Genomic DNA, 57671 nt, shown 5'->3' with positions numbered 1-57671 from the left:
GCCGTCCTACCTCGACGGTCCCCGCGAGCTGGCCGGGCCCGGCGGGGCGGGATACGTCTCCAAGCCCCTGCTCGGCCGCGAGGGTGCCGGGGTCGCCGTCCACGGGCCGGGAAGCGCGGCGGCGGTACGGGACGAGCCCTGCTGCTACCAGGAGCTCGCCCCGCTGCCCGACTTCGACGGCAACCGGGTCGTGCTGGGTGCCTGGGTCGTCGAGGACGAGGCCGCCGGGCTCGGCATCCGGGAATCGGCGGGGCCGGTCACGGACGAGTACGCCCGCTTCCTGCCCCACGTCATCCTCTGAGCGCTGTCCCGTGATCCCTGGCGGGCGCGCGACGACAGCGCCGGGCAACCCCGCCCCCGACGGATCGCGGCCCGGGACACTCACGCTCAGGTGCTCGGCCGCTCACACCGAGTCGCTCAGTCGCTCACGCTCAGTCGCTCACGCGCTCAGGACCGCCCGGAGCTGTTCCAGGCCCCAGTCCAGATCCTCCTTGCTGATCACCAGCGGCGGCGCGATCCGAATCGTCGAGCCGTGGGTGTCCTTGACCAGCACCCCGCGCTCCATCAGCCGCTCGGAGATCTCCCGGCCGGTGCCCAGGGCCGGGGCGATGTCGATGCCGGCCCACAGGCCGCGCCCCCGGACGGCCTCCACCGCGCCGCCGCCCACGAGCAGCCCCAGCTCCCGGTGGAGGTGGTCGCCCAGCTCCGCCGCCCGCTGCTGGAACTCGCCCGTCCGCAGCATCGCGATCACCTCCAGCGCGACCGCGCACGCCAGCGGATTCCCGCCGAACGTCGAGCCGTGCTCACCGGGCCGGAACACGCCCAGCACCGCCGCCGACGAGACCACCGCCGACACCGGCACGACCCCGCCGCCCAGGGCCTTGCCGAGCAGATACATGTCGGGCACCACGCCCTCGTGCTCACAGGCGAACGTCTTCCCGGTCCGGCCCAGGCCCGACTGGATCTCATCCGCGATGAACAGCACATTCCGCTCGCGCGTCAGCTCCCGCACCCCGGGGAGATAGCCGGACGGCGGCACCAGCACCCCGGCCTCACCCTGGATGGGCTCCAGCAGCACCGCCACGGTGTTCTCCGTCATCGCGGCACGGAGCGCGGTCAGATCCCCGTACGGCACGATCTCGAACCCCGGGGTGTACGGGCCGTAGTCGTCCCGTGCCTCGTGGTCCGTGGAGAAGCTGACGATCGTGGTCGTCCTGCCGTGGAAGTTCTCCGCCGCGACGATGATCTTCGCCATGCCGTCCGGGACGCCCTTGACCCGGTAGCCCCACTTGCGGGCCGTCTTCACCGCGGTCTCCACCGCCTCGGCGCCCGTGTTCATGGGCAGGACCATCTCCATGCCGCACAACTCGGCGAGCCCCGTACAGAACTCGGCGAACCGGTCGTGGTGGAACGCCCTGGAGGTGAGGGTCACCCGCTCCAGCTGCGCCTTGGCCGCCTCGATCAGGCGGCGGTTGCCGTGGCCGAAGTTCAGCGCCGAGTATCCGGCGAGCATGTCCAGATAACGGCGCCCCTCGACATCGGTCATCCAGGCACCGTCCGCCGAGGCGACGACGACCGGCAACGGGTGGTAGTTGTGCGCGCTGTGCGCCTCGGCGGAGGCGATGGCAGTTTCCGTGATCGACACGGGATCTCCGTTCGTCGTGCGGCGTGGGCGGGGGGTGGTGCCCACTTTGTATCGTCGGTTCGATCCGGCGCGAGGAAACCTTCACAGCGCGGCGCGCCCCCGCGCGGACCGCGCCGTGCCCCGCGTACAGCGTGCGCGGGGCGCGCCGAATTGCGCCGTACACCGGCTGCCGGGGAACGGTTGTGTACCTGAGACAATGGGTTCCATGGCCTCTGATGTTCCTCGCGTGCTCTCCGGAATCCAGCCCACCGCAGGCTCGTTCCACCTCGGCAACTACCTCGGTGCCGTTCGCCAGTGGGTGGCGCTGCAGGAGTCCCACGACGCCTTTTACATGATCGTGGACCTGCACGCGATCACCGTTCCGCAGGACCCCGCGGAGCTGCGCGCGAACACCCGGCTCGCGGCCGCCCAGCTGCTCGCGGCCGGTCTGGACCCCGAGCGCTGCACGCTCTTCGTGCAGAGCCACGTCCCGGAGCACGCGCAGCTCGGCTGGATCATGAACTGCCTCACCGGCTTCGGCGAGGCGTCCCGGATGACGCAGTTCAAGGACAAGTCCGCCAAGCAGGGTGCCGACCGGGCGACCGTGGGCCTTTTCACCTACCCGGTTCTCCAGGTCGCGGACATCCTGCTCTACCAGGCCGACCAGGTCCCGGTCGGTGAGGACCAGCGCCAGCACATCGAGCTCACCCGGGACCTCGCCGAGCGGTTCAACGGCCGGTTCGGGCAGACGTTCACCATTCCGGCGCCGTACATCCTCAAGGAGACGGGGAAGATCTACGACTTCCAGGACCCGTCGGTCAAGATGAGCAAGTCGGCATCCACGCCGAAGGGCCTCATCAACCTGCTGGACGATCCGAAGATCACGGCGAAGAAGGTCAAGAGCGCCGTCACCGACACCGACACGGTCATCCGTTTCGACCCGGAGAACAAGCCGGGCGTCAGCAACCTCCTGAGCGTCTACTCCACCCTCACCGGAACCGGAATCGCGGATCTGGAGCAGAAGTACGAGGGCAAGGGCTACGGTGCGCTCAAGACCGACCTCGCCGAGGTCATGGTGGAGTTCGTCACCCCGTTCCGGAGCCGTACGCAGGAATATCTGGACGACCCGGAGACGCTGGACTCCCTCCTGGCCAAGGGCGCGGAGAAGGCCAGGACCGTCGCCGCGGAGACCCTGGCACAGACGTACGACCGCATGGGCCTTCTGCCCGCCAAGCACTGAGCCCAACGGCCCTGGCGAGATCGGGGCCGCAGACGGCACACTTGCGGCGGCAGATCCGGAAAACGACCATCGACGATTGAGGAGAACGACGTGGGGACCGTAACGCTTGGCGTTTCGATCGCGGTCCCGGAGCCCTACGGCAGCCTGCTCCAGGAGCGGCGCGCGAGCTTCGGGGACCCTGCCGCGTACGGCATTCCCACCCACGTCACCCTGCTCCCGCCGACCGAGGCGCAGGCGGCCGACCTGCCCGCGGTCGAGGCGCATCTCGCCCGGATCGCCACGGCCGGCCGCCCCTTCCCGATGAGGCTGTACGGCACCGGGACCTTCCGGCCGCTCTCGCCGGTCGTCTTCGTCCAGGTGGTCGAGGGCGCCTCGGCCTGCTCCTGGCTGCAGAAGCGGGTCCGGGACGCATCGGGGCCGCTGGTGCGCGAGCTCCAGTTCCCGTACCACCCGCATGTCACCGTGGCGCACGGCATCTCCGAGGAGGCGATGGACCGGGCGTACGCGGAGCTCTCCTCGTACGAGGCGGCCTGGACCTGCGGTTCCTTCGCGCTCTACGAACAGGGCGCGGACGCGGTCTGGCGCAAGATCAACGAGTTCCCGTTCGGGGGCGGGGGCGGCGCGCCCGCCGTCCCCGCACAGGGCGGCTCCTCCGTCGACGAGCCGTCGCTGCGCTCCTGACCCGGGCCCCGGGTTCCCGGCCCGCTGCCCCGCCCTCGCCCCGCCCCCGGGCCCCCGCGCTACACCGGCAGGCGTCGGAACAGCGGGCGCGGCACGTGGCGCAGTGCCGACATCACCACCCGTAGCGACCCCGGTACCCACACCGTCTCCGTACGCCGCCGCAGTCCGGTCACGATCGCGGCCGCGACCGCTTCCGGTGTCGTCGTGAACGGCTGATCCGCCGCCTGCGCGGCCTGCGCCGTCCGGCTGTCGCGGACGGCTCCTGGGCGGGCTGCTGAAGGGCGTACCGCTGAGGGGTGTACGGCTGCGGGGCGGACCGCTCCGGGGCGTACGACCATCACCTGCACCCCGGTGCCGTGCAGCGCGTCGCCCAGCCCCTGCGCGAACGCGTCCAGGCCCGCCTTGCTCGACCCGTAGATGAAGTCCGCGCGCCGGGCGCGCTCACCGGACACGGAGGAGAGCACGACCAGCGATCCATGGCCCTGCGCCTGGAGCGCGCCCGCGCACACCAGCCCTGCGGAGACCGCTCCGGTGTAGTTGGTCTGGGCGACCCGGACCGCGGAGAGCGGCTCCTCCTCGTCGCGTGCCTGGTCGCCGAGGATGCCGAACGCCATCAGCACCACGTCGATGTCGCCCTCCGCGAAGACCTTGCCGAGCGCCTCCTCGTGGGACGCGGGGTCGAGGGCGTCGAAGGTGACGGTACGGACCTCGGCGCCCCGTTCACGCAGGCCGGCGGCGGCCGCCTCCAGGGCGGGGGAGGGGCGACCGGCCAGCCACACCGTGCGGGTGCGCAGCGCGATCAGCCGGCGGGCGGTGGCCAGGGCGATCTCCGAGGTGCCACCGAGGACGAGCAGGGACTGCGGGGCACCGAAGGCGTCCTTCACGAAAACACTCCTAGCGGGGAACGGGCGGGGGTCACGGATGCCGGGCGGGGTTCAGGGGCAGGGATGCCGGGCGGTGGCCAGGGCTGTCGGGCGGGGTTCAGAGCGAGAGACGGCGGGACAGGTCGGACCGGAACGCTCCACCCGGGTCCAGCTCCTCCCGCAGCGCCCGGAACCCGGCCAGCCGCGGATACATCGCGGCCAGCGCCCCGGGCCGCATCCGGGAGTCCTTCGCCAGGCAGACCCGGCCGCCGGCCGCCGCCACCTCCTCGTCGACCCCGTCCAGGAACCGCCCCAGACCGGGCAGACCGGCGGGCAGGTCGAGCGCGAGGGACCAGCCGGGCACCGGGAACGACAGCCAGCCCGGGTCGGCGTCGCCGAACCGTTTGAGCACGGCGAGGAACGAGGGGAAGCGGCGCCGCGAGATCCGCTCCACCACCCGGCGCAGCACCTCCTCCTGCCCGTACCCGACGACGAACTGGTAGTGCACGAAGCCGCCGCGCCCGTGCAGCCGGTTCCAGTGCGGTACGCCGTCCAGGGCGTGGAAGAACGTGGAGATCCGCTGGAGCTCACCGGTGCGGGACCTGGGGGCGCCGCGGTAGCGCAGCTCGTTGAACAGGGCGGCGGAGGTCCGGCCGAGCAGCCCTTCCGGGACGAAGGCGGGGACGGCGGGCAGCTGCCCCGGACGGAACACGAGCGGTGTGCGCCGGGCGCGCGCCGGGAGCGCATGGAGGGGCGCGTGCGACCCCCGGGTGAGTACGCCGCGTCCAGTCGCCCTGCCCCGCGCCAGCAGATCGATCCAGGCGGACGCGTAGCGGTGCTGGTCACCGGTCGCCGTGAACCGGGCCAGCAGGTCGTCCAGATCTCCCGCCCGCTGCGTGTCGACCGACATCAGCGAGGTGGCGACCGGCTGGAACCGGAGCGTGGCGGCGAGGACGACACCGGTCAGTCCCAGGCCGCCGGTGGTCGCGTCGAAGAGATCGGTGCCGGGCAGCACCGTACGCACCTCGCCGTCCGCGGTGAGCAGTTCCAGCGCGCTCACATGCCGGGAGAAGGAACCGGAGAGGCGGTGGTCGCGGCCGTGGACGTCGGAGCCGATCGCGCCGCCGACGGTGACCTGGCCGGTCGAGGGCGTGACCGGCACGAACCGGCCGAGCGGCAGCAGTACCTCCATCAGCCGGCGCAGGCTCACCCCCGCGTCGCAGACCACGGTGCCGGTACGCGTGTCGACGCTGTGGATCCGGTTCAGCGCGGTCATGTCGAGGACGGAGCCGCCCGCGTTCTGGGCCGCGTCGCCGTGGGAGCGGCCGAGCCCGCGGGCGAGGGCGCCACGGGGGCCGCGGCCGCGTACGGCGGCGGCGGCTTCTTCGTGGCTGCGAGGGCGGAACCGCAGCGCGGTCGTCGGGGCGGTGCGGCCCCAGCCGGTCAAGGACACCGTGTCGACGGACATGGTCGTGACCGTATCGCCAGAGAAAACCCCTTTTGGGCATTTGTTACGGTACTCACCGGAATGGGTGATTGATTGGATGTCAGGGGGCAGCCGACACCGGTTCTTCGGGGCCGGGAGGGTACGCGTACGTCATGGACTGGCTGAAAAAACTCCCCGTCGTCGGGCCGCTCTTCTCCCGGCTGATGGAGACACACGCCTGGCGCTCGTACGAGACGCTGGACCGGGTCCACTGGGCCAGGCTCGCCGCGGCCATCACCTTCATCAGCTTCCTCGCGCTCTTCCCGCTGATCGCGGTCGGCGCGGCGATCGGTGCCGCGCTGCTCTCCGACAAGCAGCTGGACAAGATCGAGGGCAAGATCACCGAGCAGGTGCCGGGCATCTCCGACCAGCTGGGCATCGACAATCTGGTGGCCCACGCGGGCACGGTCGGCGTGGTGGCCGGTGCGCTGCTGCTCTTCACCGGCATCGGCTGGGTCGGCTCCCTGCGGGACTGCCTGCGCGCGGTCTGGGAGGTGGACGACGCGGAGGAGGGCAACCCGGTCGTCCGCAAGCTCAAGGACGCGGGGCTGCTGCTGGGGCTCGGCGGCGCGGCACTCGCGACGCTGGCGGCCTCCGCGGTCGGTTCGACGGCCGTCGGCTGGACCGCCGATCAGCTGGGCATCCCCGACCACGGCGCGGGCGGCGTGCTGTTGCAGGTGGCAGCCCTGGTGGTGGCGGTGGTCGCCGACTTCCTGCTGCTGCTCTATCTGCTGACGCTGCTGCCCGGCGTGGAGCCGCCGAGGCGCCGGCTGATGGTCGCCGGACTGCTCGGTGCGATCGGCTTCGAACTGCTCAAGCTGCTGCTCGGCGGCTATATGAAGGGCGTGGCCTCGAAGAGCATGTACGGCGCGTTCGGCGTGCCCGTCGCCCTGCTCCTGTGGATCAACTTCACCGCGAAACTGCTGCTGTTCTGCGCCGCCTGGACGGCGACGCGGAGCAGAAGCGAGCAGATCGCAGAAGCCGGAGAAGCCGGAGAAGCCGACGGGGACCGGGAGAAGCGGGGAGGCGCGGAACGGAAGGCGGTCAGCGACGGGGGAAGCGACGGACCAGGTCGGGCAGCGGCCAGCGCCGGTTGACCAGGAACACCCCGGCCGCCAGCGCCAGCAGCAGCCCGCCGACGATCGCCAGGGCGATCCCGACCCCGCTGGAACCCTCGGTGGAGGCGGCCGCCTTCGCCGCCTCCGCTGCCTTCGCCGCCTTCGCGGCGTCCTGCTCGGACTTGTGCGACCCGGAGGCCGGCTGCGCACCCTTCCCGCTCCCGGTCTCCGCGGACTTCGGCGGTACCAGCTCGCCGACCGGCGTCACCTTGCCGCTCGCGGCGAAGCCCCAGTCGAGCAGGCTCGCGGCCTCCTTGTAGACGGCGTGGCTCTCGTCCGACGACGGGTTCATGACGGTGACCAGCAGTACCCTGCCGTTGCGCTCGGCGACCCCGGTGAAGGTGTTGCCCGCGTGGGTCGTGTAGCCGTTCTTGACGCCCGCGATGCCCTTGTACGGGTCCACGCCGATGTCCCCGGTGATCAGCCGGTTGGTGTTCTGGATCTCGAAGCTCTCGCGCTTCCCGCCCTTCGTCTCCTCGCCGGGGAAGTCGGCGCTGGCCGTCGCGCAGTACTCGCGGAAGTCCTTCTTCTGCAGCCCGCTGCGGGCGAACAGCGTGAGGTCGTACGCGCTGGAGACCTGGTTCGGCGCGTCGTACCCGTCCGGCGAGACCACCGTCGTGTCGAGCGCCTGCAACTCCTCGGCGTGGCTCTGCATCGCCGCGACGGTCTTGGGCACGCCGCCGAACATCGAGGCCAGTACATGCACCGCGTCGTTGCCCGAGCGCAGGAACACCCCGAGCCACAGGTCATGGACCGTGTACGTCTGGTCCTCCTTGACGCCCACCAGGCTGCTGCCCGCGCCGACATCGGCCAGCTCCTCGTCCGTCACCGTGTGACTGAGGGACTTCGGCTGGAGCGCCGGAAGGACCGTGTCCGCGAAGAGCATCTTCAGGGTGGAGGCGGGCGGCAGCCGCCAGTGGGAGTTGTGCGCCGCCAGCACCTGGCCGTTCTCCGCGTCCGCGACGATCCACGACCGGCCGGTGAGGTCCTTGGGCAGAACCGGGGCGCCCGTCCCGAGATTGACCTGCGTACCGACCTTGGCGAGCTGCTCCCCGCCGACGCTCGACATCGGGTGTGTCGGCTTCGGCTGTTTGTCGTCGGTCTTGTCCTTGTCCGCCGCCGACGCGGGACTAAGAACAAAACCGGTCAGCAATGCGGCGGAGAGGACCGTCAACACGGTCTTTTTCAGAGCAGGCACGGTCGAAAACGTACAGGGCGAAGATGTGGATGGGGACCCGGACCGCCGGACCCGCCGCAGGTTCCGCCGGGACAGCCCCCCTCGGGCCCCACCCCGGGCGACCCGGCCGGAGGGCGGCGGAGATACTGAATCCATGAAGCTCAGCCGCCCCGTCTCCTGGTTCCTGCTCGCGTTCGGGGTGTGGAGCTGGTTCATCTGGATCACTTTCGTCAAGAACCTGTGGAAGGACGGCAGCGGGCTCGCGTTCGACGACGCGGGCGACCCGACCACGTACTTCTGGGTACACCTGCTGCTCGCCATCACGTCCTTTCTTCTGGGGACGGCGGTTGGGGTGATCGGGTTCCGTGGTGTCAGGGCTTTGCGCGACGAGCGCGCCTGATCATCCGTACGCGGACCGGCGCACGGGCCGGTCCGAGGAGATGTATGTGGGGGAACACACGTGGCAGTGGTCTTCGTCCTGGTGGCGCTCGCGGTTCTGGCGCTGCTCGCCGCCGTGCACCGCTATGTGTGGCGTCGCTTCGTCGGTGACACGACTGCGCGGGGCAGCGCGATGCGCGGGGCGGGCACGGCCGCCGCGTTCGTCCTGCCCCTGCTGAGTGTCGGCGCGCTGGTCTCCGGCCGCGTGGGCGCGCCCTTCTGGCTCCAGCAGGTTCTGGCCTGGCCGGGCTATCTGTGGCTGGCCGCACTCCTGTATCTGACGCTGGCTCTGCTCGTCGGTGAGGCTGTACGCCCGGTCCTGCGCCGAGCGCTCGCCCGCCGGGACCGCGGGGCGACCGCGGAGAAGAGCGATGAGGAAAGCGCGGAGAGGAACGCGGAGGAGAACACCTTCCCGCGTACCGGGGCCCTGGCCCTGGCCGGAGCCCCGGCCGACTCGCCCGCGCCCCCGGCCGATGGGAGACCCGAGCACGAGCCTCCGCAAGCCACCGCGACCCCGGAAGGCGTCGAGCCCCCGGAAGAGGCCGAGCCCCCGCAAGCCGCCGCCCCGCCCGCGACCGGCCCCTCGCGGCGGCTGTTCGTCGCCAGGGCCGTCGGCGGTGCGGCGGCCGTCGCCGGGCTCGGCACCGTCGGATACGGCACGTACGGTGTGCTGCGCGGCCCCCGCACCAAGCGGATCACCGTGCCGCTCGCCAAGCTGCCCCGCTCGGCGCACGGCTACCGGATCGCCGTCGTCAGCGATGTCCACCTCGGCCCGATCCTCGGCCGCGCCCACACGATGCGCATCGTCGACGCGGTCAACGCGACCCGGCCCGATCTGGTCGCCGTCGTCGGTGACCTGGTCGACGGGTCCGTCGCCGACCTGGGCACGGCCGCGGAGCCGCTGGCCCGGCTCGAAGCGCGGCACGGCAGCTACTTCGTCACCGGCAACCACGAGTACTTCTCCGGCGCCGCCCAGTGGGTCGACCATGTGCGCGAGCTGGGTCTGCACCCGCTGGAGAACGCCCGGGTCGAGTTCGACGGCTTCGACCTCGCCGGGGTCAACGACATCGCCGGGGAGAGCGAGGGCCAGGGCCCCGACTTCGTACGGGCGCTCGGTGACCGGGACCGGGCCCGCGCCGCCGTTCTCCTCGCGCACCAGCCGGTCGTGATCCATGACGCCGTCGAGCACGGCGTCGACCTCCAGCTCTCCGGCCACACCCACGGGGGTCAGCTCTGGCCCGGCAGCCTCATCGCGGGGCTGGCCAACCCCACCGTCGCCGGGCTCGAACGCTACGGCGACACCCAGCTCTACGTCTCACGCGGCGCCGGGGCCTGGGGCCCGCCCGTGCGGGTCGGGGCGGCCTCCGACATCACCGTCGTGGAACTCGCCTCCCGGCAGGCATAGGGGCTGCCCCATGACCGGAACGGGCTCTAGCACGATCCGCGCCGGCCGTCGGCGTTCTCCTGGAATCCGCACCGAAGCGTCACGGTCTGCTACGAAAAACTGCAGGTGGGAGGCCGTAAGCTGCCTTTTCGGGCACCCTATGTTTCAAGCAGCGAACAAATCCCTGTGAGTGCCTCATTTACTCTTCCAGTTGTGAAAATCGTGTGATTGGGTGAGCGCGAGCATGCGGCAATGTGCGTGTCTGAGCGCAATGCCGAGGTGGGGCTGGTAAGGGAGAGCACGGCAATGCGGTCGATCCGGATACGGATTCTCGCGATTTTCGCGGTACTGGTCATCGCAGGCGTCGGCGCCTGGCAACTTCTTCCCTCGGGCGAGGAGAAGAACGATCCCGTCACGGTGGGCACGACGGACGAGGTGACCTCGCTCGACCCGGCCGGTGCGTACGACGCGGGTTCTTGGGCGATCTACAGCAATCTCTACCAGTCGCTGATGACGTTCAGGTCCGGCGCGATCGTGCCGGAACCGGACGCCGCCGAGAGCTGCGGCTTCGTCGGGCAGAAGCTCCAGACGTACCAGTGCAAGCTGCGGGACGATCTGAGCTTCTCCAACGGCCGGAAGATCACGGCCGCCGACGTCGAGTACTCCTTCGAGCGGATGCTCAGGATCAAGACCAACGTGGGGCCCTCGGCGCTGTTCCCGAGCCTCAAGAACGTCGTGACCGAAGGCCGCACCATCACCTTCAACCTGTCCTCGCGCGACGCGACCTTCCCGCAGAAGCTCGCCACCGGCGCCGGGTCGATCGTCGACCCCACCCAGTACCCGGAGAACAAACTCCGCACCGGGAGCCAGGTCGACGGATCGGGGCCGTACGTCCTCAAGTCCTACGAGCCCGGCGTACGGGCCGAACTGGTGCCCAACATCAAGTACAAGGGCGCTCTCAAGAAGACCGGCGACCCGGTCGACGTCCGGTACTACAAGGACTCCGACGCGCTGCTGGCCGGCTGGAAGAGCGGCGACCTCGACGTCACGCACCGTCAGCTGCCGCCCGCCCGGCTCGCCGAGCTGAACCCCGGCGACCCGGACCTGCGCGTCACCGAGGCGGACAGCGCGGAGATCCGCAACCTCGTCTTCAACGTCCGTGAGGGCTCCCCGCTCGCGAACAAGAAGGTCCGCCAGGCCATCGCGTCGATCATCGACCGCGGTCCACTGGTGGGCGATGTCTACAAGAGCACCGTCGAACCGCTCTACTCGCTGATCCCGCAGGGGTACATCGGCCACAGCACCCCGTTCTTCGACGAGTACCCGTCGCCCGACCCCGCGCGCGCCAAGAAGCTGATGGCGGAGGCCGGTGTGCAGACTCCGCTGCACATCAACTTCGCCTACCGCGACGACGCCGCGTACACGCAGGAGACCAACGAACTGCGGCGCCAGCTGGAGAAGGACGGGCTGTTCAAGGTCTCGGTGAAGGCCGTGAAGTGGACGGACTTCCAGAAGGGGTACGCGGACGGCGCGTACGACGCCTACACCGTCGGCTGGCTTCCCGACTACCCCGACCCCGACACCTTCAGCCAGCCGCTCGTCGGCCGCGACAACAGCCTCCACAACGGCTATGCCAGCAAGCAGATGGACGAGCTGATCCAGGCCACGCTCCAGTACAGCGACCGCGGCAGGACCTCGGCCGACTTCAAGGAGCTCCAGCAGCTGGTCGGCGAGGACGTCCCGCTGGTCCCGCTGTGGCAGAAGAAGGACTACGTCGTCGCCAAGACGGACGTCTCCGGCTCGCAGTACCTCTCCGACGGCACCGGCATCTGGCGGCTGTGGGAACTGGGCTGGATCTGACGGCAGCCGCCGTCAGGGCCTCCCGGGTCCTGACGGGGCCTCCCGGGTCCTGACGACGACCGGGGTCGGCCGTGCCTACGAGCGCTTGCGGGCGGTGGCCGTCTCGGCCATCCCCGGCAGGAAGTCCGTGAACAGCTCGTGCACTTCGTGGACGAGCGGCCGCAGCACCCGGAACCGGGCGAGCGCGACGCCCCGGGTGGTGAGCCGCGCCCCGCGCCCCGCGAGCCGGCGGCTGCGCTCGCGTTCCGGTGAGCGGTCGAACACCCAGTACAGGACGAGCCCCATCTGGGAGAGCCACATCAGCTCGGGGAGGATGTCCGCGAGTTCGGCGGGGATCTTGGCCTTGGAGCCCGCCAGCACCTCGCGGTGGATGGCGATGGACACCTCGCGGGCCGGCTCCGACTCGACGGAGAAGGGGCTGAGCGGGCTCTCCGGGTCGGCGGCGTTCTTGAAGAACTGGGCCGCGAACTCGTGGTACGGCGCCGCGACGTCCAGCCAGCACGTCAGCACTCCGGCCAGCCGGGTCTCCAGATCCGTCTCCTTGTCCAGGACCTCCCGGACCGCCGCCGCGTGTTCGGCGCCGATCCGGTCGTAGAAGCCCTGGACGAGGTGTTCCTTGCTGGCGAAGTAGTAATAGGCGTTGCCGACGGAGACCCCGGCCTCCTGGGCGATGGCCCGCATGGTCGTCTTGTCGAAGCCGCGCTCCTGGAAGAGCCGGAGCGCGGTTTCGAGGATGATCGTGCGGGTCTGCTCGCTCTTGAGGACCTTGGCAGGCTTGACGTCCTTCGCGCCCGGATCGCTCTTCACACCTTGGTCGTCCTTCTTCTCGCTCGCCACGGTCCCCAGGCTATCCGCCCGTTTCGGCGCACATGACCGGGACTTCGCGGGCCCCGCCGCCGTCGCCGCACGAGGGGGCGGTCACCGAGCGGTACTTCGCCGCGGCGAGCACGGTCGCACGGGCGAACGGCCGGCCCGTCGGGGTGGTCAGCCAGTGGGCCTTGGGCCGGTGCTCGGAGAGCGCCCAGAGGCAGACGATCCAGGCGGCGGTCCCCCGGTAGATCTGTCCCCGGTCGCCGATGACCGTGATCTCGTCGAGCGTCCCCGCGTGGTCGAGGCCGGGGAAGCGCCGGCGCGCCTCCTCGGAGGCGGCCGGCACCAGGTCGAGCGGTATGAGCTGACGCTGCTTCAGCAGCCAGTGGCGTACATGGACGCAGAGCGGGCACCGCGCGTCGTAGAGCACGGTGAGCCGTGCGACCGGGGTACGGGGTCCGGCGGCGGCCATCCGGCTCACCGTCCGGTGGCGGGGGCGGTCCACGGGCCCTGCGGGGTGGGGCCGGTCCAGCCCTGCGGCGGCACCGGCGGGGTCTGCTCGCGCTCCATCATGCCGCGGCGGCGGATCTTGTTCAGTACGTAGACGTTGGCGAGGTGCATCCCGCCGAGCACGAGCAGCACGACGCCGACCTTCGTGGAGAGGGCGTCGAAGAGTCCGCGGGCGTCGGCCACGCCGTCGGCGTTCTTCAGATAGAGGGTCACGAAGCCCAGGTTGACGAGGTAGAAGCCGACCACCAGCAGGTGGTTGACGGCGTCGGCGAGCTTCTCGTTCCCGTGCAGCACATCCGCGAGGAACACCCTGCCGTTGCGGCTGAGGGTGCGGGCGACCCAGATGGTGAGAGCGACGCTGATCAGCAGATAGATGACGTACGCGACCACGGTGAGGTCCATGCCCCGGCTCCCTTGAACGTGTTCAAAAGCTGTTGTCCTGGACTGTAGACCTGGCTTTGAACATGTTCAAGAAGGGGTTCCTGTGTGCTCCACCACTGAACTCCCCGAAGAATCCGACCCCTTGGGCTCCGCTGATCCCTTCGGCTCTTCCCACCCCTTCGGCTCCTTCGGCTGCGGGACCGGTGGCCCGAACTTCCGTACGCCCGGCACAGCGGCCGTCGCCAGGCACGCGGCCCCGACCGCGACCGCGGCGACGAGGAGCGGGGTCTCGGGGCCCCAGGCGGACGCGGCGAGCGGCGCCAGCACGTAGCCCAGCGGCATCGCGCCCAGCGAGAGCAGCCAGTCGTACGAGGTCACCCGGGCCAGCGCGTGGGCGGGTATCGCGGACTGCACCGCGGTGTCCCATACGGGGCCGAGGAAACCCAGCCCCGCCAGGGCGACGCCGTACGACGCGATGGTCAGCCAGTGGGGGGCGTCGGCGGCGAGCAGGACGAGCGGGAAGGCGTACGTGGCGAGGGCCAGATTGGCGACCAGGACCGGACGGCGCGGCCGGACCCGGCTCGCGAGCAGGGAGCCGAGCAGCAGACCGGCCGACCCGGCCTGGAGCAGGGCGATCCAGGTGCCCTTGCCGCCCTGTCCGCCGACGACGAGGGCCGGTCCGAGCGTCGCCAGGACGGCCGCGGCGCCGTTCCAGGCGGCGTGGGCGACGAGGCTGGTCCAGTACCAGTCGCGGGAGCGGACCTCGCCCCAGCCCTCCTTGAGGTCCGCCGTGAAGGAGCGCCGGGGGATCGGTACCCGCTCGACGTCGATCGCGCCGAGCAGCGCGGCGCTGACGGCGAAGGTCGCGCCGTCCAGCAGGAACGCCCAGCCGGGCCCCACCGTGAGGACCAGCGTCCCGGCCAGTGCGGGGCCGCCGAACCGGGTCGCGCTGACGGCCACCGCCATCAGGGAGTTGGCGCGCAGCAGTCCCGAGGGGGCGACGGTGGACCGGATCAGCGGCGACACGGTCGGCATGGCGAAGGCCCCCGCCGCGCCGCCGAACACCTCGGCCACCGCGATCTGCCACAGCTCCGGTGACCCGCCGAGCAGTTCGATGCCGACGAAGATCTGGGTCGCGCACCGGACGAGGTCGGTGAGCAGCGCGACCGTACGGGCGTTGAAGCGGTCGCCGATGACACCGCCGAGTGGCAGCAGGAGCAGCTTGGGGGCCATCGCGCAGGCCAGGACGAGGGCGAGTGCCCCGGTCGATCCGGTGGCCTCGTAGACGGCGAGCGTGAGGGCGGCGGGGATCGCGGCGTCGCCGAGGAGGGAGAGGGTGCGTCCGACGAACAGGAGGCGGAAGGCGCGCGTGCGCAGGGGATGGGGCATGATCGACAATGTATTTCGGAAGCGAATAGTTCGTCAACGAAATACCTGATGGCGAACAGGTGCCCAGGTGCGGGAAGCGTGCCGGGGACCGGGCAGGGGCCGGGCGTACGATTTCGGCATGGAGCAACGCGACTGGACCGACGGGCATGTGGAGCGGTGGAAGCCGGTCCTGCCCGGTCTCGATCCCGTGGTCGAGGGCGCGGTCATCCGGATGAAGAAGATCTCCGTCCATCTGCGCCGGGCGCGCGAGCAGTCGCTCGTCGACTTCGACCTGGACCGTCAGGAGTTCGACACGCTCCACAAGCTCGCCGGCCGCGGCGGCGTGGCGGCGCCCTCCGAACTGTCCGCCGACCTCGACCTCGCCCCGGCCTCCGTCACCGGCCGCCTCGACGCGCTGGAGAAGCGCGGGTTCGTGCGGCGCACGCAGTCCATCACGGACCGGCGGCGGGTCGTCGTCGAGCTCACCGAGGCGGGCCGCTCGACCTGGCAGGGCGCGATGGACTTCCTCGGCGGCGAGGAGCACCGGCTGCTCGGCGTGCTCGACGCCGACGAACGCACCCGGCTCAACGACATGCTGCGGCGCATCATGGTCGCCGCGGAGGACCGGGACGGCGTCGGCCGGGTGTGAGCCGTACGCCGGTGCGGCCGGCCTCCCGGCAGACTCAGGCGCTCATCGAACGGGCGGTGTTGAGCTGCGCCATGACCATGGGAAACGTCTCGGGAGCCATCGCCGGGATCATCGTCGAGTGGTGCCGGCCCCCGCTGGTGACCGTGACGTGGATGAAGCCGGTGGTCTTCTTCTCCTTCATCAGGAGGAAGAGCAGGCCGATCAGGCACAGCAGGGCGAAGATGATCGCCAGCACGATCGCGACCGGCGGGATCCTCTCCTCCGTGCGCGACATGTCGGTCGCCGTCCACACGGCACCCTTCAGCGGCATCGTCCCGGACGGCGTCACGATCGAGTCGTTCATGACGGTGATGTCGCCGAGCGACAGCATCGGCACCCCGCCGCCGGGCATGCCCTGCTGTGCCGGGAGGTGGTGGCCGGGGCCCGGCTGACCGGGTCCCGGATAGCCGTACCCGGGACCCGGCTGGGTCGCGGAGTCCGGCAGGGGCTGCGGATAGCCGTACGCGGGAGCCGCGCCCGGTGCCGGATACCCGTAACCCTGCCCGTCCGCCACGGTGGGCGGGTGGCCCGGCTGCTGGGGTGGGCCCCACTTGTATGAGTCGTCCGCGTACGGATTGGGCTCGGTCACCGGATCCCCGTTCTCTTCGGTCTTCAGCTCCGCATGACCGTACCGCCCACACCCGGACGGCGCAGCAAGAGGCCCCGTTCCCCGCGGCAACAACGCGGGGAACGGGGCCTCTTGGGGTGTGGCCGGTGGACCGGGAAGGTCAGAAGCGACGCGTGATCAGCGCGCGCTTCACTTCCTGGATGGCCTTGGTGACCTCGATGCCACGCGGGCAGGCGTCCGTGCAGTTGAACGTCGTGCGGCAACGCCACACACCGTCACGGTCGTTGAGGATCTCCAGGCGCTGCTCGCCGCCCTCGTCGCGCGAGTCGAAGATGAAGCGGTGCGCGTTGACGATCGCGGCCGGGCCGAAGTACTGCCCGTCGTTCCAGAACACGGGGCAGGACGACGTGCACGCGGCGCACAGGATGCACTTGGTGGTGTCGTCGAAGCGCTCGCGGTCCTCGGCGGACTGCAGACGCTCGCGGGTCGGCTCGTTCCCCTTGGTGATGAGGAAGGGCATGACGTCGCGGAACGCCTGGAAGAACGGCTCCATGTCGACCACGAGGTCCTTGAGGACCGTGAGGCCCTTGATGGCCTCGACCGTGATCGGCTTCTCCGGGTTGATGTCCTTGATCAGCGTCTTGCAGGCGAGCCTGTTCTTGCCGTTGATCCGCATCGCGTCGGAGCCGCAGATGCCGTGCGCGCAGGAGCGCCGGAAGGTCAGCGTGCCGTCGACATCCCACTTGATCTTGTGAAGGGCGTCGAGGACACGCTCCTTCGGGTCGATCTCGATCTGGAAGTCCTGCCACTGCGCCTCGTCCGACACCTCGGGGTTGAAGCGGCGGATCCGGAACGTGGCCGTGATGTACGGGGAGTCGGCGAAGCCCGCCTCGGGCTTGTCGGCGGGGCCGGCCTTGTCCAGTGTCGGGGTAGCCATCAGTACTTACGCTCCATCGGCTGGTAGCGGGTCGTCACGACGGGCTTGTAGTCGAGCCTGATGGACTCGGCGCCGTCGGCCGCGACCTCGCGGTACGCCATGGTGTGGCGCATGAAATTGACGTCGTCGCGGTTCGGGTAGTCCTCGCGGTAGTGGCCGCCGCGGGACTCCTTGCGGGCCAGCGCGGAGGTCGCCATGACCTCGGCCAGGTCGAGCAGGTTGCCCAGCTCGATGGCCTCCAGGAGGTCGGTGTTGAACCGCTTGCCCTTGTCCTGGATGGACACGTTCAGGTACCGCGCGCGCAGCTCGGCGATCTTGTCGACCGCCGTCTTGATCGTCTGCTCGGTGCGGAAGACCATCACGTTGGCGTCCATGCACTCCTGCAGCTCCAGACGGAGCACGGCCACCCGCTCGGTGCCGTTGGAGTCGCGCAGCCGCTCGACCTGGTCGATGACCTGCTGGGCCGGGTTCTCGGGAAGCTCGACGAAGTCGTTCTTCGCGGAGTACTCGGCGGCGGCGATGCCCGACCGGCGACCGAAGACGTTGATGTCGAGCAGCGAGTTGGTGCCCAGCCGGTTGGCGCCGTGCACGGAGACACAGGCGACCTCGCCGGCGGCGTACAGGCCCGGGACGACGGTGGTGTTGTCGGCCAGCACCTCGCCCTCGACGTTGGTCGGGATGCCGCCCATGGCGTAGTGCGCGGTCGGCTGGATCGGGATCGGGTCCGTGTAGGGCTCGATGCCGAGGTACGTACGCGCGAACTCGGTGATGTCCGGGAGCTTGGCGTCCAGCTGCTCCGGCGGCAGGTGGGTGAGGTCCAGGTAGACGTGGTCGCCCTCCGGACCGCAGCCGCGGCCTTCACGGATCTCCGTGTAGATGGAGCGGGACACGACGTCACGGGATGCGAGGTCCTTCATGACGGGCGCGTACTTCTCCATGAAGCGCTCGCCGTCCTTGTTGCGGAGGATGCCGCCCTCACCGCGGGCGCCCTCCGTCAGCAGGATGCCCATGCGCCAGATGCCCGTCGGGTGGAACTGGAAGAACTCCATGTCCTCCAGCGGCAGACCGCGGCGGTACGCGGCGGCCTGGCCGTCACCGGTCAGGGTGTGGGCGTTCGACGTCACCTTGAAGAACTTGCCGGTGCCGCCGGAGGCGAAGATGACCGACTTCGCCTGGAAGACGTGGATCTCGCCGGTGGCCAGCTCGTAGGCGACGACGCCCGCGGACTTCTTGACCCCGTCGACTTCCTGGAGCAGGAGGTCCAGGACGTAGAACTCGTTGAAGAACTCCACGCCCTCCTTGACGCAGTTCTGGTACAGCGTCTGGAGGATCATGTGGCCGGTGCGGTCCGAGGCGTAGCAGGACCGGCGGACCGGGGCCTCGCCGTGGTTACGGCTGTGGCCGCCGAAGCGGCGCTGGTCGATCTTGCCCTCGGGCGTGCGGTTGAACGGCAGGCCCATCTTCTCCAGGTCGAGGACCGAGTCGATGGCTTCCTTCGCCAGGATCTCGGCGGCGTCCTGGTCGACCAGGTAGTCGCCGCCCTTGATCGTGTCGAAGGTGTGCCACTCCCAGTTGTCCTCTTCCACGTTGGCGAGCGCGGCGGCCATGCCGCCCTGCGCGGCGCCCGTGTGGGAGCGGGTCGGGTACAGCTTCGTCAGCACGGCGGTACGGCTGCGCTTGGTCGACTCGATGGCCGCGCGCATGCCGGCGCCGCCGGCGCCGACGATGACGGTGTCGTACTTGTGGATCTGCATGGTTTTCCTCTGGTCCCTCTGTCCCGGCGCCTAGCGGATGTTCGGGTCGAAGGTGAAGATCACCAGCGTGCCCAGCAGGACGGTGAACACCGTGGCGGTGTACAGCAGCATCTTCAGCCAGAAGCGGGTGTTGTCCCGTTCGGCGTAGTCGTTGATGACCGTACGGAGGCCGTTGGCGCCGTGAAGCATGGCGAGCCACAGCATCGTGAGGTCCCAGACCTGCCAGAACGGCGAGGCCCAGCGGCCCGCCACGAAGGCGAAGCCGATCTTGGAGACACCGCCGTCGAGCACCAGCTGGATCAGCAGGTGGCCGATGACCAGGACGACCAGGACGATGCCCGACAGGCGCATGAAGAGCCAGGCGTACATCTCGAAATTGGTGCGCGAACCCTTGGGGGTCTTGCCCGTCCGCTTGCGCGGGGGCTCGATCACGGGGGCCGGGTGGTCGACGTCGTACAGGCTCACGCCTTCGACGTCACCGATCGCGGAAGAGGTCTCGGTGGACATGGGCCTCAGCTCCCGAAGAGTTCGCGTACGGCGTGGCCGAGAACGGGGTACAGGGCCCCGACCATCAGCACGATCCAGATGCCCAGCACGGTCCAGAGCATCTGCTTCTGGAAGCGCGGGCCCTTGGCCCAGAAGTCCACGGCGACGATGCGGAGACCGTTCAGCGCATGAAAGAGAATGGCGGCCACGAGGCCGTATTCGAGGAGCGCGACAGGCCATGTCTTGTACGTGGCCACGACTTCGTCGTAGGCCTCGGGGGAGACACGGACGAGAGCGGTGTCCAGGACGTGTACGAACAGGAAGAAGAAAATGAGGACACCGGTGACTCGATGAGCCACCCAGGACCACATGCCTTCCCGGCCGCGGTACAGCGTTCCAGCCGGCACGGAAGAACCCTCCGGGAGCGGGGATTGGGGTCGGCCGGCTTGACTGTCGGTCTGACCCGGCCAGGTACGGTCCACCGGCCCCGGCCATCGTAGCGACGCTTTGTCGGTTCGTTCGCGCCGGGGCCTCTGGTGTGATCAAAGTGGCAATCAAACAGGCACGGACGGGCTAGAGCGGACGAAAGGGAACGTACCCGGATCGGGCGGTCGCGGCGGCCTGATCCGTGTCCGCGCCACGGCCCGGTCCCGTGGCTAGAACGGGCCGTCGTCCCGGCCCGCGTCCGTCACCAGCTCGATGATGCGGCCCCGGGCGAGTCGTCGCATCTCCTCCGCCGTCACGGCCCGCTCCTCGTCCGGGTCGTGGGCCAGCCGGGTCCGGATGCCGGCCAGCACCTGGTCCACCTGCTGCGAGGGGCGGAACGCGTCCAGGCTGATCACGAAGACATGGCCGAAGCGGCTCTCGTACGCGGCGTGCGCGGCCCGCAGCGCCAGGTGGGCGGCGCGCGGAGCGTCATGGCGCAGGCAGGGGGCGCACTCCCCGGCGAGCGCCTCGGCGATATCCGTGGGACACAGGTCGTAGCCCGCCTCGTCGGAGGCGGCGAGCAGCGCGCCGAGATCCGGGAACGGGCGATGGGCGGCCATTCGCTGGGCCCATCGGCGGCTTCCGCAGCACTCCAGCAGGGCGGCTTCGGCGGCGGCGCGCGGCGCGGCGTTGAGACGGCCGAGACCGGTCGCGTGGTCGCCGGGCGGAACCGGAACCGGAACCGCGACGGGTGCGGGCACGGGCGCGGGTGCCTGGCCGCGGCACTGGACGGGTATGACCGTCCGCCCGGCCGGCTGCGGTGATCGCTTCGGCAGGCCGGCGTGGGACTCGCTGGACCTGGACAGCGTGGACTCCTCGAATCAACGACATCTGTGACCCTGGAGAGGGGCCTGAGAGCAACGAGGTTGCACGTGGGGCGAGAGTGAAGGGAGAGACGAATGTGCTCCAACGCTAGCGAGAGCGGGCGACGGCTGTGCGCAGGACGCGGGAAATATCACCCGGATGGGAGAGTTTCGGAACGTGTGATGGACACCTGACGGCGCGGACGCCGACACCCGGTGTCGTGCGGTGCGGCGCGGTGCGGCGCGGTGCGGGGCGTCCCGGGGCGTCGGCGCCCGGTGCGGGACCGTCCGTCGCTCGGCCGACACGCGATGGGAGATGGGTGAATGATGAGAACGAATGTCCCAATAAGCCCTTCCATCCCTGTCTCGCTGCCTTTCCTCGCTCTCTCCCCCCACCGCCCCCGATCCGGAGGATTCTGACCGATGTCGCCCCCACGCGGTGCCCTCGTGGCCGGTGCGGCCGTCACGGCCGCAGCCGCCGTCACCTTCGCCGTTGTCGTCGTCTGGCCGGACAGCTCCGACTCCGGCCCCGGAGCGTCCACCGGCGACGCGGCGTCGTCGCGGACCTCCTCCTCGCCCTCGGCCCCACCGTCCCCCACCCGTAGCTACCCGCTCTCCGAGGCGCCCCGCACCATCCCCGCCGTGCGCGGGCACACCGCCGCCCGGGGTCCCGGCTGGAAGCCAGGACCAGACAGCACGGTCGTCGTCGCCGAAGGCAGCGAAGCGCTGGCGGACGAGGCGCGGCTGCTCGCCGGGGAGCTGAAGATCCGCTACCGGGGCGCCGTCGCCGCCCGCGCCGGTGACGTCGAACTGGCCCTCGGTACGGCGGGCAAGGGCGCCCCGGAGTCGTACACCCTCACCACCCGCGACCGGCGGGTCAGGATCAGCGGGCCCGACCAGGCGGGGGTCTTCTACGGCACGCGCACCCTCAAGCAGTCGCTGCGCGCCGACGGCACCATGCCGGAGGGCGTCGTGAGCGACGCCCCCGACCGGCCGCAGCGCGGGCTCAACCTCGACATCGCGCGCAAGTACTACAGCGCGGGCTGGATCGAGGACCGGTTGCGTGACATGGCCGATCTCAAGCTCAACCAGCTCGGCCTGCACTTCTCCGACGACCAGGCGTTCCGGATCGAGTCCGAGTCCCACCCCGAGATCGTCTCGCCCGAGCACCTGACCCTGGCCGAGGTCCGCCGTATCGTCGGCCTCGCCACGAGCCTGCACATCGACGTCGTCCCGGAGATCGACTCGCCGGGCCACCTGGGTGCCGTGCTCCGCGCCCACCCCGACCTCCAGCTGCGCAACGCGCAGGGGGTGGCGTCCACCGGGTCCATCGACATCTCGAAGCCGGCTTCGGCGGAACTCATCGACGAACTGCTCGACGAGTACACCGAACTGTTCGGCGGCGCGTACTGGCAGCTGGGCGCGGACGAATACCGCGCGCTGACGGTGCGGGACCCCGCCGCCTCGTATCCGCAGCTGCTCGGCGCCGCCCGGGAGAAGTACGGCGCGCAGGCCACGATCAAGGACCTGGCCACCGGCTGGCTCAACGACCGCGCGGCGGTGGTCCAGGCCAAGGGCCGCACGGCCAAGGCGTGGAACGACGGCTTCTTCCGCGGCGGCACCGTCCAGGCGCGCAAGGACATCGAGGTCGAGTACTGGACGGGCAAGGAGATCGGCGCCCGGCCGCCGGAGGAGTACCTGAGCGAGGGGCGCCCGGTGGTGAACCTCAACGACGAATTCCTCTACTACGTACTCGGTCAGCCCAACACGTTCGTCTATCCGACCGGCAAGCGGATCTACGAGCAGTGGACCCCACTCGTCCTGCGCGGCACCCAGCCGGTGCCCACCCGCTACTCGAAGCAGATCCTGGGCGGCAGGTTCGCGGTCTGGGGCGATCTGCCCCGGGCGCAGACCGCGCAACAGGTGGCCCAGGGCATACGGATGCCGCTGCGGGCGACGGCCCAGAAGCTCTGGGACCCGCGGAAGCCCGCGCTGAGCTGGGCACAGTTCCAGGAGCTGGCCGGAAAGGTCGACGCGCCGGGCTGAGCGGTCCGGGCACAGGCGCCGAGGACGGAACGCCGTGGACAGCCCGGAGCACCGGCGATAGGTTCCGCTTGCCGCGCGCCCTGGGGAGGGACGCGAGGCCCACGCGTCCTTTTCGTGCCCTGGGGGGTTCCGCATCATGCTCTGTACCAGTTGCCGCACCAGAACGGCCGTCACCGACGACGGCCGCTGCACCTTCTGCTCCGGCACCCGTCCGGCGCCGCCGGGCGGTCCGATGGCGGCGGGCGCCGTGCCGCCGGGGGAGTCCGCAGGGCGGCTGAGATCACCCGTCGGTCTCTCGAAGGCCGTCGTCGTTCTGCTCTGCGCGGTCATCGCGGCCGACCTGTTCGCCGTGGGCGCCGGACTGAACATGCGCTTCCTGCTCGACGGGGGCCTCGACGACGGCTTCCTCGCCGTCCCCCTGGACGAGGCCGACCGGGCGGACCGGCTGTACTACTTCGCCGGCGGTGCGCAGGTGCTGACCCTGCTGGCCACCGCCGTCGTGTTCATCATCTGGTTCCGCCGGGTGCGGCTGAACGCCGAGATCTTCGACGCGAGCGCGCACACGATGCGGCCGGGCTGGGCCGTGGGCGGCTGGTTCGTGCCGTTCGCCAACCTCTGGTTCCCGTACCGGGTCGCCGCCGGCGTCTGGACCGCCAGCGACCGGACCCGTACCGACGGCGGCGGGCGCACCGCCACCCGCGCCCCGCTCAACCTGTGGTGGGCGGCCTGGGTCTGCTGGATGCTCTTCGGCCGGTACGCCTCCGGGCGCTACTCGTCGGCCACACTGCCGCAGGAGATCGTGGACGCGGCCACGCTGGTCGTGGCGTCCGACGTCCTGGGCATCGTGGCCGCGGTGCTCGCCCTGCTCTTCGTCCGCGGGCTGACCCGGATGCAGGGCGAGCGGGCCGCACTCGGCTCGGTGCCGATGTCCGCGCAGGCGGCGCGGGGTGGCACACACCTGGCCTGAGGTCACCCGCACCCTGTCGCCGGGCGAGCTGCCGGGACGGGCGGGATTGGGCCACGCGGCACACGGCCGCCTGTGCGGTACGACGTGTACGGGGGCGAGCAGGTGCTGAAGCGCTGCCGTGCCGGGGAGGAGAGCGGCGCGGGCCCGTTCGTCGCCGGGGGGCTGCGCCCGGCAGATTCAGATCCTGGGGCTCATTGCGGAAACCGCCGGTACGCCGGGCAGCGGCGCCGGACTGCATCGGGCGCTCAGCCGGCTTGTCGACCGAGGGCCAACGGGTGCCGCGTGCGGTGATGTCGCGCCGGTCCAGGGGCCAGAGTTGACGATCCGTCGCCGGGGCGGCGTGCAGGCCGAGGGACGACGACCGGGGCCGTCACCTCCGGCCTGGCTGAGCGAAAAGGGGGCTCGAAGCAGGCGTTTTGTCGGCCGGTTAGAGGTTCTCGCCTGCCGAGCTTCTCCATACATGAGTTAACGAATCAACGAGCGGGGACCTCCCAGTTGGAGATATCCGCGACGAACTCCTGATAAGAGCGATTCGACCCCTTGGGCTCTGCGAGAAGTCCATGCTTCAAGGCTGCAGCTACGACCTCAGGGCCATCGCTTTCCCTGAAGCGTGGACTGGTGAGTACGGCTTCCAGGTCCTCCTTCGGAGTCTGGCGACGCCCGCTGTCCTTCCCCTGCCACGTTGCGGGGATTTTCCATGAGGGTCGGCAGATCGTAAATGCCTTCGGGAAGAGGAGGAGCCACGCTTCGGACTCTGCGGCAGCAAGTGCATACACAGAGGAGGAGGCGCCGGTCGCCTTGTCCAGTGCATTCGACACGGCCTTTCGCACGATGTCGTAGGCAGGGCCGGGGCACGAGTCCATGTCCTCGTGGACAGCGATTCCCACGAACGCGCCGTTCTTCAATCGGGCTTTTCCGCGCGCTTTATTCACCAAGGTGCCTGCTGCCGTCGACAGATCGACACCAGACTTCTTTCGCAGCCGAACTGGGTCGGTAATCTCAGTAAGTGTGACAGTAGCAGCAAGCTCCGGGTGGGCGGACTTGATGAATGCGGCCAGCATGCGGCGATCATTCGCACTCTCGCCTGCGAGCACAACTACGCCCCGGTTCGCGGGCTTGGGTATCCGCCTGCGACTCACAGCTCGTCCTCCGTCAAGTCGCCCCCCAGGACCCCGGAGAACCACAGTTCACCAAGGGGCTGATCACCAGTCTCCGCAACAATCGTTTCGATCTCGTCCGTTGTCAGAGCGGGAATGATGGACGCGCCGTCTTCATCGCGGTCGCACACGATGAACTCGTGAGGATTCAATCGGTCTACGAGCGCTGGCGAGTGAGTTGCCACGATGAACTGTGTTCGTTCTGACGCTTCCCTCATCCGCTCCACAATCAGCTCGAGAGCTTGAGGATGCAGACCGTGGTCGATCTCCTCAACACACGTCAGCGCCGGAGGTCGGGGATCATAGAGCATGGCCAGCAGGCCGAGAAGACGCACTGTTCCGAACGAGGCGTCAGCGAGTGGAGTGGGTCGACGCAGTCCGTGTTCATGAAGCACCACGGCAAGTCGATCCGCGAATCCTCCAACCTGCTCAAATTCGATGGCATCCAGTTGCGGAAGGATGCGACGGGCATCCCTTGTCAGGAGTTCCCAGCGCTCCTCGTTCGTGCTGAGTTGAACCAGGAACGCAGCCAGATTCTCAGCATGGGACTCCAAGCGGCCAGCCTTGACCAAGCGGGCACGTGTTGGCTGTCGAGCAGCGGTAACGTCGACGTCGAACACCCTGAATGACGACAAGCGGTCTGCGACTCTCGCAACCTCTTCTCCGCCATCCGAACGCCCCAACCGGGGCAGAGTGGACAGACCGCTGCTCAACCGCTGGATACCGAAACTACCGCCGTCGGACTCGCGGCCAGCCTTTTTGTCTACAACGCGGGCTTCATCACCGGAAATGGTGATGCGACGGCCTCGCCCCTGGGTCCGCTTGAACTGGAAACTCTCCTGACGTGACAAGGTGTAAGAGTCGCGGTTACCAGGCATGGAACGCCTGCGAATGGTCAGCGAGTACTCGTCCGGCGCTTTTGCGCTCGCATGCGTCGTCCAGTCTGCTTTGAGGCGGATCGCCATCGATGTCGGCGGTTTGTCGCCGCCCCAAAAGGCCACCTCGTCGAAGCCGCCGCGCTCGTCGAGCGCAGGCTGGAGGTCGGTTCGAATGATCGCGGCAAGGAAATCGAACACCTTTAGTACGTTCGACTTCCCCACTCCATTGGGGCCCACTAGGACGGTGAGCGGACCAAGTGGGATGGTCACGTCACGAAGGCTGCGGAAGTTCTCGACATGGAGTTCCAGGAGGCGGCCGGGCATGGGACGAACCTATCGGGTAGCAGATCGCCGGGAGGCGTACGTGTCCGTAGCGGACAGTGTCGCGACTGATGCGCTCTTGGACTGTCGCAGATTGGGCAGTGATCCGCGGTGACGGCCCACCGCCCAGGGCGGCTCGCAGTGTTGATTCGCAGGCAGCAAGGTCGAGTAGCCTCCATCGCGACTGTCTTCATGCTTGGTCTTCGCAACAGGTGGTGCAGTAGCGATGCTTCAGGCAGCAACAGCTAGTGGTGCAGCGTAGACGGTGCAACTGACGCAACCATCCGTCTCTGCGAAACTCGGCGGCCAGTGATGTGCGGGAAACCGATTCGGCTGGTCGGCCGCTGTGGATCTCGACCGCATTGCCAGACCGCGCGCATGACCTGACAGCGGTCCGCACCCACCGGATCATCCGGATCTGCGAACGCCAGGGCATCCGGGTCCTTGCCGATCGCGCCTATGCGGGAGCTGGCCCGTGAGTGACGACGGCACGTGGGGATGCTACTGACCTGCTGCGGCGTAGGGATGGAAGGTTGTTCCGTGCAAGCAGCCTTCAATCTGCCCTGGTGGATCGCAACTGCTTTAACCCTGAGGCCCTTTGTATGACGCTGCTCGGGGACCGGTGGTTGGTGACCGGCGCAGACTCCAGCACTGTCGGTGGCCAGCCGCCTCAGGCCACAACGGCGGTAGGGCGCAGTGCCAGACGTCGGCTGCGCCCCGGCTCGGGGGCAGTAGGGGCAAGGGGTAGCGAGGCACGGATCGGTGCCCGCTCCTGCGCGAGTGCCAGCTGCGCAAGGACGGAATCACGTCTGCCGGGCCGCGGGACCAGCCAGGTCAGCGTGCGGTGGCGAACCACCGGGGAGCGGCTGGTCCTCCCCGAGCGGTGTTGCATCCATGACTGGCGGCACAGCAAGGTCACCAACGACCTGGGGAGGATTGGGTGAACGCCCGGCCGCGTTGGCCACGCGTTGGTCATGCAGAGGCCCCGCGCCATGGGTACTGCCCGGTCGGAGTGGAGGCCGAGAGACGACGACCGGGGCCGCCACCCCCCACAGGAGAGGCCCCGGTCGTCTTCCACGGGGTCGCAGCACGACCCCGTACTCATCTCAGCGCCGCCACCGCGTTTTCTGTCACACCGCGCTGTGTCAGCGAACCGTTGCGGGTTGTACAAGCCATGGACGCGACACCCGCCGAGCACGTAGCGTGCTGAGTCGCGCAGAGTGGCGCAGCAGTGGTGACCAGCTGCGATTCAGGACAGCAGGGCGGGTTGAGGGAGTGCTGGGGGACGACGCGGAGCTGACCGCCGCGGTGCTCGCGGCACAGGACGGGGACGAGGACGCCTTCCGTGCTGTGTACCGCGCGGTGCAGCCACGGTTGTTGGGCTACATACGGACACTGGTCGGGGAGCCGGACGCCGAGGACGTGGCGTCCGAGGCGTGGCTGCAGATAGCCCGTGACCTCGACCGGTTCAGCGGCGACGCCGACCGGTTTCGCGGGTGGGCGGCCCGGATCGCGCGCAACCGCTCCCTGGACCATCTGCGGATGCGCAGCAGGCGCCCCGCCATAGGCGGCGACGAGTCCGAACTGACCGCCAGGCCCGCCGATTCGGACACCGCGGCCGACGCCATCGAGGCGATGGCCACCGACCGTGCCATGTCGCTCATCGCCCAGCTGCCGCAGGACCAGGCCGAGGCCGTCGTGCTGCGGGTGGTCGTCGGCCTGGACGCGAAGAGCGCGGCGCAGACCCTGGGCAAGCGGCCCGGCGCCGTACGCACCGCCGCGCACCGTGGCCTGAAGCGGCTGTCGGAGCTGCTCGGCGCCGACCATCCGGGAGCGGTGGCCGACCCGGGCCGGGCCCCCGACGACGGCGCAGGTCAGGGCGGAGCAGGGGGAGTGGAGCTCGGCGCCCTGCCCGCGCAGCGCCCCGGCCGTAATGGTTCGGTGGCGCCCGCCGGTGTTACGCCCGGTGTGACGCATTCGCGTCCGTGGACGCAGAAGGACATGTGATGGCCGACGAGCACTACGAGTGGCTTGACCAGGACGCGGCGGAGAGATTGCTCCGCGGCGAACCGGTCGTACCCGTCGACGATCACGCCCGTACCGAAGCCCTGCGGCTCAGCCGGGCGTTGGGCGACGCCCGGACCGCCGCCCGTTCGCACGGCGGTGAACTGCCCGGCGAGGAAACGGTGCTGGCCGCCTTCCGGCAGGCCGCCCACAAAACCGCGGCGAACGGCCGCGCCGCGAAGAGAGCCGGTGCGGCGGCGGCCCATGGACAGCCCGCACTGCTGGAGCCGGTGCGGATCGGCGCCATGTCCGCCGCCACGGCCCGCCGCCCGCGCTGGAGCCGCCCCGTGCGCTTCGGCCTGGTCGTCTCGCTCGCGGGCTGCGCCCTCGGTGGGGTGGCGGTCGCGGCCGGGACCGGAGTGATTTCCGGGCCCTTCGGCGGCCTGGGCTCCCCGGCACCGGCGGCCTCCGTCTCCTCGGCCGCGTCGCCGAGGGAACTGGGTTCCGGGCTGCCGGACGGCGACGGACCGTCCGGCAGCCCCTCCTCCCCGTCCGCGACGGGCACCACCCCGACCCCCTCCGACTCACCCGAAGGCAGGGACGCCGGAGCGGACGACACCGAGCGGCGGCGTACGGACGACGGCGTGGGCGCCGGTGGCAGCACCGCCACGGGCGGCGGGGACCGGGACCGGAAGGACGACTCCCGGCCCACGGCCGGCTCGCAGGACGACGCCGACGCCGAGGACCGGCCCGACGGTTCCGGCGACGCCACCTCCGGCAAGTGGTACGAGAAGTCCGTCAAGGCATGCCGGGCCTACCGCGACGGGAAGCTCGACGACAGCAGCAGGCGCCGTCTCATCCAGCTGGCCAAGGGCGAGAAGAACCTGAAGCGGTTCTGCGACCGGCTGCTGGACGAGGAGGACGGGAACGGCCACGGCGACGACGACGGTGACGACCCGGGGAAGGGCGACGGCGAGGGCGGCGGCGGTTCGCTCCCGTCGATCTCCTTCCGCACCCAGCCGCCGAACGCCGTTACGGGGCCGGGCACGGGCGCGGGTTCGGGTTCGGACGGTGCGTCGGCGGGCAGGGCGGACGGTGCCGGGGACGGCACGGCCAACGCGTCCCTGGCTCCGTAGACCCCGTAGACCCTCGCGTCGGAACGTATCTCCACCTCGCTGACCTGCGATTTCCTTCCCGAACGCGAGGGTCCCACCGATAAGGTGTGACGTTTTTCGGCGGCGGGACGCAGTACAGAGCGAGCCGACTGGTCATCGGCAGCGCTTGAGCCGGGGTTCCCCCCGTACCTTCGGCTCGGCGCACATGGCGCGGGCGGGACACGTTCCCCCGGTCCCGTCCGCGCCTCTTTTCCTTCTTCGCTTCATCAGCGGCCGCTACCAGTAGATGACGACCTTGTCGCCGTTCTTCACCTGGCCGAACAGAGCCGCGATCTTCCCCTCGTCCCGGACGTTCACACAGCCGTGCGAGGCGCCGCTGTACCCGCGGGCCGCGAAGTCCGAGGAGTAGTGCACCGCCTGGCCGCCGCTGAAGAACATCGCGTACGGCATCGGGGAGTCGTAGAGCGTCGAGACATGGTGCCGGGACTTCCAGTACACCTTGAACGTCCCCTCGCGGGTGGGGGTGTACTCCGAGCCGAAGCGCACGTCCATCGAGGAGACGACCCGGCCGTCGATCATCCACGACAGGGTCCGGCTGTTCTTGCTGATGCACAGGACCCGGCCCGTCAGGCAGCGCTCGTCCGGCTTGGTCACCGGCCGCTCGGTCGGCGGGTCCAGCTCCTCGGCCGTCGGCTTCCGGGTCATCCCCAGCAGCTTCTGCCAGGTGACGGCGTCGGTGCTGCCGGTGCGGTCGAGGCCCCGCTTGCCCTGGAAGGACTGGACGGCCGTGACGGTGACGGTGCCGTAGTAGCCGGTGGGGGTGCGGTTGAAGTGGCCGATCTGGCGGAGCCGGGCCTGGAGTTCCCGTACCTGCCCTCCCTCCGACCCGGTCCTCATCAGGGCCGCGGGCCGCGGCGTGGACGCGGCGGTGCCCGGCTTCCGCTCGGGCGAGGTGTCGGCCGAGGGCGTCCCGGTGGGGCCGCCGCCCGGCTTCGCGTCGTCGGAGGGAGTGGCGAACGGGCGCGGGGAGACGCTCGCCGTCGGGCTGCCGGAGGCCGGGGCGGGCGGTGACGTCGGCTCCGTGCCCTGGGCGGTCTGGACCCGGCAGCCTGCCGCCAGCGCGGTGACGGCGAGCATCCCGACCGCGGCGGTGGTGGCGGCGCGCGTTCCCCGGTGACGGCGACCGCGCGGGCCGGGCGAGGTGCCCAAGTCACCGCGCGGGCCGTCCAGGAGGACCGGGCCACGGTTCGGGCCGGGCGAGGTGCCCAGGCCGCCGCGAACGCCGCTTCCGTCCCGCCGGTCCCGCCCGAACCGTCCGAACCTTCCGTCCCGTCCGTCCCTTTCGTTCGTTCCGGCTGTTCCGTCGCTGCCCGTCATCCTCGGCCCCCTGCCTCGCCCGGTGGTTCCGGTGGTTCCGGTGTCTCCTTGGACGGATTCCCGTCCTGCCCGGTTGCCGAATCCTGCGCATGATGGGAACAGCACGTCCAGACCGGACCGGGCCCTGTGAGCAAGGTCCCAGCCAATGGCTCTCCACCGGGTCCCGAGGCCGCCGCTACAGTCCGTCGCGAGGTTTGTTACCAGTAGGTAGTTTGAAGGGGAGGCGCAGCAGATGACGCGAGAGTCCGAGTCGGGACTGCCCATCGAGCCGGTGTACGGGCCGGACGCACTCGACGGCTGGCAGGCGGCGGAGAAGCTCGGTGAGCCCGGCGCGTACCCCTTCACCCGCGGCGTCTACCCGACGATGTACACCGGGCGGCCGTGGACGATGCGGCAGTACGCCGGTTTCGGTACCGCCGCCGAGTCGAACGCCCGCTACCAGCAGCTGATCGCCAACGGCACCATGGGCCTGTCGGTCGCCTTCGACCTGCCCACCCAGATGGGCCACGACTCCGACGCCACGATCGCCTCGGGCGAGGTCGGCAAGGTCGGGGTCGCGATCGACTCGCTGGACGACATGCGCGTCCTGTTCGGCGGGATTCCGCTGGACAAGGTCTCCACGTCCATGACCATCAACGCGCCCGCCGCCCTTCTGCTGCTGCTCTACCAACTGGTCGGCGAGGAACAGGGAGTCCCGGCGGACCGGCTCACCGGCACCATCCAGAACGATGTGCTCAAGGAGTACATCGCCCGCGGCACGTACATCTTCCCGCCGAAGCCGTCACTGCGGCTGATCGCGGACATCTTCAAGTACTGCCAGGCCGAGATCCCGAAGTGGAACACCATCTCCATCTCCGGCTACCACATGGCCGAGGCCGGAGCCTCGCCCGCGCAGGAGATCGCCTTCACCCTCGCGGACGGCATCGAGTACGTCCGTACCGCGGTGGCGGCGGGCATGGACGTGGACGACTTCGCCCCGCGCCTCTCGTTCTTCTTCGTCGCCCGTACGACGATCCTCGAAGAGGTCGCCAAGTTCCGTGCCGCCCGCCGGATCTGGGCCCGGGTGATGAAGGAGGAGTTCGGCGCGAAGAACCCCAAGTCGCTGATGCTGCGCTTCCACACCCAGACCGCGGGCGTCCAGCTCACCGCCCAGCAGCCCGAGGTCAACCTGGTCCGTGTCGCGGTGCAGGGGCTGGGAGCGGTCCTCGGCGGCACGCAGTCGCTGCACACCAACTCCTTCGACGAGGCCATCGCCCTGCCCACCGACAAGTCCGCCCGCCTCGCGCTGCGCACCCAGCAGGTCCTCGCGTACGAGACGGACGTCACGGCCACCGTCGATCCGTTCGCCGGGTCGTACGTCGTCGAGAGCATGACGGACGACGTCGAGGCGGCCGCCCTCGACCTGATGCGCAGGGTCGAGGACATGGGCGGCGCGGTCAGCGCGATCGAGCGCGGCTTCCAGAAGGGCGAGATCGAGCGCAGCGCGTACCGCATCGCGCAGGAGACGGACAGCGGTGAGCGCGTCGTCGTCGGCGTCAACCGCTTCCGGCTCGACGCGGAGGAGCCGTACGAGCCGCTCCGCGTGGACCCGGAGATCGAGGCCCAGCAGGCCCGGCGGCTGGCCACGCTCCGCGCGGAACGGGACCGGGGCGCGGTCGACGCGGCCCTGGTACGGCTGAAGGCGGCGGCGCGGGGCACGGACAACGTGCTGTACCCGATGAAGGACGCCCTCAGGGCGCGGGCGACCGTGGGCGAGGTCTGCGACGCGCTGCGGCAGGTCTGGGGGACGTACGTGCCCACCGACGCGTTCTGACGTCTCCCGTGATGAAACGCCTGGACGGAGTGTCGTACCCCCGTGCGACACTCCGTTCATGCTGGGTGTCACCGATCTTCCGACCTATCTCGCCGGCCTGGTGCTGATCGTCCTTCTGCCGGGGCCGAATTCGCTGTACGTGCTCTCCGTCGCCGCCCGGCGCGGTGTACGGACCGGCTATGTCGCCGCCGCCGGTGTCTGGACCGGCGACACGGTCCTGATGACGCTGTCCGCGCTGGGGGCCGCCTCGCTGCTCCAGACGACGCCGCTGCTGTTCGCGGTGGTCAAGTACGCGGGGGCGGGCTACCTGACGTGGCTGGCGATCGGGATGCTGCGGGCGGCCGTGTCCATGTGGCGCGAGCGGCACCGGCGGGTGGCCGAGCTGACGGACGAGGCCGGGGCGCCGGCGGCGGCCGTCGCGATGGAGCGGCCCTACCGGCGGGCGCTGGTGGTCAGCCTGTTCAACCCGAAGGCGATCCTGTTCATGATCTCCTTCTTCGTGCAGTTCGTCGATCCCGGCTACGCCTACCCGGCCCTGTCCTTCCTCCTGCTCGGCACGCTGCTCCAGTTCGCCAGCTTCCTGTACCTGTCGATGCTCATATTCGGCGGCACCCGCCTGGCCTCCGCCTTCCGCCGCCGCAAGCGGCTGTCGGCCGGGGCCACTTCGGCGGCGGGTGTGCTGTTCCTCGGGTTCGCGGCGAAGCTCTCGTTCAGCAGCATCTGACCGGCCGGGCCGGGCCGGGCTCAGTGGTGCCGGGCCCGGCCGGTCGCGGCCTGCCCGGGTCAGTGGTGCCAGGCTTTGCCGCCGACGTTGTGGATCATGCGCTGGAGGACCTTGAGCGCCGCGACGTACTCCTCGGTGGGGATGTCGGTGTGGATCTCGGCACTGGCCCGCGTCACGCGGACGATGGCCCGTTCGCGCAACGCGCGCCCCTCGGTGGTCAGCCGCAGCCGGGTGTCCGGGGCCTGGGCGACCAGACCCTGTTCGATCAGGGAGTCGACCTCGGGTTCCATGCCGTCCCCGACGTCGAAATAGCCCTTGAGCAGCGTCACCACCTCCTCGCGGACCCGGCCTGTTTCGTCCGCGTCGGTGAGCTGGTTGAGCACCCACCACCGGGGCTGGGTCAGCCCTTGTTCCGCGAGCGCCGCCTGGATGTGGGTCACGGTCGCCTTGTGCGCGGCCCAACTCCAGTATCCGATCGGCTGCCTGGCAAGTCCCGCGTCATCGTGTGTGTAGTCCATGGCTCCGACGTTAGGAGCTCAACCGCGCTTGAGGTCAAGGGCTGTTCGTGAGAGGGCGTCCCGCAGCAGCGGCGTGAACCGCCGCTCCACGAAGCGGTGCAGCAGCCAGGCCAGGCCCAGCATCGCCGCCACCGTCAGGGCGAACGTCGCCCACGCCGGAATCCCCAGCCCCCGGTGCAACACCCCCACCACCACCCATCCGAGGTGTTCGTGCACCAGGTAGAAGGGGTACGTCAGCGCCCCCGCGACCGTCAGCCACTGCCGGTCGACGCGGTTCAGGGCCCCCAGCGCGATGGCCGCCACCGCCGCGAAGCCCGCCGTCACGACCAGGACGATCACCGTGGACGAACGGTAGGAGAAGGCGTCCGGGCTGTCCGGGTGCCACAGGTCCGCCACCGCGTAGTGCTGGCCCAGCAGCCAGCTCACCCCGACGATGCCCCAGGCCACCGCGTCCCGGCGGTCGCGGTGGACGAGGTAGAGGCCGATGCCGCCGATGAAGTACGGGGCGTACTCCGGCATCAGGAGCACATCGAGGAACGCCGCGCCCGACGCCTTCGCGAGCGCCGCCGCCAGCGTCCACACGGCGCAGAACAGCACCACCCGCCGCCGATTCGCCCCGGGCAGCACGACGCACAGCGCGAACAGGGCGTAGAACCGCACCTCCGCCCAGAGCGTCCAGCACACCCCCAGCACCCGGTCCACGCCCAACGGCTGCTGGAGCAAAGTCATGTTGACCAGCGCGTCGCTGGGCGACACCGCCTCGTACGCCACCCAGGGCAGCGCGAAGACCAGGGTCACCAGGACGACGGCCACCCAGTACGCCGGCATCAGCCGGGAGACCCGCGAGGCGAAGAACGCGCTCAGCGAGCGCCCCCAGCCGCTCATGCAGATCACGAAACCGCTGATCACGAAGAAGATCTGCACCCCGAGGCACCCATAGGCGAACCAGGTGTGGGCGGACGGGAACTGTACGGCGGCGGAACTGCCCCACGCCTTCGTGATGTCACCGCCCCGGCCGCCGTAGTGGTAGCCCGCGACCATCAGCGCGGCGAGCAGCCGCAGCCCGTCCAGGGCACGCATCCGGACCCTCGGCCGCGCGGGCGGGGACTCCCGCGGCAGGGCTCCGGGCGTTGCCTCCGGGGTGTCCCGCGGGGTGCTCGGGGGATCGGAGAGGGGGAGCGTGGCGGTGCGGGGCGCCGTGCCCGCGTCCTGCGGTGTGATGGTCAAGGCCACTCCATTTCAGCCGGTGCGCCGCGTCAGCGTAGGACCGGAAGAGGGGCCGAAACGCCCGGGAGACACGCAGTTTTCCGGGCTGACAGGGCGAGTTCATCCAAGCGCCGTCCAGGTTTCCTACGGTGACGCGAAACCGCGACCCGCTCCGCGGACTCCCGCCCCTCTCCGTTCCGCCGGAGACGGACCGCACGGGACGTCCGCGACTCCCGTACGCAACCCACGCCCCTCTTCCCCCACGGGCATCAGACGCTTGGAGCGCCATGACGAAAGCCCGCACCCGCTGGCCACGGCAACGCGACGCGGAGGTCCAGGCGCCGCCCGAAGGCGGCAGCCCCGAGGCCGCCGACGTCACCCCCACCGACCTGGAGACCTGCCTGCGCGCCTGCGCCGCGCACAGCGGGAAGCTCGTCGCGGGCCTGGACCGTCGCCGTACGGCACTGGCGGAGGCGCTGCGCCAACTCCTCGCCGCCCACGCCGCGTCGGTCCCGGTGGCACCCCCGGCGGCCGGGCTGCCGTTGCTGCGGCGGCCCGGCAAGGAGCCGGGCGCGGCCCTCGTCCTCGGCGACGACCTGCTGGATCCGCTGCTCGCCGCCGGGAACAAGGCGCTGGACTGCGACTACGAGGACGAGCGGAAGCTCGCCCTCCTCATCGCGGACACCGTGCTGACCCAGCGCAGGCGCTCCCGGGCCGGCTGGCGGCTGAGGGCCCGCATCCTGGAAGCGACGGGCGAGGAGAGCGCCGCCGTCGCCGCGCACGAGCGCTACCTCGCGTTCACCGAGGACGACGGGTTCGGTGTGGCCGCCAAGGTCGCCGGGCTGCGGGAGGGCGCCCGGCTCCGGGGCGAGCTGCTGCACCGGCTGGCCGGCAGCTGCCCCGAGGCCCAGGAGTTCGCCGCCCGGCCCGTCACCGAGTCCTGGGCCGCGGGCCTGGACCTGCGGGCGCGCGGCGACCGGTCCGGGGCCAGGGCCCGGCTGATCGGCGCGCTGCTGGCCCAGAGCCGCGACGGCACTCCGGTCACCGAGGTCCAGGAGACGGTGTCCCAGTACCTCGGCCTGGCACGGGAGGACGCCGGAATCCCGGGCGGCGGCAGCAGCGGTACGTACGACGGAACCGGCCGCCCCGACCGCGCGAGGCATTCCGGACCCGGTGGGCCCGGTGGCCCCGGTGTGATCCCCGAACCTGCCGAGCTGACCGCACTCACCGAACTCACCGCGCTCTACGCCGAGCAGCGCAGGCTCCGTATGCGAGGTGCGGTCGACGACCCCACCTTCGGCGGCGTCCGCTGGCTCACCCTCGGCGAGTTCCGCAACCGCATCGCGGGCAGGTCCATCTGTCTGATCGCCAACTCGCAGCGTGTCGGCGCCAGTTCGCTCGGCGCCGAGATCGACGCCTACGACCTGGTCGTCCGCTTCAACTCGTACCGGATCGACCCGGTGGCGACCGGCGGGCGCACCGACATCCACGTCAGCATCCACAAGCACGGCTTCAACTGGGACCGGCGCGTGGACACCCGGCTGGTCTTCGGCGGCGTCTCCGGCGACTGGAAGCACTCGCTGCGCAACCGGCTGGTGCCGGGCGCGCAGACGTACTTGGGTGACGAGTCGCTGCGCTGGCCCCTGCGCGACATCGGGCGCGTCGGCAACGAGGAATGGCCCGCGATACCCACCACCGGGTTCAACATGCTGTGGCTGCTGGACTTCCTGGACGTCAGCCCGCGCATCGACCTGATCGGCTTCGACTTCTACGAGAGCGGCGCCTACCGGCTGCCCGAGGCGATGCGGATGCCCATCACCTCCGTGCACGAGTACACCAGCGAAAAGGCGTGGGTCATGGAACGCGCCCAGAGCGTCACCGATACGAGGATACGACTGCGATGACGACTCCCACCTCCGCGAGCGCGCTCACCGGCAAGCGCCGCGTCGCGTTCGCGAGCTTCGTGGACGAGAACTACCTGCCCGGCTTCCTGACCCTGCTGCGCAGTCTGGCCCTCTCCAACCCGCAGGTCTGCGAGGACTTCCTCGTCCTGCACGACGGGCTTCGCCCCGACTCGGTCGCGAGGATCCGCGCCCTGCACCCGCGCGTCGACTTCCGGCGCGTGGACGCCGAGCACTACGACACCTACGCCAAGGGCGACCAGGACAACTACCTGGTGCGCAAGGCGTACTTCATCCTCGACGTGTTCCGTGTGCGTGACTACGACACCGTGATCACCCTGGACACCGACATGGTGGTCCTCGGTGACCTGGGCGAACTGCTCCAGCTGCGCGACGGCCTCGCCGCCGTCCCGCAGTTCTTCTACGGGCAGCACAAGCTCAACAGCGGGCTGCTGGTCATCCAGCGCGAGTATCTGAGCGACACGTTCTGCGCCGAGCTGGACGAGGTCGGCCGGGCCGGTACGTACGAGCTGGACAAGCACGACCAGGGCATCCTCAACGCCGTACTGGACGGCGGCTTCGTCCATCTCGACGCCCGCTACAACTTCGTCAAGCGGCGGCTCTCGGGCGACCTCCCGGTCCCGGACGGCACCGCGATCCTGCACTTCACGGGGCGCCACAAGCCCTGGCAGGGCGGCGAGGCGGGGTACGGCGCGGCCGAGGCCCGCTGGCACGCGTACGAGCTGTCCGACGCCGACTTCCACGCCGCGTACCTCGACGCGAACGGGCCCAAGCACCACGACCTGCTGGTCCACTACGGCATCCCGCACGTCCTGCGCACCGCCGATGTGGAGAGCGCCCGCAAGGTCGCCGCGGCACAGATCGGCGCGGGCGAGTACCAGGAGGCCGTGGACCTGCTGGGCCGGGTCCGTATCCCGGTCGACGAGGCGTGGCCGCACGAGGTGCTCGGCCACGCCCTGATGAGCGTGTCCCGGTACGAGGAGGCCCGCGCCCAGCTGCTGCTGGCCACCGCGGCGCCGAACCGGGCCGCGACCGCGTTCGGCCGGCTCGCCCAGATCGCCTGGATCCACGGCGACGACACGGAGGCCGCGGGGTACGCCCGGCAGGGCCTCGGCGTGGACCCGACGCACCGGGCGAACCGGCTGACGCACCTGCGCACCACCGACCCCGCCCCGCCGGCCGAGGGCCCCGCCTCCGGCCAACTGGCCCATGTCGCCTTCTACATGGAGCGCCAGGGCAACGCGGGCGACAAGCTGCTGCCCGAGAGCGTACGGCTGGCCTTCGGCCGGGACACCGGGCCCGACCGCTGGCACTCCGTCCACGCCCACCGGCTCTTCGACGAGGCGGCCCTGGAGCGGGTCAACGACCGCCGCGGTCTGGTCATCGGCGGCGGCGGACTCTTCATCCCGGACACCGCGCCGAACGGCAACAGCGGCTGGCAGTGGAACGTGCCCGACGAGCTGCTGGAGCGGATCGACGTACCCGTCGTGGTGTACGCGGTCGGCTTCAACGCGTTCGACGGACAGGCGTACGGGCACGGCCGGAACCGGTTCCTGTCCAGCCTGCGCAAGCTGGTGGAGCGCTCCGCGTTCTTCGGGCTGCGCAACCACGGCTCCATCGAGAAGGTCCGCGACCTCCTGCCGCCCGAGCTGCACCACAAGGTCCGCTTCCAGCCCTGCCCGACCACGGTCACCCGGCAGCTGGTCGGCGGCTGGCAGGACCCCGCCGCGCGCGATGACACCATCCTGGTCAACGCCGCGTACGACAGGGCCGGGCTCCGCTTCGGCCACGACTACGGGCACTTCCTCGCCGAGCTGGCCACCGCCGTCACCGCGCTGGGAGAACTGGCCGAGGTGAAGTGCGTCGCGCACTCGCTGGACGACGAGCGGATCGCGTTCGACCTGCGGCGCGAACACGGCATCTCGCTGCCGGTCATCCCGATGTACGACTTCGAGAACGACGCGATCCGGGACACCTACGCCCGGACGAAGCTGGTCATCGGGATGCGCGGCCACGCGGGCATGATCCCTTTCGGCTGCGGGACCCCGGTCATCAGCCTGATCTCGCACCCCAAGATGGCGTACTTCCTGTCCGACATCGAACGGCCCGAGTGGGGCATCTCGGTCCACGACCGGCACCTCGGCGCCCGCCTCACCGAACGGGCGGCCGGACTGCTGGCCGACCACGCGGCGACGGTCGCCGATGTGCACGGCCGCCAGCAGGAACTGTGGAAGGTCACCGAGGCGAACGCGGCGGACCTGCGCGTGATTCTGGGGCGCTAGCACTCCGGGACGGACGCGAACTCCCCGTACGACGAACCATGCGACGAACCATGCGACGAACGGTGGGGCGGGCCCGGACGACCGGACCCGCCCCACCACTCGTGGCCGTCACCGTCACCGCGACCGTGCCTACCGGCGCACCGCCCGCCGCAGCGACCGCGCCCGCTTCGCCACCCTGCGTACCGTCGCGTTGCGCGGCAGGAACGCGAACTGGGACGGCACCGCCCCCGGCAGCGCCAGCGACGTGAGGCGGCGCCGCTTGAAGTACCGCCAGGTCGACGGCGTCAGCCGCGCCGCGAGATACCGCTCCGCGTCCGGCCGCAGCCCCGGATAGATCCGCGGCTGCATGGCGAACCCGACGGCGGCGACCAGCGCGGACACCTCCGTCTCGGCGCCGTCCGAAGGCCGCTGCTCCAGCACCGCCGCCCGGTCGCCGAGCTCCGGCAGCAGCACGTCCACCAGGGTGACCGGCATCCGGTTGCTGTTCTCGTACGGGGAGAGCCGGTCCAGCAGCACTTCCGTACCCACCCGGGCGACCGGCAGCCCGTAGAACACGGACGCGGTGAGCAGCGCCGTGGAGAAGCAGCCGACGACCAGCGCGGGCCGCATCCGTTCGTAGAGGACCTCCGCGAGAACGGGCGCGGTGAGTATCCCGGCGTCCAGCACGGTCAGTTCGGCGCCGAGCCGCTCCGCCTCGTCCTCCATCGCCTTCGACCAGTGGGCCGGGGCCGTCGGATGCGGCTTGAACACCAGACGGGTGTGGCCGAGCGCCACCGCGCCCCGCATCATCCGCAGATGCAGGTTCTCCTCCTCGGCGGTGGAGATCAGCCCCAGCGCGGAGAGGTACTGGCCGAGCAGCAGCGCGGGCGCCTCGACGGACGGCAGAGCGGCCGGTACGCCGGCCAGCTCACCCAGCACCTTGCGGAAGCCCTCGGTCCGCACGATCTGCGGCAGCACCCCGAACTCGGTGAGCAGCAACGGCTTCAGACCCGGCACCAGATCCAGGTGCAGCAGCCGCCGCACCCGCGTTCCGACCAGCGGATCTATCTTGTTGCGGGTCGGCCCGTAGCTCATCAGCCCGTCGGCGTACACATCGATCGGCACACCGGTGAAGATCTGGGCGATCGCCATGGCGGGGTTGACCTGGATCGACTCGACCGTCAGCTCGACGGCGTCGTCGCCGAGCCCCCAGGCGAGCCGCAGATGCCGTTCCCACAGGGGTACGTCGTCGGGGCGCGGGGACCAATGGCCCGGGTGGAACGGGGCGATCGTCTCGTTCCACGACACCACGTCGTCGAAACGGCCGCGCAGCAACTCGAAGCCCGGCATCGCGTCGAGGGCCGGGGTGGTCTCCGGGATCGCGGCGTTGTTGCAGACGAGCAGGATGCGGCGGTCGGCCGGACCGAAGCAGCCGGTGTCCAGCGCGGCGGCGAGCGTGGCCGCGCCGTACAGGGTGGAGGCGGCGAAGATCTGCGTGGTGCGGCGCGTCGAGGGGAAGCTCATGCTGCCGTCGCCTCCTTCGCGGCGGTGGGCCGCCGTCGCAGCCGGCGCAGCAGGGTCGCGCGCTGGACGTCCATGGAGTCGAGCGCTTCGTCCAGCACCGGCTGGGGCATGCGTTTGAGCGCCGCCGAGCTGAGTGATTTCAGTGTGCGGGCCACGGGCGGTTCGAACCTCTCGATCGAGGCCATGTGATGGGAAATGATCGCGCAGTACGTACGTACCGCTTTCGGCAGCAGCAGATTCGCGTCGCGGTCCTCGGCCGTTTCCCGGATGACCTGGTCGAATGAGCGAATGAAATCGAGCTGGCGCACATCACCGATCTGGGTCAGCGAGGAAGCCACCCCGCGCCGGTAGAAAATTCCCAGCATTCCGAGCACCGCGAAGGAATCCGCGCTGCGGTGCAGCCGCCAGATCCACGGCCGGTCCTCGGCGGTGCGCAGCCCGTCCGTGAAATGCAGCAGTCCGCGGTCCAGCAGCCTGCGGTGGTAGAGCCCCGCCCAGGCGTACGGATAGTCCACCGAGGTGGACCGGTCGGCGGGCAGGATCGCCTCGCGCGGGTCCGTCACGCTGTCGCGCCTGCCGTGCGGGACGCGGTGCACCGTACGGCTCGCGCCCTCCACCTGGACATGGTCGGTACGGACGAAGTCGCACCCCAACGCCTCGGTACGGGCGAGCAGTTCGGCGTAGAAACCGGGGGCCAGCCAGTCGTCGCCGTCCAGGAAGGCGAGGTACTGGCCGCGCGCCGCGTCCAGCCCGGTGTTGCGGGCGGTGGCCAGCCCCCCGTTCCGTTCGTGTCTGAGCACGACCACCCCCGGGATGTCGTCCTGGGCACGGCGCAGGATGTCCGCCGTCCCATCGGTCGAGCAGTCGTCGACAAGGATGAACTCGAAGTCCTCACGGGCATTGGCCCGTAGGCTTCTGAGGGTGTCGGGCGCGTATGTCTGCACGTTGAAGAACGGCACGATGACGGAGAGCTTAACCACCCGCATCACGCTAGGGCGGGCTCCGGCATTTGCCTTGTCCCCACGGGGGACGCTCGGTGAACGGCGAATGTCGGAATGATGAACCAGGCCGAATCCGGGGCCGATTAGCCAATCGTCGGCGGGCTGTTAACCATTTGTTGCCGCTCCGTTGGGCCGCCCAACGAAATGCCTTCCTAACTTCTACGACGTGCCCCCACGTACCAGCAATACGGCCGATCCGGCTGAAACCGCCGCCGCGGACACCGCGGCGCTGCGGGTAGCCGTTCTCGCCGACTCCGACACCCGGTGGAAATGGGGCGCGCTCACCGCGCGCCGGCTGACCGCCGCGTCCGGCACCGGCGAGCGCCCCGTCGAGATCAGCGGACTGCTGTTGCGCGGCCGGGCCACCCCGACGCCCCGGCAGCTCGCCGAGGTCGGCGAGGTCGGCATCGACGCCGACCGGGTGCGCGAGGTGACCGCCGTCGAGTTCCTGCGCACGGTACGGGAGGAGGCGTACGACCTCGTCGTGCTCTCCCTTGTCGGCGGCGGTGTCCAGGCCATGCTGCACGGCCTCGCCGCCCTGCGGCTGGACCGCAGGCCCGTGGTCGTCACCGGCTATGTCGGCGTCGTCTACGAGAAGCTGGCCGACGGACTCCTGCTGCGGCACGGCGCCGATGTCGTCCTCGCCAACTCCCGCCACGACGCGGAGCGGTTCCGGGCCGTGTACGAGGGAGTGGGCGCCGACGCCTCGGCCGTCACGGAGGCCGCGCTGCCGTTCCTCGGCGGCGAGCCGCACCGGCCCCAGGAGGGCCGCGACACCGTGGTGTTCGCCGCCCAGCCCTCCGTACCGGCCTCCCGCGCCGACCGCACGTACCTGCTGCGCAGGCTCGTCGAGCACGCCCGGCTGCACCCGCGCCGCGAGGTGCTGCTGAAGCTGCGCTCCAAGCCGGGCGAGCACACCACGCACATCGAGGAGCTGCCCTACCAGCGCCTCGCGGAGAGGCTGCCCGGCGGCCTCCCGCCCAACTTCCGCCTGGTGTACGGGCACATGGGCGAAGTCCTGGACCGCACCGACCTGCTGGTCACCGTCTCCTCGACGGCCGCGCTGGAGTCCCTGCACCGGCGCATCCCGACCGCCGTCCTGACCGACCTGGGCATCCGCGAAACCCTCGGCAACCACCACTTCATCGGCTCCGGGCTGCTCACCTCCTGGGACCGGCTCGACGGCGGCATCCGCCCGCGGCCCGACGAGGAGTGGCTGGCCGGCCAGGGCGTCGCCGCCGACGGCACGTACGCGGGCTCCTACGACCGGGCCCGCGCCCGGGTCGGAGCCCTGCTGAACCGCGGCTCGCTCCCCACCCTGTCGCCCTACTACACGCCCGCCACCGCCCCCGGCTACCTCCCCGGCATCCTCGCCCGCCACCACCTGGCCCCCGACGGTCACCCGCTGCCCGGCGCGGCGGCCCCCCAGGAGACCGGCCGGGTACGGGGCGCGGTGCGCGAGACCGTACGCAACGCGGCGCGCGGCGCCTACCGCCAGGGCGTCCAGCGGGTCGCCCCCGTGATCCGCCGGATGGGCGAGCTGTGACCACCACCCCAGGAGCATCGATGACGCCGCCCCAGACCCCTCCGACGACCACTTCGAAGACCCCTCCGACGACCCCGGACCCCGCGCGGACGCCCGCCCGGACCCCGTCGAAGTCCACCGTGCTCGCCGTGATCCCCGCCCGCGGCGGCTCCAAGGGCGTCCCCGCCAAGAACCTCGCCCCGGTCGGCGGCGTACCGCTGGTCGCCCGCGCGGTCCTCGCCTGCCTCGGCGCCCCCGCGGTCACCGACGTCGTCGTCACGACCGACGACGCGGCCATCGCGCAGGCGGCCCGGACGGCGGCCGAGGCGTACGGCGCCGCCCACCGGCTGCACTGTGTCCAGCGCCCCGAGGCCATCGCCGGGGACACCGCCACCAGCGAGGCGGCCGTCCTGCACGCCCTCGACGCGTACGAGGCCCTGCGCGGCCGGAGCGTCGACGTGGTGCTGCTGGTCCAGTGCACCAGCCCGTTCGTCGCCCGCGAGGACATCGACGGCGTCGCCAGGGCGGTCGCCCACGAAGGCGCCGACACGGCCGTCACCGTCGCCCCGTTCCACGGCTTCGTGTGGCGCGACGGCTCCGCGGTGGAGGAGGGCAGCTACGGCGTCAACCACGACAAGGCCGTCCGCCCCATGCGCCAGGCCCGCCCGCAGGACCTGCTGGAGACCGGGGCCGCGTACGCCATGGACGTGGCGGGCTTCCGTACCCACCGCCACCGCTTCTTCGGCCACACCGCCCTGGTGCGCACCGACCCGGCCCGGGTGCTGGAGGTCGACGACCCGCACGACCTGGCCCGCGCCCGCGCGCTCGCCCCGCTCCTGGACCCGGCCCCGCTGCCCACCCGCGCGGACATCGACGCCGTCGTCCTCGACTTCGACGGCACCCAGACCGACGACCGGGTCATGATCGACTCCGAGGGCCGCGAGACCGTCGCCGTGCACCGGGGCGACGGCCTGGGCATCGCCGCGCTGCGCCGGTCGGGCCTGCCGCTCCTGATCCTCTCCACGGAGCGGAACCCGGTCGTCGCCGCCCGCGCCCGCAAGCTCAAGGTCCCCGTCCTGCACGGCATCGACCGCAAGGACGAGGCGCTCAAGCAGTGGTGCGACGAGCAGTCCATCGCGCCCGAACGCGTCCTCTACGTCGGCAACGACGTCAACGACCTGCCCTGTTTCGACCTGGCGGGCTGGCCCGTCGCGGTCGCCAGTGCCCATGACTCGGTGCGCGCGGCGGCGCGCGCCGTCACGACCACCCCCGGCGGGTTCGGCGCCATCCGCGAGATCGCGGCGTGGCTGCTGGGCCCCACGCTCACCGGCACGGGCCTCCCCGCCACCTCTGCCACCTCTGTCCCCACCGGCGTCCCCGCCACCTCCGCACCCACCGTCCCTGCTGTCCCCACTGTCCCCACCAAGTAAGGAACGCACCACCATGAACACCTCTCGTCTGCGCACGTTCGGCACCCGCACCGCCGGCCCCGGCCGGCCCGTCTACATCACCGGCGAGATCGGCATCAACCACAACGGCGACCTCGACAACGCCCTCGCGCTGATCGACGTGGCCGCCGAAGCCGGCTGCGACGCCGTCAAGTTCCAGAAGCGCACCCCGGAGATCTGCACCCCGCGCGACCAGTGGGACATCGAACGGGACACCCCCTGGGGCCGGATGACGTACATCGACTACCGCCACCGCGTCGAGTTCGGCGAGGACGAGTACCGCACCATCGCCGAGCACTGCGCCAAGCGCGGCATCGACTGGTTCGCCTCCCCGTGGGACACCGAGGCCGTCGCGTTCCTGGAGAAGTTCGACGTCCCCGCGCACAAGGTGGCCTCGGCCTCCCTCACCGACGACGAGCTGCTGCGCGCGCTGCGCGGCACCGGCCGCACCGTCATCCTCTCCACCGGCATGTCGACCCCGCGCCAGATCCGCCACGCGGTGGAGGTCCTCGGCTCGGACAACATCCTGCTCTGCCACGCCACGTCGACGTACCCGGCGAAGGCCGAGGAGCTGAACCTGCGGGTCATCAACACCCTCCAGCAGGAGTACCCCAACGTCCCGATCGGCTACAGCGGCCACGAGACGGGCCTGCAGACCACGCTGGCGGCCGTCGCCCTCGGCGCCACCTTCGTCGAGCGCCACATCACCCTCGACCGCGCCATGTGGGGCTCCGACCAGGCCGCCTCCGTCGAGCCGCAGGGGCTGACCCGCCTGGTCCGCGACATCCGCACCATCGAGGCCTCCCTCGGCGACGGCGTGAAGAAGGTGTACGAGTCGGAGCTCGGCCCGATGAAGAAGCTCCGCCGCGTCACGGGCGTCGTCGCCGAGAGCGACGCCGCCCCCGAGCCGGTCGCGGTCTGAGCGCCGACCGGTGAACCTCGCCTTCGTCGAGAGCCCGGTCCAGCTCCTGAACGTCCTGGAGTGGACCCACAGCATGGGGGGACAGGACCCGGCCGCCACCACGGTCGTCGTCCTCCCCCCGGTCGACCCGATGTCGCGCGGCCAGCTGCGCAGGATGGCGGAGCTGGCCCGCGACGAGGGCATCACCGTCCGCTGGCAGGAGGCGCGCGGCGAGTCCGGCGCGCCTCTCAAGGCCCTGCGCGCCCTGACCGGACTGGTCAGGCGGGCGGATCACATCGTGATCGGTGACCCGTTCTCGCGGTACGTACAACTCCTGCTCACCCTGGTCCGCGCCCCCCGCCTCACGGTGGTCGACGACGGCACGGCCACCATGGAGTTCGTCGCCCAACTGGCCCGCGGCGAGCGCTTGGTGCGCTGGCACCGCCGGGGCAGCAAGGGTCCGCGCGAACTGGTCCTGGCCCCGGTCACGGCCACCGCCCGCCGCCGCTTCACCCCATCGGCGAACCGTACGGTCGAGGTGTTCACCGCGATGCCGGTCGAGGCTCCGCCGGGCATCACGGTCAGCGCCAACGACTTCTCCTGGACCCGCAGCCGCTTCGGCCCGCCCCGCATCACCAAGGGCGCCGACCTGGTGGGCACCTCCCTGGTCGAGACGGGCGTCATCGACCCGGTCCCGTACCAGGAGGCGGTCGCCGCCCTGGCCCGCACCCACGGCGCGACCCGCTACTTCGCGCACCGCCGCGAGTCCGCGGAGAAGCTCCACGCCCTGGAAGCCGCCACCGGTCTGGAGATCGTCCGCCCGGACCTCCCCCTGGAACTCATCGCCCGCCGGGGCCCCATCGGCCGCACCGTCCTGAGCTTCCCCTCCACGGTCGTCCACACCCTCCCGCTGGCCCTGGCCGGCACGGGCGTCAAGGTCGCGGTCTGCGACATCGCCCCGGAATGGCTCCGCGACACGGCGTCCCCGCGCGCGCAGGGCTTCCTGAGCGGAGTCACGGAGACGGCCCGCGACGTACAACGCCTGGCACCGTGGCGGGCCACGGCGGTGACGGAGGCATGAGAACGGGCGTGAAGGGGTTGAGGGCCTGAGACGGCCCTTCGTACGGAGAGACGTCTTCGGCCCCCGGCGGCAGTGGTGCCGCCAGGGGCCGAATCTGTTGGGTCGAGTCCGTGTCGGGCTCGAAGAGCAGCTAGTTGGACCGATACACGAAGTGGCTCAACGGGTAGGACCAGTAGGAAGGTGTCGGTGAAACCCAACTGGTCTTGATCGTTTCGAGAGTTGAGTCAGGCTTGGTCAGCCACGTGAACATCCTCACTGAGCCGTCGCTGTACCCGTACATAGCCCCGAAGTCATCGCGTCCGTCGCCGTTGTAATCCGCCGGGACGATTTTCATCGATCCGAACGTGAGAGTGCCTGGTGGGACAGTCCACGCCGTCGTGGGCGTGTCGAAGGACCCCGTCGCCGTGTTCCGGCTGCGGTGCACGTAGATGGTGTCGGTCCCGTCCGCGTAGTCGTACCACGTGGCTACATCGTCACGTCCGTCCCCGTCGAAGTCACCTGAATACACTGCGGTGCGGTCCCAGGAACCCCAGTTGGCGTGAGACCACGCCTCGATCGGTCGATCGAAACCGCCCGAGGGCTGAGCCGTGAAGTTCCAGAGCTTCACGGACGAGCCGTCGTAGTTGTAGAAGACGCTGATGTCGTCGCGTCCGTCGCCGTTGAAGTCCCCGACGACGAACTTGCAGCGCGACACGGCCCACTGGTTTGGTGCACTCCACGTGTGGAAGGGGGCGTTGAACCCACCCTGCACGTTCGAGGTGAAGGTATAGAGCATGTCCGATCCGTCGGCGTAGTCGTACCAGGCGGCGATGTCGTCGCGTCCGTCGCCGTTGAAGTCGCCGGCGAACAAGGTCGAGCGGGCGAAGTCCCAACGACCTTGGGTCGCCGTCCAGGAGACGAACGGGTAGGCGAAGGTGCCGTTACTTCTGCCGAGGAAGGTCCAGAGCTTCGTGCTGTTGTCGGGATAGTCGTACATCACGGCGACATCGGACATGCCGTCGCCGTTGAAGTCGCCCGAAACCTTCTTCATCCACTGCAGGGTCCACTGATTGCCCGGGGTGGTGTAGGCCTTGGCCGGAGCGGCGAAACCACCGTCGGAGGTGGTCAGGAAGGTGTGGATCGCGTCATTGCCGTCGGAGTAGTCGTGCCATTCCACCATGTCGCTGCGGCCGTCGCCATTGACGTCCTGTCGGATGGACGTTCCGGCGGCCCACACCGACTGGCCCTTCGCGTTGTAGACCGCGAAGTTGCCACGATCCTGCAGAAGGGCGTAACCCTCGGCTGCACTGGTCTTGGACTCCCAAAGGACGGTACTGCCGTCGCTCTTGTAGACGACCAGGTTGCCGTTGGGCTGCATGACCGCCTTGGCGCCGACGTTCCCGGACGTCCCTGTGGACCAGAGGGGCTTGTTGGCCGCGGAAGTGATCTCCAGATTTCCGTCCTCCTTCATCGTCAGCTTTGCTGAGCGTGACGTGTACGACTTGCCGGGTGCGATGGTGGTTCCGGCGGGGATCCGTGTTCCGCCCGCGGCGCCGTCGATGGTGAAGGACGCTGCGAACGAGAACGTCGCGCCACTCACCTTGCCCGGAAACCCGACCATGGTGTTGTCCGCCTTACGGGCCCACAGGTCGGACACACCGTCGCCGGTGATGTCACCCACGGAGTCCACCACCGGGTACGTTGCGGCCGGATATCCGGAGCCGATCTTCACCCGAGCAGCCGTGTTACCCCACGTCGTTGGATCAAGGACGCCGTACTGGTCGGCGCTCCCGTGAGCGCGGTAGATATCTCCCGTGGCGTTGTTCCGCATCCACAGGTCGGCGAGCTTGTCGCCGTTCAGGTCACCGGGCGCCACCACGGTGAACTTGTCCCAGTCGTTGCCGCCCACGAGCACGGGGACGCTCAGGCGCTTGGTGTAGTTGCCGTAGTAGGCCCAGAGCAATGTGCCCTCCTTCACGAGGAGGTCGGGCATGCTGTCACCGTTGATGTCACCGGGCGTCAGAACCTGGGAGGCATCGCTCCAGTGATCGTTCCCCGTCCAGCCGGGTTCACCGACGCAGCCATAGTCCTCGTCGACGACCGGGCACTTGACGGTGAGCGGCTGCTTCCCTTCCTTGTAGTCGGTGGTAGCGAGGCCGAATCCGTTGTTGGTGTACGTCCAGAGCTTCCGTCTCTTCTCCGCAGTGTCGAATTCGAGCGTGACCAGGTCGGTGTAGCCGTCATTGCCCCAGTCCGTCCGGTAGGTGGTCTGGGCGCCGTCGAAGGCCTGGCCGCCGTTGGTCGCGTTGGAGAACTGCCCGCCCTCCTGCCCGACATAGGTGAGCAGCGTGCCGTTGGAATCGACGCTCCAGATGTCCTTGATCCCGTCCCCGTTCAGATCGCCCGGGGCGTCGCGGTCGGCGGACCTGGTCGCGTAGTACAGGTAGACACCCGTGTCGGACCGATTGCCCGCACCATCGACGCTGAACGCGTACACGAAGTGCGGGCCGTAGCCGGGCGGGGCGATGTCCCGGGAAGGACTCAGACCTTCGGTCGTTGCGGAGATATACCTGACCGCAGGGTCGGAGTCGGTGTACCAGCCGATTTCCGTCACTTTGTCAGCCGCGCCGACGCTAAAGGTGAAGGCTCCGGGGGTGCGAGCCTTGCCGGTCGTCGTTGGCCAGCCGTCGGTGCCGTCCGGGAACACGACGGAGGAGATGACCGGAGGGGTGCCCGGACGCGTACGGTCCACGGAGAACTTGCACGTGGGGCTCCAGGCAGAGGTGGCTCCTTGGGAGTCCTCGGCACGGACCTTCCATGTGTAGGCCCCGGTGGGGATCAGTGCGTCCGTGGTCGGCAAGGTCGCCACTCGGCCCTTGAGCGCATCGATCTTCTGGTCGACGACGGGGGTGCTGCTGCCGCTCTTGAAGACCTGGAACTGCGCGGTCAGATTTCCGGCGTCGGGGTCGTCCACCGTCGCGTACAGGCTCACCTTGGTATTGCCGATGAGGCCGCCCGCGGAGCAGGACGTCTTCGGGTTCGTACCGAGACCGGAGGGAGTCTTGGGCGGGTTGTTGTACCTGGTCTCCAGAACGGCGGTCTTGGCGTCGAACTTCTTCCAGCCGAAGGTGTCGTTCTCATTCGTGGCGTAGAGGCCGAGGGTCAGGCTCGACCACTTGCCCGCCGCGGCTTCGCGCGCCTTGGCGGTCACGTCGAATTCGAGGTTGCCCGCCGCGCAGTCCTTGCTCCAGCCCTTGGACTGGTCCACCGTCTTCAGCGGTGAACTGCCCACCTTTTCAGGCTGCTTGTTCCACGTGGTCTTCTTCGAGATGGGCTTGGTCTGCCAGATCTCCACGGGCCTGTCCTGGCAGGACCAGGACCACACATTCTTGATCCGGAAGGTCGAGGACTTGACGTCGGCACCCTTGATGTTGTCGGTGTCGACCTGGAAGAAGGAGCGGGAGAGCCCGTTCGTCTCGTTCTCGTAGCCGACCCGGGCGACTTCGTTGGCGTTCCAGAAGGATGATTTGGGGTACTTTTTGTAGACCCGGGTCCAGTTTTCCTTCTTGCCCCAGGCCCAGGTCGGGTCGATGTACACGGGGTACGTGGTGCCGGACCCGGTCAGCAACGCCTGGTCGGGCTTGATCTCGATGCTGTCGGCACTGACCGTGGTGGGCATCTGAGCGTCGGCGGCGCCCGGCGGTGGCTCGAACGCGTCACCGGGTGCGGGCTCGTCGGTGGCGGCCGCGGTGGCGGATCTGGCCGTCGGCGCCGAACTGGCCGTACGCGAGTCCCACATCAGCGGCGTCGGGCTGGTGAAGACCGTCTGTCCGGCGGGGTCGACCGCGGCGAGGCTGCCCGTCTCCGCGTCCGCGGACACGGTCAGGCCGACGGTCTTCATCTTGTAGGTGAGCGTGGCGAGTTGCGGATTATTGGCCGCCGCGGCGGTCTTGACCACGAAGAGCTGGGAGAAACCTTCTACTTCTGCCTTGAGCTGGAGATCGACCCCGGGCAGAACCTCACCATAGGTGGCCACATTTCCTGCGAGGACCGGCTTGGGCAGTGAGGTCGGCCAGGACAGTGTGAGTGTACGGCCGTCCTTGACCCCGGACAGGAGGGGGCCTGTGCCGCCACCTGAGAACGCGACGCTGACCGTGGACGCCTTCGGTACGACAGTGCCGTCGGCGGCGAACGCCAGGCTGGGGTCGGTGGCCACCCAATCCCCGTTCCGGAAGAGCCGCACCGGTGATCCGTAACGCTTGACGGAGAACGAGCCGTCCGGCTGGGCCCAGGTGTCGGAGACCTCGGTGCGCGCGGAGGTCAACTCGGCAGGCTGTCCGCTTGACTTGGCCGCAGCCAGAGCCCTGTCCTCTTCGCTGATGGAGCCGTCGTCGACCGGATCGCCGGCGGTGACTGCGGTTCGAGGAGCGGCGACCGGAACGGCCGCGGCGGCGACCGGAACGAGTGCTCCTGCAGAGCCGATGGCCGCTACGAGAACCGCGGAAACAGACCGATATGCCGGTCTGTTTTTTCTTCGATGCCGCCTGGGTGTGCGATGCATTTCGCTCTCTCCATGATGTTCACAATTTCCGGGCCGACCTTAGGTCGTGAGATGCGGGGCAGGGAATGGCGAATTCCCAAATGAGAGGCAATGTCACATGGTGAAGCAGCGGGGAAACTGTGTCGAAAGTTGACCAAGTGCGACATATCGTCTCGGCAGCCCTTGTGCTGACGGTCAAGCGGCTCACTCGGGGCGGGAGATTCCCTCACCTTTTGCCCTATCTGCACAGAAGGGGCGAACTTCGCAATTTTCGGAGGGTAGTGACTTTCCTGTGGAGATCCTGTTAGCTTCCGACGGTCATTCGTGGGGCGGCAAGGGGTGGGGAATGGGTAGGTTCAGTAGGACATGGTTGGCTATGCCATTGTCCGCAGCACTCTTGATGGGAATTCTTCCGGGAATTGCCTTCTCGGCTGACGCGGACAATGACGCCTCCGCACGCCCCTCCGCCCTTGTCAAGCAGCCCAAGGCTGTGCCGGTGGAACCGGTTCGGTTCGGCGGCGAGAAGCTCAAGGACGACGCCAAGAGCCGTCCGTGGCGGTCCCCGAAGGTCACCTGGCCCGCTGCGTCGAGCGCTGAGGTGAGGCTCGGCGCCCCGGGTTCCGGTCCCAAGCCCGCAGGGAAGCTCCCCGTCTCTGTCGCCCCGGCGGCCGAGCCGACGCGGGACGCCACCGTGCAGCCCGCAGAACTCAAGGTCTCGGTCGTCGGCCGAGCCGCCGCCGACAAGGCCGGTGTCGACGGGCTTCTGCTGTCGGTGAGCCGGACGGATTCGGCGAAGGGCAAGCAGCCCGTGCGGGTGAAGGTCGATTACTCGGCCTTCCGCGGCGCCTACGGAGGAGACTGGGCCGCCCGCCTGCGACTGGTGGAACTGCCGGCCTGTGTATTGACGAATCCTCAGAGCCCCGGATGCCGCACGGCCAGATCGCTGAAGACGTCCAACGACACGGAGCGTGGGACGCTCACCGCATCGGCCGCCCCCGCTGCGGGCGGAACGCCGACCGTGCTGGCCGCGACGGCCGGGGCCTCCGGGTCCTCGGGGTCGTACAAGGCCACACAGCTCGAAGCATCCGGTTCGTGGAGCGGGGGAGGCTCCACAGGTGCCTTCACCTGGTCCTACCCGATCGCGACCCCTGTAGTGCCCGGTGACCTGCAGCCGAATATCTCGCTCGGGTATTCCTCCCAGAGCGTCGACGGCCAGACAGCCGCGTCGAACAATCAGTCCGGATGGATCGGGGACGGCTGGTCCTGGCAGCCGGGGTACATCGAACGCCGGTACAAGGCATGCGATGACGACAAGGACGGCGGCACCAACACCACCAAGGTCGGTGATCAGTGCTGGTTCAACGACAACGCGACGCTCTCTCTCGGCGGCACGACCACCGAGTTGGTGCGCGACGCGACCAAGGGCTGGCACCCGGCGCAGGACACGGGCCAGAAGGTCGAGAAGCTGACAGGTGCGTCGAACGGTGACAAGGGCACGGCCGGGGTGGACGGTGCGGGTGAGCACTGGAAGGTCACCACGACGGACGGAACCCAGTACTTCTTCGGCCTGAACAGGCTTCCCGGCTGGAGCGACCACGGTACGGCTGCGGACGATCCGGTCACCAACTCCACTCTCACGACGCCGGTGTTCGGCAATCAGTCGGGCGAGCCGTGCTACAACGCCTCCTTCGCGTCCGCGTGGTGCCAGCAGGCATGGCGCTGGCAGCTGGACTACGTCGTCGACCCGCACGGCAACGCGATGGCGTACTACTGGAACACCGAGACGAACAACTACGGCCGCAATGTCTCGGAGACCACGGGCAAGGCCACCGTGACGCCCTACAACCGGGCCGGCTACCTCGACCACATCGAGTACGGGCTGCGCAGCAACAGCGTATATACGGCCAAGGCCATGGGACGGGTCGACTTCGCCGTCAGCGAGCGCTGCCTGACGGACTGCGGGACGTTCGATGCGGCGCATGCCAAGAACTGGCCGGATGTGCCGTTCGACCTCTACTGCAAGGACGGTGCCTCCGAGTGCAAGGACCAGTTCGCGCCGAGTTTCTGGTCCCGTAAGCGGCTCAGCACCATCACGACCAAGGTGCTCACCGGCGGGGCGTACAAGGAGGTCGACTCCTGGTCCCTCAAGCAGGGCTTTCCGCCCGCTGGTGACGGCCTGTCCACTCCGATGTGGCTGGAGTCCATTCAGCGCACCGGAAAGGTGGGCGGAAGCGCAACCTTGCCGCCGGTGACCTTCGCCGGTGAGCAGATGGCCAATCGCGTCGACAAGACCGGTGACGGACTGGCGCCCTTCATCAGGCTCCGGATGTCCCAGATCGGCACGGAGACCGGCGGCACCATCGGTGCCATCTACTCCAAGCCCGACTGCACCTCCGCCACGTTGCCCCCGGCGGACGCGACGAACACCACGCGTTGCTACCCGGTGAAGTGGGCCTTCGAGGGGGAGACGGCCAAGGAGGACTGGTTCAACTCCTACGTCGTCACCAAGGTCCTGGAGGGTGACAATCTCGCCGAGACTCCGGACACCACCACCGAGTACACCTACTCCGGTGGCGCCAAGTGGGCCAAGAACACTGATGAGTTCACCAAGAAGAATGACCGCGCCTACTCGGTCTCCAGAGGCTATGGCCTGGTCCAGACCCGAAAGGGAGCCGGGAGCGAACCGCGGACGCTGACGGAGACCCGTTACTTCCGCGGTATCGATGGCGCTGCCGTGAAGGACTCCGCGGGCGTGGCGGTCACCGACCGCGAGCAGTTCGCGGGATGGGCCCGCGAGAGCGCCACATACAACGGCAACGACACGTCCAAGCTGGTCTCGGCGACGTCCTACACGCCCTGGCGCTCGGCGGCCACAGCCGTCCGCACCCGCGCGGACCTCCCGGATCTGACCGCGTACCTCACCGGCACGCTCAAGGAAGACCTGCGTACGACCGTCGCGGGAGGTGAGCGCAAGAGCTCACTCACGCGCACCTTCAACACCTACGGACAGATCACCACGGTCTCGGACACCGGGGACGCGGCGAAGACCGGCGACGAGCAGTGCACGGCCAGTACGTACGTGCCCAACACCACCAACTGGCTCCTGGACAAGGTGTCCAGGACCGAGGTCACCGCCGTGACCTGCGGAGCCACGGTCACGAGGCCCGCTGATGTCATCAGCGACGAGCGCACGTACTACGACGGTGCGACCTCGTTGACGGCCGCGCCGGTCAAGGGTGACTCCACCAAGTTCGAGAAGATCAACGGTGCCGGGAACGGCTACGAAACCGAAACGTCCGCCCTGGTCGCGGACATCGACGTCTACGGGCGGGTCCTGGTCGCGAAGGACGCGTACAGCGAGACGACGACCACGACCTACACCCCCGCTCAGGGTGAAGTGGCCACGAAGATCGTGGCGACCAACCAGCGCACCCACCCGACCACCACGGAGCTCGACCCGCTGCGCGGTCAGCCGCTGAAGGTGAGCGATCCCAACGCCCGTGTGACGTCGACGCTCTACGACCCGCTCGGCCGTGTGGCAAAGGTCTGGCTGCCCTCCCGTTCGGCGGCGACCTACCCGGACTCCCCGAGCAATTCGTTCGACTACCAGATCCGGGCCGGGGGCCCGGTGGTCATCACCAGCAAGTCCCTCAATCACCAGGGAAATTCCGTCACCTCCTACGCGTTCTACGACGGACTGCTGCGTGAAAGGCAGACGCAGACCCCGTCCCCGGACGACAAGGGCCGGCTCGTCACGGAGACGTTCTACAACAGCCTCGGCCAGGCCTGGCGCAGCTCCGGTACCTACTACGCCGCAGGTCCGGCCGAACCTGTCCTGATCACGGGCCAGGAGACGAAGTACCCGGCCTCGGCAGACACCGTCTTCGACGGCGCGGGCCGCGTCGTCGCAGTGATCGACCGTAAGTTCGGCGACGAGACGAAGCGCACCTCCACCACGTATACGGGGGATACCACCACCGTCGTACCCCCGCAGGGCGGAGTGGCGACCACCGCCGTCACCGACGCGCTGGGCCGCACCACCGAGCTCAAGCAGTACACGGACAAGGACAGGACCACGTCCCAGTCCACGACGTACACGTACAACAAGCTCGGTCGGCTGGCACAGGTGACGGACCCGTCGGGCGCGCAGTGGAAGTACGGCTACGACGCGGCGGGCCGGCAGAACCACGTCGAGGACCCGGACAAGGGCGCGACGGACACCACGTACGACAAGGGCGGCCGGGCGACCGACGTCGTGAATGTCCAGGGCATCAGCCTGCACACCGACTACGACGTACTCGGCCGGCCCACCGCGCTGTACCAGGGGACCACGAAGCGGGCCGCCTGGGACTACGACAAGGCGTCCAAGGGAATCGGGCAGCTTTCCAGCACGACCCGGCACGACGGCGCCAACTCCTACATCAGCACCGTCCTCAACTACAACGCCTTCTACAAGCCGGTCGTCAGCCAGCTCACCGTCCCGGCCTCGGAGGGCGCCCTGGCCGGTACGTACGAGTGGACTGATGTCTACAACGCCAACACCGGCCAGCTGATGGAGACGGCGCAGCCCGCCATGGGCGGTCTCCCGGCCGAGGACGTCGTCAACGAGTACGGGTTTTCCTCCGGCCTTCCGATGTCGATGTCGGCGGGCGGCGACACCGTTCTGGCATCGGTCGCCTACGACCATTACGGACGGGCCGCCCAGCAGGAGTTCGGCGCGTTCGGACAGCACCTCTGGAAGAACAGCGAATACGACGAGCACACGGGGGCTCTGACCCGGGCGTTCACCGACCGGGAGGTCGCCCCGCAGCGTATCGACGACGTTCGCTACACCTACGACCCCGCGGGCAACGTCAAGAAGATCGGCACGGTCACCGGCCAGGACGCCACGGCTGCCAGCGACACCCAGTGCTTCGCCCTCGACGCCCTGCGCCGCATCACCGACGCCTGGACCGCGACCGACAACTGCGCGGCACAGTCCCCGACCCCGGCGGTGGTCGGCGGCCCGGACGCCTACTGGACCTCGTACGCCTACGACAGCGTCGGCAACAGGAAGACCGAGACCCAGCACGCGGCCGCCGCCGGCCCGGCCAGTGACATCACCCGGACCTACGCGGCCCCCAAGGCCGGCACCCACAGGCTCGGCGACATCACGCAGACCGGTCCGGGCGCACGCACGGAGACCTACGCCTTCGATGAAGTCGGCAACCTGCACACTCGCAAGATCGGGGACGCCGACACCGAGACCTTCGAGTGGGACGTCGAAGGCCATCTCGCGTCGACGACGCAGGTCACCGACACCACCAGCTATGTCTACGACACCAGCGGTCAGCGCCTCGTCCGCCGCGACTCCACCGGCACGACCCTCTATCTGCCGGGCGGCAACGAGCTGCTGCTGGACAAGGCGGGGAAGGTCACCGGCACCCGCTACTACACCGCCGCCGGTGAAACCGTGGCGCTGCGCAAGGGCACGAAGCTCACCTTCCTGATCAACGATCACCACGCCACGAGCACCACCCAGGTCACCGCTGACGCGGCGCAGACGGTCACCCGCCGCAAGAGCACCATCTTCGGCTCCGCCCGTGGCACTCAGCCGTCGACCTGGAGCGGTGACAGGGGATTTGTCGGCGGCACCACCGACGCCGACACGGAACTGACGCACCTCGGAGCCCGCGAGTACGACCCGGTGACCGGCCGGTTCATCAGCGTCGACCCGGTCATGGACCTCACCGACCCGCAGCAGGCCCACGGCTATACATACGCCAACAACAATCCGGTCGCCTTCAGCGACCCGAGCGGCCTGTGGCTCGACGACGGTACGGGCCACTCGGCACCGGGAGGACACGGCGGCGGTCCGGGAGCCCCGAAGAAGACCCACGAGACCACGCCGGCCGAGGCGAAGGCGAAGGACAACCCGGTCAATGTCGTGGAGAAGGCGATCTCCGACGCGGCCAAGTCCTACCTGACACCGGCGCAGTACAACGAATGGCGCCCCCGCTGGAACGCCTTGCTCGCTCCTCAGCGTGCACAGAAGAAGGAAGTCACCGAAGACGACCTCATCGCCTATGCGGCCAACACATGCTTCGGCAGTCAGAAATGTCCGAAGAAGCTCGCGAACTTCGTCGAGGACCTGGATCACCTCCGGGTGATGCAGTACGGGGGCTCAGGGGGACGCGGCCCCGGGGTCAAGTTCTCGTTCGCCAAGCAACTTCGTAAGGGCGTCCAGGACCTCCGACAGCGATTCAAGCTGGGCTGCCAGTGCTTCCTTGCCGGCACTCAAGTCCTCATGGACGACGGGAATCACAAGAGCATTGAGGACGTCGAGGTAGGCGACCAGGTTCTCGCGACCGACCCGGACACCGGCAGAACTTCGGCTCGCAAGGTCACTCGACTCATCGTCACGGACAGTGACAAGAAGTTCAATGAGTTGACGATAAGGACCCCTGACGGCGACGAAAAGCTTGTAGCCACCTACGAGCACCCCTTCTGGGTCGAGTCGGAGCAGCGCTGGCTTGCCGCGAGCGAACTCAAGCCGGGCATGTCGCTCCGGTCGGACGAGGGGAAGTATCTACGCGTCGAGGCCAATCGTCCGTTCGAAGATCGGGTTCGGACGTACAACCTCAGTGTTGAGGGTGTCCACACGTACTATGTGCTCGCAGGCAAGACGCCGGTTCTGGTTCACAACGCTGGTAGTGATCCAG

Annotated in this window: 43 protein-coding genes and 1 pseudogene (2 of these 44 running past the window's edge); 22 read left to right on the top strand and 22 right to left on the bottom strand. The window is 69.5% G+C overall.

Going from position 1 to position 57671, the window contains the following annotated elements; translation table 11 throughout:
* Positions 1 to 301: the 3' end of a glutathionylspermidine synthase family protein gene (locus OG413_RS05455; protein ID WP_266803279.1), read on the top strand. The gene continues 887 nt to the left of window position 1, outside the view; 301 of the gene's 1188 nt are visible here — the last part of the coding sequence; the start codon falls outside the window, past its left edge; its stop codon occupies positions 299 to 301.
* Between the two features lie 138 nt (positions 302 to 439).
* Here OG413_RS05455 and rocD read toward each other — a convergent pair whose 3' ends face one another.
* Entirely contained in the window at positions 440 to 1645 is a 1206-nt protein-coding gene (gene rocD / locus OG413_RS05450) for an ornithine--oxo-acid transaminase (RefSeq protein WP_266803278.1), read from the bottom strand.
* Positions 1646 to 1850: 205 nt separating this feature from the next.
* On the opposite strand from rocD, the gene trpS reads away from it, so the two are divergent.
* Together trpS and OG413_RS05440 are read left to right on the top strand one after the other, a co-directional pair.
* Positions 1851 to 2864, top strand: a complete 1014-nt coding sequence (gene trpS / locus OG413_RS05445) for a tryptophan--tRNA ligase (protein ID WP_266803277.1) — start codon at positions 1851 to 1853, stop codon at positions 2862 to 2864.
* A 90-nt stretch (positions 2865 to 2954) separates the two neighbouring features.
* Entirely contained in the window at positions 2955 to 3545 is a 591-nt protein-coding gene (locus OG413_RS05440; protein WP_073718248.1) for a 2'-5' RNA ligase family protein, read from the top strand.
* Between the two features lie 59 nt (positions 3546 to 3604).
* Here OG413_RS05440 and OG413_RS05435 read toward each other — a convergent pair whose 3' ends face one another.
* Together OG413_RS05435 and OG413_RS05430 are read right to left on the bottom strand one after the other, a co-directional pair.
* Positions 3605 to 4429, bottom strand: a complete 825-nt coding sequence (locus OG413_RS05435) for an SDR family NAD(P)-dependent oxidoreductase (RefSeq protein WP_266803276.1) — start codon at positions 4427 to 4429, stop codon at positions 3605 to 3607.
* A gap of 97 nt (positions 4430 to 4526) precedes the next feature.
* Positions 4527 to 5876, bottom strand: coding sequence for an FAD-binding oxidoreductase (locus OG413_RS05430; RefSeq protein WP_266803275.1), 1350 nt, complete (start codon positions 5874 to 5876; stop codon positions 4527 to 4529).
* Positions 5877 to 6007: 131 nt separating this feature from the next.
* Here OG413_RS05430 and OG413_RS05425 point away from each other — a divergent pair, with 131 nt between their 5' ends.
* Positions 6008 to 6991 carry a YihY/virulence factor BrkB family protein gene (locus tag OG413_RS05425; RefSeq protein WP_266803274.1) on the top strand — a complete coding sequence of 328 codons (984 nt, stop codon included), beginning with the start codon at positions 6008 to 6010 and terminating at the stop codon, positions 6989 to 6991.
* On the opposite strand, the gene OG413_RS05420 is transcribed toward OG413_RS05425, so the two are convergent.
* Positions 6939 to 8210 carry a D-alanyl-D-alanine carboxypeptidase gene (locus OG413_RS05420; protein WP_323137812.1) on the bottom strand — a complete coding sequence of 424 codons (1272 nt, stop codon included), beginning with the start codon at positions 8208 to 8210 and terminating at the stop codon, positions 6939 to 6941. The two genes, OG413_RS05425 and OG413_RS05420, sit on opposite strands and share 53 nt — an antisense overlap.
* A 133-nt stretch (positions 8211 to 8343) precedes the next feature.
* Here OG413_RS05420 and OG413_RS05415 point away from each other — a divergent pair, with 133 nt between their 5' ends.
* The 3 genes from OG413_RS05415 (at position 8344) to OG413_RS05405 (ending at position 11871) form a co-directional block, all read left to right on the top strand.
* The gene (locus tag OG413_RS05415) at positions 8344 to 8589 is read left to right on the top strand and encodes an SCO4848 family membrane protein (RefSeq protein WP_266803272.1); all 246 of its coding nucleotides are present in this window, start codon (positions 8344 to 8346) and stop codon (positions 8587 to 8589) included.
* 66 nt (positions 8590 to 8655) lie between these two features.
* Complete coding sequence (locus OG413_RS05410; protein WP_266809908.1) at positions 8656 to 10032, top strand: metallophosphoesterase; 1377 nt, start codon at positions 8656 to 8658, stop codon at positions 10030 to 10032.
* 285 nt (positions 10033 to 10317) lie between these two features.
* Positions 10318 to 11871, top strand: a complete 1554-nt coding sequence (locus tag OG413_RS05405) for an ABC transporter substrate-binding protein (protein WP_266809906.1) — start codon at positions 10318 to 10320, stop codon at positions 11869 to 11871.
* Positions 11872 to 11946: 75 nt separating this feature from the next.
* Here the strand turns inward: OG413_RS05405 and OG413_RS05400 are convergent, their stop codons facing one another.
* From OG413_RS05400 to OG413_RS05385, 4 genes are all read right to left on the bottom strand, one after another.
* Positions 11947 to 12678, bottom strand: a complete 732-nt coding sequence (locus OG413_RS05400; RefSeq protein ID WP_266809904.1) for a TetR/AcrR family transcriptional regulator — start codon at positions 12676 to 12678, stop codon at positions 11947 to 11949.
* Between the two features lie 40 nt (positions 12679 to 12718).
* Positions 12719 to 13153 carry a thiol-disulfide oxidoreductase DCC family protein gene (locus OG413_RS05395; RefSeq protein WP_266803271.1) on the bottom strand — a complete coding sequence of 145 codons (435 nt, stop codon included), beginning with the start codon at positions 13151 to 13153 and terminating at the stop codon, positions 12719 to 12721.
* Positions 13154 to 13158: 5 nt separating this feature from the next.
* Positions 13159 to 13593 (bottom strand): hypothetical protein, encoded by a 435-nt coding sequence (locus OG413_RS05390; RefSeq protein ID WP_266803270.1) that lies wholly within the window; start codon positions 13591 to 13593, stop codon positions 13159 to 13161.
* A gap of 66 nt (positions 13594 to 13659) precedes the next feature.
* The gene (locus OG413_RS05385) at positions 13660 to 14961 is read right to left on the bottom strand and encodes an MFS transporter (protein ID WP_266803269.1); all 1302 of its coding nucleotides are present in this window, start codon (positions 14959 to 14961) and stop codon (positions 13660 to 13662) included.
* Positions 14962 to 15079: 118 nt separating this feature from the next.
* Between OG413_RS05385 and OG413_RS05380 the strand changes: the two genes are divergently transcribed.
* Positions 15080 to 15589 (top strand): MarR family winged helix-turn-helix transcriptional regulator, encoded by a 510-nt coding sequence (locus OG413_RS05380; RefSeq protein ID WP_266803268.1) that lies wholly within the window; start codon positions 15080 to 15082, stop codon positions 15587 to 15589.
* Between the two features lie 34 nt (positions 15590 to 15623).
* Here the strand turns inward: OG413_RS05380 and OG413_RS05375 are convergent, their stop codons facing one another.
* The 6 genes from OG413_RS05375 to OG413_RS05350 form a co-directional block, all read right to left on the bottom strand.
* Entirely contained in the window at positions 15624 to 16217 is a 594-nt protein-coding gene (locus OG413_RS05375; RefSeq protein WP_266803267.1) for a hypothetical protein, read from the bottom strand.
* 139 nt (positions 16218 to 16356) lie between these two features.
* A complete protein-coding gene (locus OG413_RS05370) occupies positions 16357 to 17133 on the bottom strand; it encodes a succinate dehydrogenase iron-sulfur subunit (RefSeq protein ID WP_073718238.1) in 777 nt (258 codons plus the stop codon).
* Positions 17133 to 18887: a succinate dehydrogenase flavoprotein subunit gene (sdhA, locus tag OG413_RS05365; RefSeq protein WP_266803266.1), complete on the bottom strand. Its 1755-nt coding sequence runs from the start codon at positions 18885 to 18887 to the stop codon at positions 17133 to 17135. Before sdhA ends, OG413_RS05370 begins: the two co-directional genes overlap by 1 nt.
* Positions 18888 to 18917: 30 nt before the next feature.
* Complete coding sequence (locus OG413_RS05360; protein ID WP_073718236.1) at positions 18918 to 19394, bottom strand: succinate dehydrogenase hydrophobic membrane anchor subunit; 477 nt, start codon at positions 19392 to 19394, stop codon at positions 18918 to 18920.
* Between the two features lie 5 nt (positions 19395 to 19399).
* Positions 19400 to 19780, bottom strand: coding sequence for a succinate dehydrogenase, cytochrome b556 subunit (gene sdhC / locus OG413_RS05355; protein ID WP_266803265.1), 381 nt, complete (start codon positions 19778 to 19780; stop codon positions 19400 to 19402).
* 249 nt (positions 19781 to 20029) lie between these two features.
* Complete coding sequence (locus tag OG413_RS05350; protein ID WP_266803264.1) at positions 20030 to 20560, bottom strand: 2-oxo-4-hydroxy-4-carboxy-5-ureidoimidazoline decarboxylase; 531 nt, start codon at positions 20558 to 20560, stop codon at positions 20030 to 20032.
* A gap of 525 nt (positions 20561 to 21085) precedes the next feature.
* Between OG413_RS05350 and OG413_RS05345 the strand changes: the two genes are divergently transcribed.
* Positions 21086 to 22708 carry a glycoside hydrolase family 20 protein gene (locus OG413_RS05345; RefSeq protein ID WP_266803263.1) on the top strand — a complete coding sequence of 541 codons (1623 nt, stop codon included), beginning with the start codon at positions 21086 to 21088 and terminating at the stop codon, positions 22706 to 22708.
* A gap of 136 nt (positions 22709 to 22844) precedes the next feature.
* Positions 22845 to 23675, top strand: coding sequence for a DUF4328 domain-containing protein (locus tag OG413_RS05340; RefSeq protein ID WP_266803262.1), 831 nt, complete (start codon positions 22845 to 22847; stop codon positions 23673 to 23675).
* Between the two features lie 473 nt (positions 23676 to 24148).
* On the opposite strand, the gene OG413_RS05335 is transcribed toward OG413_RS05340, so the two are convergent.
* Together OG413_RS05335 and OG413_RS05330 are read right to left on the bottom strand one after the other, a co-directional pair.
* Positions 24149 to 24736, bottom strand: coding sequence for a hypothetical protein (locus OG413_RS05335; RefSeq protein ID WP_266803261.1), 588 nt, complete (start codon positions 24734 to 24736; stop codon positions 24149 to 24151).
* Positions 24737 to 24810: 74 nt separating this feature from the next.
* Positions 24811 to 26034: an AAA family ATPase gene (locus OG413_RS05330; protein WP_266803260.1), complete on the bottom strand. Its 1224-nt coding sequence runs from the start codon at positions 26032 to 26034 to the stop codon at positions 24811 to 24813.
* A gap of 341 nt (positions 26035 to 26375) precedes the next feature.
* Between OG413_RS05330 and OG413_RS05325 the strand changes: the two are divergent.
* The 3 genes and pseudogenes from OG413_RS05325 to OG413_RS05315 form a co-directional block, all read left to right on the top strand.
* Positions 26376 to 26507: pseudogene (locus OG413_RS05325) on the top strand (IS5/IS1182 family transposase); the annotation flags it as partial.
* A gap of 799 nt (positions 26508 to 27306) precedes the next feature.
* Positions 27307 to 28038, top strand: coding sequence for an RNA polymerase sigma factor (locus OG413_RS05320; RefSeq protein ID WP_266803259.1), 732 nt, complete (start codon positions 27307 to 27309; stop codon positions 28036 to 28038).
* Positions 28038 to 29171, top strand: a complete 1134-nt coding sequence (locus OG413_RS05315) for a hypothetical protein (RefSeq protein WP_266803258.1) — start codon at positions 28038 to 28040, stop codon at positions 29169 to 29171. Before OG413_RS05320 ends, OG413_RS05315 begins: the two co-directional genes overlap by 1 nt.
* A 255-nt stretch (positions 29172 to 29426) precedes the next feature.
* Here OG413_RS05315 and OG413_RS05310 read toward each other — a convergent pair whose 3' ends face one another.
* The gene (locus tag OG413_RS05310; protein WP_266809902.1) at positions 29427 to 30287 is read right to left on the bottom strand and encodes a L,D-transpeptidase family protein; all 861 of its coding nucleotides are present in this window, start codon (positions 30285 to 30287) and stop codon (positions 29427 to 29429) included.
* 472 nt (positions 30288 to 30759) lie between these two features.
* On the opposite strand from OG413_RS05310, the gene OG413_RS05305 reads away from it, so the two are divergent.
* Entirely contained in the window at positions 30760 to 32340 is a 1581-nt protein-coding gene (locus OG413_RS05305) for a methylmalonyl-CoA mutase (RefSeq protein ID WP_266803257.1), read from the top strand.
* Positions 32341 to 32398: 58 nt separating this feature from the next.
* Entirely contained in the window at positions 32399 to 33064 is a 666-nt protein-coding gene (gene leuE, locus OG413_RS05300; protein WP_266803256.1) for a leucine efflux protein LeuE, read from the top strand.
* Between the two features lie 59 nt (positions 33065 to 33123).
* Here the strand turns inward: leuE and OG413_RS05295 are convergent, their stop codons facing one another.
* Both OG413_RS05295 and OG413_RS05290 read right to left on the bottom strand, forming a co-directional pair.
* On the bottom strand, positions 33124 to 33582 hold the full coding sequence (locus tag OG413_RS05295; RefSeq protein ID WP_266803255.1) for a MarR family winged helix-turn-helix transcriptional regulator: 459 nt from the start codon (positions 33580 to 33582) through the stop codon (positions 33124 to 33126).
* Positions 33583 to 33600: 18 nt separating this feature from the next.
* Positions 33601 to 34701, bottom strand: coding sequence for an acyltransferase (locus tag OG413_RS05290; RefSeq protein ID WP_266809900.1), 1101 nt, complete (start codon positions 34699 to 34701; stop codon positions 33601 to 33603).
* Between the two features lie 374 nt (positions 34702 to 35075).
* On the opposite strand from OG413_RS05290, the gene OG413_RS05285 reads away from it, so the two are divergent.
* Positions 35076 to 36692 (top strand): hypothetical protein, encoded by a 1617-nt coding sequence (locus OG413_RS05285; RefSeq protein WP_266803254.1) that lies wholly within the window; start codon positions 35076 to 35078, stop codon positions 36690 to 36692.
* Complete coding sequence (locus tag OG413_RS05280) at positions 36689 to 38992, top strand: glycosyltransferase (RefSeq protein ID WP_266803253.1); 2304 nt, start codon at positions 36689 to 36691, stop codon at positions 38990 to 38992. Before OG413_RS05285 ends, OG413_RS05280 begins: the two co-directional genes overlap by 4 nt.
* A gap of 129 nt (positions 38993 to 39121) precedes the next feature.
* On the opposite strand, the gene OG413_RS05275 is transcribed toward OG413_RS05280, so the two are convergent.
* Complete coding sequence (locus tag OG413_RS05275) at positions 39122 to 40495, bottom strand: polysialyltransferase family glycosyltransferase (RefSeq protein ID WP_266803252.1); 1374 nt, start codon at positions 40493 to 40495, stop codon at positions 39122 to 39124.
* Positions 40492 to 41475: a glycosyltransferase family 2 protein gene (locus tag OG413_RS05270; protein ID WP_266803251.1), complete on the bottom strand. Its 984-nt coding sequence runs from the start codon at positions 41473 to 41475 to the stop codon at positions 40492 to 40494. The genes OG413_RS05275 and OG413_RS05270 overlap by 4 nt, the downstream gene beginning before the upstream one ends.
* Positions 41476 to 41662: 187 nt before the next feature.
* Here OG413_RS05270 and OG413_RS05265 point away from each other — a divergent pair, with 187 nt between their 5' ends.
* The 4 genes from OG413_RS05265 to OG413_RS05250 are packed head-to-tail and all read left to right on the top strand — an operon-like array spanning position 41663 to position 46451.
* Positions 41663 to 43042 (top strand): DUF6716 putative glycosyltransferase, encoded by a 1380-nt coding sequence (locus tag OG413_RS05265; protein ID WP_266803250.1) that lies wholly within the window; start codon positions 41663 to 41665, stop codon positions 43040 to 43042.
* A 20-nt stretch (positions 43043 to 43062) separates the two neighbouring features.
* The gene (locus OG413_RS05260) at positions 43063 to 44451 is read left to right on the top strand and encodes an acylneuraminate cytidylyltransferase (protein ID WP_266803249.1); all 1389 of its coding nucleotides are present in this window, start codon (positions 43063 to 43065) and stop codon (positions 44449 to 44451) included.
* Positions 44452 to 44464: 13 nt separating this feature from the next.
* Positions 44465 to 45391, top strand: coding sequence for an N-acetylneuraminate synthase family protein (locus OG413_RS05255; RefSeq protein WP_266803248.1), 927 nt, complete (start codon positions 44465 to 44467; stop codon positions 45389 to 45391).
* 10 nt (positions 45392 to 45401) lie between these two features.
* Positions 45402 to 46451, top strand: a complete 1050-nt coding sequence (locus OG413_RS05250) for a hypothetical protein (RefSeq protein WP_266803247.1) — start codon at positions 45402 to 45404, stop codon at positions 46449 to 46451.
* 130 nt (positions 46452 to 46581) lie between these two features.
* Here the strand turns inward: OG413_RS05250 and OG413_RS05245 are convergent, their stop codons facing one another.
* The gene (locus OG413_RS05245; RefSeq protein WP_266803246.1) at positions 46582 to 50754 is read right to left on the bottom strand and encodes an FG-GAP-like repeat-containing protein; all 4173 of its coding nucleotides are present in this window, start codon (positions 50752 to 50754) and stop codon (positions 46582 to 46584) included.
* Between the two features lie 712 nt (positions 50755 to 51466).
* Here OG413_RS05245 and OG413_RS05240 point away from each other — a divergent pair.
* On the top strand, positions 51467 to 57671 hold the 5' portion of the coding sequence (locus tag OG413_RS05240; RefSeq protein ID WP_266803245.1) for a polymorphic toxin-type HINT domain-containing protein. The gene runs 323 nt beyond the window's last position; the window shows 6205 of its 6528 coding nt (coding positions 1–6205); the start codon lies at positions 51467 to 51469; its stop codon lies off the right edge, out of view.

The sequence above is a fragment of the Streptomyces sp. NBC_01433 genome (assembly GCF_026340105.1).
In the GTDB taxonomy this organism is placed as follows: domain Bacteria; phylum Actinomycetota; class Actinomycetes; order Streptomycetales; family Streptomycetaceae; genus Streptomyces.
The sequence above is the reverse complement of the archived record's forward strand: the minus strand, read 5'-3'. Positions and strand labels throughout refer to the sequence as shown.

Bases quoted from the DNA above. Each gene is read 5' to 3' on its own strand.
- trpS (WP_266803277.1), top strand. From the start codon at position 1,851: ATGGCCTCTGATGTTCCTCGCGTGCTCTCCGGAATCCAGCCCACCGCA.
- OG413_RS05430 (WP_266803275.1), bottom strand. From the start codon at position 5,876: ATGTCCGTCGACACGGTGTCCTTGACCGGCTGGGGCCGCACCGCCCCG.
- OG413_RS05425 (WP_266803274.1), top strand. From the start codon at position 6,008: ATGGACTGGCTGAAAAAACTCCCCGTCGTCGGGCCGCTCTTCTCCCGG.
- OG413_RS05415 (WP_266803272.1), top strand. From the start codon at position 8,344: ATGAAGCTCAGCCGCCCCGTCTCCTGGTTCCTGCTCGCGTTCGGGGTG.
- OG413_RS05405 (WP_266809906.1), top strand. From the start codon at position 10,318: ATGCGGTCGATCCGGATACGGATTCTCGCGATTTTCGCGGTACTGGTC.
- OG413_RS05395 (WP_266803271.1), bottom strand. From the start codon at position 13,153: ATGGCCGCCGCCGGACCCCGTACCCCGGTCGCACGGCTCACCGTGCTC.
- OG413_RS05390 (WP_266803270.1), bottom strand. From the start codon at position 13,593: ATGGACCTCACCGTGGTCGCGTACGTCATCTATCTGCTGATCAGCGTC.
- OG413_RS05385 (WP_266803269.1), bottom strand. From the start codon at position 14,961: ATGCCCCATCCCCTGCGCACGCGCGCCTTCCGCCTCCTGTTCGTCGGA.
- OG413_RS05380 (WP_266803268.1), top strand. From the start codon at position 15,080: ATGGAGCAACGCGACTGGACCGACGGGCATGTGGAGCGGTGGAAGCCG.
- OG413_RS05370 (WP_073718238.1), bottom strand. From the start codon at position 17,133: ATGGCTACCCCGACACTGGACAAGGCCGGCCCCGCCGACAAGCCCGAG.
- sdhA (WP_266803266.1), bottom strand. From the start codon at position 18,887: ATGCAGATCCACAAGTACGACACCGTCATCGTCGGCGCCGGCGGCGCC.
- OG413_RS05360 (WP_073718236.1), bottom strand. From the start codon at position 19,394: ATGTCCACCGAGACCTCTTCCGCGATCGGTGACGTCGAAGGCGTGAGC.
- OG413_RS05345 (WP_266803263.1), top strand. From the start codon at position 21,086: ATGTCGCCCCCACGCGGTGCCCTCGTGGCCGGTGCGGCCGTCACGGCC.
- OG413_RS05340 (WP_266803262.1), top strand. From the start codon at position 22,845: ATGCTCTGTACCAGTTGCCGCACCAGAACGGCCGTCACCGACGACGGC.
- OG413_RS05335 (WP_266803261.1), bottom strand. From the start codon at position 24,736: ATGCTGGCCGCATTCATCAAGTCCGCCCACCCGGAGCTTGCTGCTACT.
- OG413_RS05330 (WP_266803260.1), bottom strand. From the start codon at position 26,034: ATGCCCGGCCGCCTCCTGGAACTCCATGTCGAGAACTTCCGCAGCCTT.
- OG413_RS05315 (WP_266803258.1), top strand. From the start codon at position 28,038: ATGGCCGACGAGCACTACGAGTGGCTTGACCAGGACGCGGCGGAGAGA.
- OG413_RS05310 (WP_266809902.1), bottom strand. From the start codon at position 30,287: ATGCTCGCCGTCACCGCGCTGGCGGCAGGCTGCCGGGTCCAGACCGCC.
- OG413_RS05305 (WP_266803257.1), top strand. From the start codon at position 30,760: ATGACGCGAGAGTCCGAGTCGGGACTGCCCATCGAGCCGGTGTACGGG.
- leuE (WP_266803256.1), top strand. From the start codon at position 32,399: ATGCTGGGTGTCACCGATCTTCCGACCTATCTCGCCGGCCTGGTGCTG.
- OG413_RS05295 (WP_266803255.1), bottom strand. From the start codon at position 33,582: ATGGACTACACACACGATGACGCGGGACTTGCCAGGCAGCCGATCGGA.
- OG413_RS05285 (WP_266803254.1), top strand. From the start codon at position 35,076: ATGACGAAAGCCCGCACCCGCTGGCCACGGCAACGCGACGCGGAGGTC.
- OG413_RS05280 (WP_266803253.1), top strand. From the start codon at position 36,689: ATGACGACTCCCACCTCCGCGAGCGCGCTCACCGGCAAGCGCCGCGTC.
- OG413_RS05275 (WP_266803252.1), bottom strand. From the start codon at position 40,495: ATGAGCTTCCCCTCGACGCGCCGCACCACGCAGATCTTCGCCGCCTCC.
- OG413_RS05260 (WP_266803249.1), top strand. From the start codon at position 43,063: ATGACGCCGCCCCAGACCCCTCCGACGACCACTTCGAAGACCCCTCCG.
- OG413_RS05255 (WP_266803248.1), top strand. From the start codon at position 44,465: ATGAACACCTCTCGTCTGCGCACGTTCGGCACCCGCACCGCCGGCCCC.